This window comes from Anaerotardibacter muris (genome assembly GCF_943192915.1).
Taxonomy (GTDB): domain Bacteria; phylum Actinomycetota; class Coriobacteriia; order Coriobacteriales; family Eggerthellaceae; genus Anaerotardibacter; species Anaerotardibacter muris.
The window spans coordinates 114,029-171,699 of sequence record NZ_CALPCD010000001.1; the positions used below are offsets into that span (position 1 = coordinate 114,029).

General features: G+C 56.2%; 43 protein-coding genes and 1 tRNA gene (2 of these 44 running past the window's edge). 10 read left to right on the forward strand and 34 right to left on the reverse strand.

Annotation, left to right across the window (positions count from 1 at the left end; genetic code table 11):
* The 4 genes in view from trpB to NFR25_RS00620 are tightly spaced (at most 3 nt apart) and all read right to left on the reverse strand, a layout consistent with a single transcriptional unit that may run on beyond the window.
* Window positions 1-979, reverse strand: the start of a protein-coding gene (gene trpB, locus NFR25_RS07485) for a tryptophan synthase subunit beta (protein WP_251197313.1). 1,826 nt of this gene lie to the left of the window's left edge; 979 of the gene's 2,805 nt are visible here — the first part of the coding sequence; the start codon lies at window positions 977-979; the stop codon falls past the left edge of the window.
* Between the two features lie 3 nt (window positions 980-982).
* Window positions 983-2,047: an anthranilate phosphoribosyltransferase gene (trpD, locus tag NFR25_RS00610; protein ID WP_251197314.1), complete on the reverse strand. Its 1,065-nt coding sequence runs from the start codon at window positions 2,045-2,047 to the stop codon at window positions 983-985.
* The gene (locus NFR25_RS00615; protein WP_251197315.1) at window positions 2,044-2,661 is read right to left on the reverse strand and encodes an anthranilate synthase component II; all 618 of its coding nucleotides are present in this window, start codon (window positions 2,659-2,661) and stop codon (window positions 2,044-2,046) included. The genes trpD and NFR25_RS00615 overlap by 4 nt, the downstream gene beginning before the upstream one ends.
* Window positions 2,658-4,259 carry an anthranilate synthase component I family protein gene (locus NFR25_RS00620; RefSeq protein ID WP_251197316.1) on the reverse strand — a complete coding sequence of 534 codons (1,602 nt, stop codon included), beginning with the start codon at window positions 4,257-4,259 and terminating at the stop codon, window positions 2,658-2,660. The genes NFR25_RS00615 and NFR25_RS00620 overlap by 4 nt, the downstream gene beginning before the upstream one ends.
* An 812-nt stretch (window positions 4,260-5,071) precedes the next feature.
* Here NFR25_RS00620 and NFR25_RS00625 point away from each other — a divergent pair.
* From NFR25_RS00625 to NFR25_RS00635, 3 genes are all read left to right on the forward strand, one after another.
* Entirely contained in the window at window positions 5,072-7,417 is a 2,346-nt protein-coding gene (locus tag NFR25_RS00625) for an autotransporter outer membrane beta-barrel domain-containing protein (RefSeq protein WP_251197317.1), read from the forward strand.
* Window positions 7,418-7,481: 64 nt separating this feature from the next.
* Window positions 7,482-8,465 (forward strand): alpha/beta hydrolase, encoded by a 984-nt coding sequence (locus tag NFR25_RS00630; RefSeq protein ID WP_251197318.1) that lies wholly within the window; start codon window positions 7,482-7,484, stop codon window positions 8,463-8,465.
* Between the two features lie 82 nt (window positions 8,466-8,547).
* Entirely contained in the window at window positions 8,548-8,859 is a 312-nt protein-coding gene (locus NFR25_RS00635; RefSeq protein WP_251197319.1) for a hypothetical protein, read from the forward strand.
* Window positions 8,860-9,048: 189 nt separating this feature from the next.
* Here the strand turns inward: NFR25_RS00635 and NFR25_RS00640 are convergent, their stop codons facing one another.
* A complete protein-coding gene (locus NFR25_RS00640) occupies window positions 9,049-9,498 on the reverse strand; it encodes a type II toxin-antitoxin system VapC family toxin (RefSeq protein WP_251197320.1) in 450 nt (149 codons plus the stop codon).
* Complete coding sequence (locus tag NFR25_RS00645; protein ID WP_251197321.1) at window positions 9,482-9,784, reverse strand: hypothetical protein; 303 nt, start codon at window positions 9,782-9,784, stop codon at window positions 9,482-9,484. The genes NFR25_RS00640 and NFR25_RS00645 overlap by 17 nt, the downstream gene beginning before the upstream one ends.
* A gap of 285 nt (window positions 9,785-10,069) precedes the next feature.
* Here NFR25_RS00645 and NFR25_RS00650 point away from each other — a divergent pair, with 285 nt between their 5' ends.
* Together NFR25_RS00650 and NFR25_RS00655 are read left to right on the forward strand one after the other, a co-directional pair.
* Window positions 10,070-11,347, forward strand: a complete 1,278-nt coding sequence (locus tag NFR25_RS00650; RefSeq protein WP_251197322.1) for a Y-family DNA polymerase — start codon at window positions 10,070-10,072, stop codon at window positions 11,345-11,347.
* On the forward strand, window positions 11,340-11,576 hold the full coding sequence (locus tag NFR25_RS00655; protein WP_251197323.1) for a hypothetical protein: 237 nt from the start codon (window positions 11,340-11,342) through the stop codon (window positions 11,574-11,576). The genes NFR25_RS00650 and NFR25_RS00655 overlap by 8 nt, the downstream gene beginning before the upstream one ends.
* A gap of 168 nt (window positions 11,577-11,744) precedes the next feature.
* On the opposite strand, the gene NFR25_RS00660 is transcribed toward NFR25_RS00655, so the two are convergent.
* Window positions 11,745-14,294, reverse strand: coding sequence for an excinuclease ABC subunit UvrA (locus tag NFR25_RS00660; protein WP_251197324.1), 2,550 nt, complete (start codon window positions 14,292-14,294; stop codon window positions 11,745-11,747).
* A complete protein-coding gene (locus NFR25_RS00665) occupies window positions 14,294-17,251 on the reverse strand; it encodes a hybrid sensor histidine kinase/response regulator (protein WP_251197325.1) in 2,958 nt (985 codons plus the stop codon). Before NFR25_RS00665 ends, NFR25_RS00660 begins: the two co-directional genes overlap by 1 nt.
* 183 nt (window positions 17,252-17,434) lie before the next feature.
* Here NFR25_RS00665 and dapF point away from each other — a divergent pair, with 183 nt between their 5' ends.
* Both dapF and NFR25_RS00675 read left to right on the forward strand, forming a co-directional pair.
* On the forward strand, window positions 17,435-18,481 hold the full coding sequence (gene dapF / locus NFR25_RS00670) for a diaminopimelate epimerase (protein WP_251197326.1): 1,047 nt from the start codon (window positions 17,435-17,437) through the stop codon (window positions 18,479-18,481).
* Between the two features lie 26 nt (window positions 18,482-18,507).
* Window positions 18,508-19,665, forward strand: a complete 1,158-nt coding sequence (locus tag NFR25_RS00675) for an LL-diaminopimelate aminotransferase (protein WP_251197327.1) — start codon at window positions 18,508-18,510, stop codon at window positions 19,663-19,665.
* Window positions 19,666-19,751: 86 nt separating this feature from the next.
* Here the strand turns inward: NFR25_RS00675 and NFR25_RS00680 are convergent, their stop codons facing one another.
* Entirely contained in the window at window positions 19,752-20,903 is a 1,152-nt protein-coding gene (locus NFR25_RS00680) for a hypothetical protein (RefSeq protein ID WP_251197328.1), read from the reverse strand.
* Between the two features lie 432 nt (window positions 20,904-21,335).
* On the opposite strand from NFR25_RS00680, the gene rhaD reads away from it, so the two are divergent.
* Window positions 21,336-22,253 (forward strand): rhamnulose-1-phosphate aldolase, encoded by a 918-nt coding sequence (gene rhaD / locus NFR25_RS00685; RefSeq protein WP_251197329.1) that lies wholly within the window; start codon window positions 21,336-21,338, stop codon window positions 22,251-22,253.
* 174 nt (window positions 22,254-22,427) lie between these two features.
* Here rhaD and NFR25_RS00690 read toward each other — a convergent pair whose 3' ends face one another.
* The 17 genes from NFR25_RS00690 to NFR25_RS00770 all read right to left on the reverse strand — a co-directional run bounded on the left by NFR25_RS00690 (window position 22,428) and on the right by NFR25_RS00770 (window position 47,414).
* A complete protein-coding gene (locus tag NFR25_RS00690) occupies window positions 22,428-23,426 on the reverse strand; it encodes an NADH:flavin oxidoreductase (RefSeq protein WP_251197330.1) in 999 nt (332 codons plus the stop codon).
* 188 nt (window positions 23,427-23,614) lie between these two features.
* On the reverse strand, window positions 23,615-23,812 hold the full coding sequence (locus tag NFR25_RS00695; protein ID WP_251197331.1) for a hypothetical protein: 198 nt from the start codon (window positions 23,810-23,812) through the stop codon (window positions 23,615-23,617).
* A 140-nt stretch (window positions 23,813-23,952) separates the two neighbouring features.
* Window positions 23,953-27,489 carry a coiled-coil domain-containing protein gene (locus NFR25_RS00700; protein WP_251197332.1) on the reverse strand — a complete coding sequence of 1,179 codons (3,537 nt, stop codon included), beginning with the start codon at window positions 27,487-27,489 and terminating at the stop codon, window positions 23,953-23,955.
* A gap of 93 nt (window positions 27,490-27,582) precedes the next feature.
* A complete protein-coding gene (locus tag NFR25_RS00705; RefSeq protein ID WP_251197333.1) occupies window positions 27,583-30,618 on the reverse strand; it encodes a coiled-coil domain-containing protein in 3,036 nt (1,011 codons plus the stop codon).
* A gap of 988 nt (window positions 30,619-31,606) precedes the next feature.
* A tRNA-Ala gene (locus tag NFR25_RS00710) sits at window positions 31,607-31,682 on the reverse strand.
* Window positions 31,683-31,696: 14 nt separating this feature from the next.
* On the reverse strand, window positions 31,697-32,026 hold the full coding sequence (locus NFR25_RS00715; RefSeq protein WP_251197334.1) for a CDP-alcohol phosphatidyltransferase: 330 nt from the start codon (window positions 32,024-32,026) through the stop codon (window positions 31,697-31,699).
* 1,390 nt (window positions 32,027-33,416) lie between these two features.
* Window positions 33,417-34,886, reverse strand: a complete 1,470-nt coding sequence (locus NFR25_RS00720) for a peptidase U32 family protein (RefSeq protein ID WP_251197335.1) — start codon at window positions 34,884-34,886, stop codon at window positions 33,417-33,419.
* Window positions 34,887-35,091: 205 nt separating this feature from the next.
* Window positions 35,092-36,840, reverse strand: a complete 1,749-nt coding sequence (locus NFR25_RS00725; protein ID WP_251197336.1) for a proline--tRNA ligase — start codon at window positions 36,838-36,840, stop codon at window positions 35,092-35,094.
* 290 nt (window positions 36,841-37,130) lie between these two features.
* The gene (gene ispG, locus NFR25_RS00730) at window positions 37,131-38,222 is read right to left on the reverse strand and encodes a flavodoxin-dependent (E)-4-hydroxy-3-methylbut-2-enyl-diphosphate synthase (RefSeq protein ID WP_251197337.1); all 1,092 of its coding nucleotides are present in this window, start codon (window positions 38,220-38,222) and stop codon (window positions 37,131-37,133) included.
* 6 nt (window positions 38,223-38,228) lie between these two features.
* A complete protein-coding gene (locus tag NFR25_RS00735; RefSeq protein WP_251197338.1) occupies window positions 38,229-39,308 on the reverse strand; it encodes a site-2 protease family protein in 1,080 nt (359 codons plus the stop codon).
* 345 nt (window positions 39,309-39,653) lie between these two features.
* Window positions 39,654-40,862 (reverse strand): 1-deoxy-D-xylulose-5-phosphate reductoisomerase, encoded by a 1,209-nt coding sequence (locus tag NFR25_RS00740; protein ID WP_251197557.1) that lies wholly within the window; start codon window positions 40,860-40,862, stop codon window positions 39,654-39,656.
* A gap of 183 nt (window positions 40,863-41,045) precedes the next feature.
* A complete protein-coding gene (locus tag NFR25_RS00745) occupies window positions 41,046-42,053 on the reverse strand; it encodes a phosphatidate cytidylyltransferase (RefSeq protein WP_251197339.1) in 1,008 nt (335 codons plus the stop codon).
* A gap of 3 nt (window positions 42,054-42,056) precedes the next feature.
* Window positions 42,057-42,818, reverse strand: coding sequence for an isoprenyl transferase (locus tag NFR25_RS00750; RefSeq protein ID WP_251197340.1), 762 nt, complete (start codon window positions 42,816-42,818; stop codon window positions 42,057-42,059).
* A gap of 73 nt (window positions 42,819-42,891) precedes the next feature.
* On the reverse strand, window positions 42,892-43,413 hold the full coding sequence (frr, locus tag NFR25_RS00755) for a ribosome recycling factor (RefSeq protein ID WP_251197558.1): 522 nt from the start codon (window positions 43,411-43,413) through the stop codon (window positions 42,892-42,894).
* Window positions 43,414-43,631: 218 nt separating this feature from the next.
* On the reverse strand, window positions 43,632-44,357 hold the full coding sequence (gene pyrH, locus NFR25_RS00760) for a UMP kinase (RefSeq protein ID WP_251197341.1): 726 nt from the start codon (window positions 44,355-44,357) through the stop codon (window positions 43,632-43,634).
* Window positions 44,358-44,664: 307 nt separating this feature from the next.
* Window positions 44,665-46,005, reverse strand: coding sequence for a S1C family serine protease (locus NFR25_RS00765; RefSeq protein ID WP_251197342.1), 1,341 nt, complete (start codon window positions 46,003-46,005; stop codon window positions 44,665-44,667).
* A 524-nt stretch (window positions 46,006-46,529) separates the two neighbouring features.
* Window positions 46,530-47,414: a substrate-binding periplasmic protein gene (locus NFR25_RS00770; protein WP_251197343.1), complete on the reverse strand. Its 885-nt coding sequence runs from the start codon at window positions 47,412-47,414 to the stop codon at window positions 46,530-46,532.
* 965 nt (window positions 47,415-48,379) lie between these two features.
* On the opposite strand from NFR25_RS00770, the gene NFR25_RS00775 reads away from it, so the two are divergent.
* A complete protein-coding gene (locus tag NFR25_RS00775) occupies window positions 48,380-49,693 on the forward strand; it encodes a glycosyltransferase family 2 protein (protein WP_251197344.1) in 1,314 nt (437 codons plus the stop codon).
* On the opposite strand, the gene NFR25_RS00780 is transcribed toward NFR25_RS00775, so the two are convergent.
* From NFR25_RS00780 to NFR25_RS07450, 5 genes are all read right to left on the reverse strand, one after another.
* Entirely contained in the window at window positions 49,690-50,148 is a 459-nt protein-coding gene (locus tag NFR25_RS00780) for a helix-turn-helix domain-containing protein (protein WP_251197345.1), read from the reverse strand. The genes NFR25_RS00775 and NFR25_RS00780 overlap by 4 nt on opposite strands.
* 1 nt (window position 50,149) lies before the next feature.
* A complete protein-coding gene (locus NFR25_RS00785; RefSeq protein WP_251197346.1) occupies window positions 50,150-50,350 on the reverse strand; it encodes a type II toxin-antitoxin system HicA family toxin in 201 nt (66 codons plus the stop codon).
* A 113-nt stretch (window positions 50,351-50,463) separates the two neighbouring features.
* Window positions 50,464-51,387 (reverse strand): ComF family protein, encoded by a 924-nt coding sequence (locus NFR25_RS00790; protein ID WP_251197347.1) that lies wholly within the window; start codon window positions 51,385-51,387, stop codon window positions 50,464-50,466.
* 22 nt (window positions 51,388-51,409) lie between these two features.
* A complete protein-coding gene (locus NFR25_RS00795; protein ID WP_251197348.1) occupies window positions 51,410-51,925 on the reverse strand; it encodes a helix-turn-helix domain-containing protein in 516 nt (171 codons plus the stop codon).
* A 28-nt stretch (window positions 51,926-51,953) separates the two neighbouring features.
* Window positions 51,954-52,127 (reverse strand): type II toxin-antitoxin system HicA family toxin, encoded by a 174-nt coding sequence (locus NFR25_RS07450; protein WP_420840594.1) that lies wholly within the window; start codon window positions 52,125-52,127, stop codon window positions 51,954-51,956.
* Between the two features lie 349 nt (window positions 52,128-52,476).
* Here NFR25_RS07450 and NFR25_RS00800 point away from each other — a divergent pair, with 349 nt between their 5' ends.
* Window positions 52,477-52,821, forward strand: coding sequence for a cupin domain-containing protein (locus NFR25_RS00800; RefSeq protein WP_251197349.1), 345 nt, complete (start codon window positions 52,477-52,479; stop codon window positions 52,819-52,821).
* 163 nt (window positions 52,822-52,984) lie between these two features.
* Here the strand turns inward: NFR25_RS00800 and NFR25_RS00805 are convergent, their stop codons facing one another.
* The 3 genes from NFR25_RS00805 to NFR25_RS00810 form a co-directional block, all read right to left on the reverse strand.
* Window positions 52,985-53,770, reverse strand: a complete 786-nt coding sequence (locus tag NFR25_RS00805) for a hypothetical protein (RefSeq protein ID WP_251197350.1) — start codon at window positions 53,768-53,770, stop codon at window positions 52,985-52,987.
* 326 nt (window positions 53,771-54,096) lie between these two features.
* Window positions 54,097-54,225 (reverse strand): hypothetical protein, encoded by a 129-nt coding sequence (locus NFR25_RS07385; RefSeq protein WP_275556927.1) that lies wholly within the window; start codon window positions 54,223-54,225, stop codon window positions 54,097-54,099.
* 173 nt (window positions 54,226-54,398) lie between these two features.
* Window positions 54,399-57,671, reverse strand: partial view of an ABC transporter substrate binding protein gene (locus NFR25_RS00810; RefSeq protein WP_251197351.1) — the 3' portion only. It continues 180 nt past the right edge of the window; the window shows 3,273 of its 3,453 coding nt (coding positions 181-3,453); the start codon falls outside the window, past its right edge; the stop codon is at window positions 54,399-54,401.

Below are 57,671 nucleotides of genomic sequence, written 5' to 3' on the forward strand. Positions count from 1 at the left end.
CATTTTTGTCCCGGACACTTTGGGGACAGGTCCCGATCTGTTCCGGACACCTTGGGGACGGGTCCATTTTTGTCCCGGACAGATTTGGACCTGCCCCCGTTTTGTCCCGGACAGATTTGGACCTGTCCCCCATTTGGCTGGCGCGCTGGAAGGCGGCGAGGGTAGCGGGGATGTTCTCCGAGCGCATCAGAGCCTCACCCACCAAGACAGCATCGGCACCCGATGCAGCGATCTGCGCTACATCTTCGGCAGTGCTCACACCTGATTCGGCCACATAGAGCACGCCTTCAGGAATGAGCGCGCGCAAACTGGTAGCGTTCGTGAAGTCCACCGAGAAATCCTTCAGATTGCGGTTGTTCACCCCCACAATGCGCGCGCCAGCCGCCAGGGCACGCTGCACTTCTTCTCCGTCATGCGCTTCAACCAACACCGAAAGGCCCAGCTCATCTGCGATATGGTGAAAGCGCGCAAGCTCTTCGTCGTCCAAGATCGCGCAGATGAGCAGCACTGCTGACGCACCCAGGACCTTCGCCTGATAGATCATGTACTCATCCACCGTGAAGTCCTTGCGCAGCACGGGGATATCCACCACTGCGCACACCTCTTCCAAGTAACGATCAGAGCCTAAGAACCAATATGGCTCGGTCAGACATGAGATGGCCGCCGCGCCTGCTTCTTCATAAGCCTGCGCGATCGCAACAGGATCGAACTCTTCAGCGATGACGCCCTTGGAGGGGGAAGCCTTCTTCGCCTCGCAGATGAAGGAAAGCCCCTTGCTGGCAAGCGCCGCCTGAAAGGGGAACGTGAACATCCCTTCCCCAGCCGCATCGACCAAGCCAGCAGCTGCATTGCGCTGACGCTCCGCGCGCGCCAGGTCGAGCGCACGCTGCCGCATAACATCGAGCGGAACCGCCTGCTTGTCTTCTTCCACTCGCTGACGCGTGCGCGCTGCGATGGTATCGAGGATAGTCTCGGCCATTGCCTACGCCTCCATTGTTTCGGTTTCGGCCTCGGCTGCGGCCAGCGCCTGCGACTGCGACTGCGCGATATAGGCTTCCATGGTTGCCAGCGCCGCACCAGAATCGACCAGTTCAGCAGCCATCTTCACGCCGCCCTCGAGCGTTGCCGCCGCGCCGCCCACATAAAGGCCTGCGCCTGCATTCATCAACACCGTGTCGCGCTTCGCGCCCGTGATGGCACCCTCTAGGATGCCGCGCGTGATAGCCGCATTCTCTTCCGCCGTGCCGCCAGCCAGGTCTTCTTTGGTCGAACGTGCGAAACCGAACTGCTCAGGCGTGACCACGTAGCTCTTCAGCTCATCGCCGTTCACCTCGCACACGCGCGTATCGCACGCAGTAGAAAGCTCATCGAGCACCGCTTCGCCGAATACCACCAGCGCGCGCTTCACGCCCAGCGACTGCAGCACCTGCGCCAACGGCTCGACCAGCGATCCGTCGTAAACGCCCAGCACCATGGCTTCAGGCTTTGCGGGATTCGTCAGCGGACCCAAGATGTTGAACACCGTGCGAATACCCAATTCCTTGCGAATGGGACCAACGTAGCGCATGGCGCTGTGATAGTCCTGCGCGAAGAAGAAGGTCATGCCCACTTCGTCGAGCATGCGAACCGCCACTGCAGGCGGCTGATGGATGTTCGCACCCAGCGCTTCCTGCACGTCCGCCGTACCCGATTTGCTCGAAGCCGCGCGATTGCCGTGCTTGGCAACCTTCACGCCACCTGCGGCGATGACGAACGCTGCTGTGGTAGAGATGTTGAACGACCCTGCCTTGTCGCCACCTGTTCCCACGATCTCGAGCACCGTGCCGTCGTAATCCACCAGCGTAGCGAGCGCACCCATGGCCGCCGCACAACCTGCGATCTCATCGATGGTCTCGGCCTTCGTCGACTTCGTAGAGAGCGCCGCCAAGAACGCCGCGGTCTGCACCTCAGAAGTGCGACCCTGCATGATCTCGGTGATCACTTCATATGCTTCGTCGTAGGTAAGGTCTTGCTTGTCTACTAATTTATGGATGGCTGATTCGATCATCGATCGCTCCTTTCACGGGAAGTCTCATTGTGGGCGTTGAAGGCTCTTGCGGCCGCCAAGAAGTTCGCTACCATGGCGCCGCCTTCAGGTGTCATGATGGATTCAGGGTGGAATTGCATGCCGAAGACGGGGTGCTGCGTGTGCTCCACGGCCATCACTTCCCCGTCAGCTGTGCGCGCTGTGACGCGCAGCGTGGACGGAAGCGTGTCGGGTTCGGCTGCCAGTGAATGGTAGCGCCCAACAACGACTTCCTGACCGAGACCAGCGAACAGCACGCTTTCGGGATCGACCCGGCAGGGCGATACCTTCCCGTGCATCAGCTCGCGCGCATAGCCCACCACGCCGCCGTATGCTTGCACGATGGCCTGATGCCCTAAGCATACGCCCAAGATGGGGATGGTTGCGCCCAATTCGCGCACCACCGCCTCGCAGATGCCTGCGTCTTCTGGACGGCCAGGCCCAGGAGAGAGCACGATGGCCGCGGGCGAGAGCGCGGCCACTTCTTCAACGGTCAGTTCATCGTTGCGCACCACGCGAATGTCGGGATCGATCGCGCCGATCAGCTGGAAGAGGTTGTAGGAAAAGCTGTCGTAATTGTCGATCAACAAGATCATCGCAGGCCTCCTTCCGCAGCTTCAAGGGCTTCGGTCACCGCACGCGCTTTGTTCACGCATTCGGTGAATTCTCGCTCCGGGATGGAATCGGCAACGATGCCCGCGCCCGACTGGACGCAGATCACGTCGTTCTTCTTGTAGGCCAAGCGAATGGCGATGCACATATCCATGTTGCCTGAAAAATCCAGGTAGCCGATAGCGCCGCCATAGATGCCGCGGCGCGCACCTTCCAGGTCCTGGATTATCTCGCACGCACGCAACTTCGGCGCACCAGAGAGCGTGCCAGCGGGCAACACCGCGCTCACTGCATCGATAGCATCACGGCCTTCAGCGATCTGGCCCGTGACCGTCGAACCGATATGCATGACGCGCGAGAACTTCAGCACCTGCATATAGGAATCGACCGACACCGAACCAATGCGCGAGATCCGCCCCAGATCGTTGCGTCCCAGGTCTACCAGCATGTTATGTTCGGCGCGTTCCTTTTCATCGGCCAGGACCTCCGCTTCAAGAGCTGCATCTTCAGCAGGCGTGGCGCCACGCGGACGTGTTCCGGCCAGCGGATAGGTGTTCAGCACGCCATCGCGCAGGCGCACCAGCGTTTCGGGGCTGGCGCCCGCGATCTCGACATCGTCAGAGGTGAAATAGAACATGTAAGGCGAAGGGTTGGCGCAACGCAGATTGCGATAGGCGTCGAAGAGCGATCCTGTTGCGGGCGCGGTCTGCGGATTCGAGAGCACCACCTGGAAGATGTCGCCTTCAACGATATGATGCTTCGCCTGCTTCACCATCTCGCAGTATTGCGCGAGCGAAAAACGCGGCGTGAGGGGGCGCTCCAGATGCAATGGAGCGAACGGATAGGTGACGTTGCTGATCAAGATGCGCTCCATCTGGTCGAGTCGCGCCTGGGCTGCTGCATAGCGTTCTTCGAGCGTTGACAAATCGGGGGCAGCCCCCTTTTTGTCCACAGTCTTATCGGGCTCGCGATAGACGCCGGTCATCAGAATGATCTTCTGCTTCACCGCATCGAAGCAGATCAAGGAATCGAACAGCATCAGGTCAAGGTCGAGGAAATCACCTTCACCCTGTTCGAGCGCTTCGCGCAGCGTAGGTTCAGCATACTTGATAAAATCGTAGGAGAAGTAGCCCACCAGGCCGCCCGTGAAGGGCGGGAACCCTTCGAGCTGAGCGCTCGTGCGGCCAGCCAAGATGCTGCGAAGTTCGTTGCTCGGGTTATCGACCAGGCGCTCTTCGATCTCTTCGGTACCATCTTCGACGTTTCGGCGGATCTTCAGCGCGCCATCGGCACAGGTAACTTCCATCGACGGATTGAAGCCGATGAACGTGTAACGGCCCCAGCTCTTGTCCGCCTCCGCGCTTTCGAGCAAGAAACAATGGTTCGATGCAGCGCGCACGCGACGCATCGCTTCGATGGGTGTGAGGATATCGGCGTAAAGTTCGCGCTTCACGGGAACGCGCGCGAAATCGGTGGTGGCGAACACGTTGCGCACTTCTTCGAGCGTGGGTGCCGCGGCCGCCGTTGTTGCTGGCGCCGTTGTTGTGGGCGCTGTTGCCGTTTCGCCTGATCCTGCGTTCATGAGCCTCTCCTTTCCGGTCTTAAGGGAAGGCCCGCGCATTCACCATGTTGCAGCGTTCGCGCATGAAAAGAGCCCATCCCTGACGTGCTTTTCGTCAAGGACGGGCTCTGAAAGCTCGCGGTGCCACCTTGATTCGCAGCTGATGCTGCGCACTTTGCGAAGCGCGAATACGCTCCCGGCAACTAACGTATGCCCTCACGTCGCATCCTACTGAGCCTTAGCCTTTGAATTGCCAATCGGTACCCTAGCCGTTCGGTGCGCCCTCAGCGGTCCATTTGGCGAATTGCATACGATCCGGTTCCCAGCAACCCAGACTCTCTGTGCGCGCTCATTCGCTTTGACTTCCGCGTCAACGGTTTCGTTCACTTTAGTTGAACAAAGTAAGTTTTGCGCCAATCGGAGGAATTGTCAAGCGCGTGCAAGAATTCCTCACGCAAGCGGCATCGCAATGTTAAGAGACAGTTAAGGGGACGGGTTCAAATCTGTCCCGGACAAAAATGAACCCGTCCCCTTAACAAAAGTGTCGGGATGATGACACGAAAGCTTCAGAAAGGTTGCCTTGTCATCAAGATCCTTACGAAGCTGTTGCACGTATTCAACCGATGCCGTCTGCGCTCCATACGCCACACAAACTAGCGGACAATTCAATGCATAAGGTTCGCAAACCGTTCACACGCGTGACCAAAAGCCCAAAGCAGCTGGGCACGCGATCGAACACCGAGCTGAATGCCACGAAAGATTCCCGAGCAACGAGACCTTCGTCAGCACTCTCCCCGGATAGCCGGACCAAAGAGAGAGGAAAGGAACTGACGATGAAGACCGCAACCAACATAGAGAAGACAACAGGAAAGGTCGGCCGAACTATCTTGGCCGTGCTCCTTATCTCGCTGACCTGCGTAAGCCCTATGACTTACAACGCGTTCGCAGAAGAGAATGAGGATCCGGCCACCACACAGGTTGACGAGACCACCTCGAGCACTCCTATCGCGCAAGCGAGCACCCCTGAAGACACTTCGGCAAGCGATGCAGCAGCAACTGCCGCAGCAGCAGAAGCTGAAGCCAACACTGAAGCAACGGCTGAAGATGCTGAAGCAGACGAGGATGCCACGGCCGAAGCTGAAGCTGAAGCCGAAGCACCTGCTGATGAGGCAACCACTAACATCATGGCTGCAGCCGCCGAAGACACCACTGATGCCGCCGCCACCGAGAGCGGTAACGTGATCAACGTTTCCACCCCGATGGAATTCATGGATGCCTTCAAGTACGACATCAACAGCCAGTCCAACCAGACCTTCGTCATCAACCTTGACGCAGACATCTCGCTGGCAAAGCCACAGGCGGATTCCCATACGCTTGACACCCACGGCAAGCGCTTCTTCATCGGCACTGATCGCTTGTGCGTGAAGAACGGCAACACTGTTACCATCTTAGGCCATGGCCATTCGCTCACCTATGACGATACTTCCACCACGAACCTTACGCTGGGCACGCGCAACGCGAACCTGATCTTAGGCGCACAGGATGGCAGCGACACGCTGAACATCACGTTCGTGGGCAGCGATCATGATATCCAATCTCTGGTCGACGTAGCTGGCGGCACCTTGACCATCCATGATGGCGTGACGCTTTCCAATAACGTGAACGCGACCGGCTATCCCGGCGGCGCTATCTCGGCAACTGGCGGCGCTATCGTGAACATGGATGGCGGCCTGATCCAGAACAACACGAACCGCTACATCACCTGGGGTGGCGGCGTGAGCGTCGATGGCGCTGAATTCCACATGACCGGCGGCAAGATCACTGGTAACTCCGAACATGGTTATGGCGACTACCTAGGCTATGGCGGCGGCGTTTCGCTGGGCGCTCATGGCGGCCAGAGCTTGTTCACCATGAGCGGCGATGCAGTGATCGAAGGTAACAGCGCCCCCAATGGTGGCGGTGTTTATGTTGGCCCGAACTCCACCTTCGAGATGAGCGGCCACGCTGCGATCTTGAATAACACTGCTGAAACGTACGGCGGCGGCGTATATGTGGCCCAGGGCGGCACCTTCACCATGGGTGAAGATAACGTGATCGCGGGCAACAGCGCAGGCCACGGCGGTGGCGTGATCAACTTCGGCACCGCAACCGTGACCAACGTCTACGACAACGATGCCACAACAGCAGGCGCTGACATCTACAACAACGGCACCATCACCATGGAAGACGTGAAGGCCGATTGGTCGCTGTCTCGCGAGCAAGCAACATCCGACCCCAACGGAACGGGTAGTGCTAGCGGCACCCCGACCGATAATCAGCCTGACCTGCCCTCCATCAGTTTCATGAGCCTGGCAGCGATCCCCGCTTCCACACAGGCAGTGGCGCTGAATCCGTCGAACAAGACCATTGATGCTTGGTACTACGATGGCCATCGCGAAACAGGCACCACCGATGAAGACGGCAATGCCGTGGTCGAGCACAATCGTTGGAACGCGAACGCCGACACCGATGAAGTGCCTCAGTACTTGATGAACTACGCGGTCACTGGTCAGCCGACCACCGAGGTGATGGGTCTTAAGGCAGCTCATGGGGCCGCGAACGCCACCGTTCCTGACGATGATGGCATTACGGTGACCTGGGAGAATGAAGACGGCACCGTGCTGTTCACCATGGACGATGTCGACCCCGCCGATGTTCCTGCCGCTGAAGAATACAACGAACTTTCTGGCAACGCGGATCCCACCGAGCCTGACGAGAACGGTTACAGCTACGACTTCGAAGGCTGGACCAAGACCACTGATGGCGACAACGTGATCTACATCGCAGACTACAAGGCCGTGCCGGATACGGAAGATCCTAACACCCCCGCGGTGCCGACCGATCCGACCAACCCCACTGATCCTACCGATCCTACCGATCCGATCGATCCTGACCAGCCCTCCTACCCCGCTGATCAGCCCGCTACTCACAACGATGGTGACGATGGTGATGAGGTAGCAGGTCCTGCAACCCCGACCAAGGCTGCAGACGATAGCAGCGACACCACCAGCGAAGATGCTGACGGTACGCACGCTCCCAGCATGGGCGATGATCCTGCCGGCCTGCTGCTGGTGATGGGTGGTGCGCTCGGCGCTGCTGGTCTGGCCCTTCGCCAGGCTCGCCGCGCACGTGAGCTCTAAGCCAAGGAACACGATCTAGGAACACGGCTGAAGAACCAAGCCAAGGATGGATGAAAGAATGAACATGCACATGGATCAGATCAAGACCATCGATTCCAAAGAGGGGATCACCGAGATGGAATTCAACTTCCCTTCATGGGATGGCGAGAGCAACATTCGCGCGCTGCTGTGGGTTCCCGAGCGCGAACCGCGCGGCATCGTACAGCTGATCCATGGCATGTCCGAACATATCGAACGCTACGACCCCTTCGCTCGCTATCTTGCCGAGCGGGGGTTCGTGGTGTGTGGCCATGATCACATCGGCCATGGCAAGAGCGCGGGCAGCCGAAGCAATCTGGGGCATATGCCCGTGAACACGGGTGCTGATGTGTTGGTGGAAGACGTTGATTCGTTGCGTTCTATCATGACCAGCGCCTTTTCGGACCACCTGCCCTACTTCATCTTCGGTCATTCCATGGGAAGCTTCACCTTGCGCGTGTACCTTACGCGTCATGGCGAAGGCTTAGCGGGTGCCATCCTTTGCGGTACAGGGCAGAAGCCTCGTCTTGTTTCGCTGGCGGGCAATGCGGTGGCGAAGCTTGCGGCGAAGCTGCGCGGCGAACGCGCAAAGAGCGACTTCCTCCATTCGATGGCGGATGGCGCCTTCTCGAAACAGGTCGAAGACCCGCGTACGGAATTCGACTGGATATCAGCCGATCCTGGCAACGTGGACGCCTATATCAACGACGATCTGACAGGCTTTTCCTTCACACTGGGCGGCTATGCATCGCTCACGCGTCTCACGCTTCTGGCGGCCGACCTGGAATTGGCCAAGAAGATCCCGAATTCGCTGCCGCTGCTGTTCATCGCGGGAGCGAACGACCCCGTGGGCGAGAACGGCAAAGGCGTACAGGCAGCCGCTGACCTTATGCGCAAGGCTGGCGCCGAAAACGTTGAGGTGGTCCTCTATGACGGCATGCGCCACGAGATCCTGAACGAAGCTGATGCTGCCAAGGTATTCTCTGATGTAGCTACCTGGCTCAACGGCATTACACGCGATCTAACCTGATCCACGGACGGACCAAGGCTTTGCTTTGCTGTCCGCAAAAAAATAACCATCACGAAAGAAAGAACGAACAAGGAGGAATCTCATGAAAGACAAGGCACTACTCGAGAAGATCATCGCAAAACAGAACAAGATCTTCACCATGATGGACGGTGACACGGTAGATGTTCCGTCAAAGCTCTATCACGCAGAGGAAGCGGCAAAGCAGTGGGCCGCGATCATCGAGAAAGAAGAAGGCCGCGACAAGGAAGCGCGCCCGAAGCCTGTGAAGGAGCTGGCGAAAGAGCTGCACGAGCACATCGATATCTTCGACCGCAGCACGCGCGAAGATGTGCGTGAATATTGCGACCTGGTGGGTCGCCTCCCCTACGATGCCGACGAAACGCTTGGCGTGTAGCATCCACTAATACGAACGACTACAGAAAATGGACGCCTCTGAACTTGATTCCGAAGCGTCCATTTTTTCGTGCCTGCGGCATACGACATGCAGCACCGATGCAGGATGCCAAGTTCGTGCCGAAAGCAAGATCGACCCGCAAGCAGCAGCGGCTCGGCGGGGAACGGCGTCGGCTCGATGAGAGCAGAATCAGATGCTATCGGTCGCATAGTAGTCGATACCACGTTGCTCTTTCATGAGCGCAAGCCATTCATCGGGCTGCAGCGCGGGAACTGCAGACCGCTCGAATCCATCCAGGTCGCGCGTGATCAAATAATCCGCTTTCGCCTTTTCAGCGCACGTGGCTATCAAGCAGCCCTCAAGATCGGGCCATTCTAGACGGAGCGCCCTGAGCATATCCTCTTCGCCCACTGATACGAACGACACCACTTCATTCAACTTCTCGAACGATCGCTGCAAAGGCGCAGAACCAACGAAGCGCTCCAACACGTAAAAGGCATCCTTGAGAGACAGCGTAGAGGTCCATAGCTTAACGTCACCAAAGAACCCTGCCGCCATCACTCGCTCAGCCGACTCGAAGAATGGCTCCCGGCGACCGAGATAGTCGATGATCACGTTCGTATCAAGCAAGAGATTCATAGTCGCGGATCTTTCCGTTCCTTATATAGTCTTTGTAGTCGTGCGGGATGTCCGCTGATCGCCAGTCGACCGCAAACGATGTCTGAGCAAGAAAATCAGTGAACCCCTGCTTTTGGCCGCGGTCGCTCTCACCCTCTTCCGTTGACGGAAGCTTCCCGAATTTCAGCAGATAGTCATAGGCGCTATTGATCAGCTCCGATGGGGTCGATCCGATAGCTTCGAGCACATTGTTAGCTGCTTCCTTCTTCGCCAAAGGAACGCGCGCATTCACTACTGAGCTTTTCATATTTCCCCCTGTCTTACGTCTTACATTATAGCATGATCGATCAGCTCGATCGCGATGAACACAACACGAACAAAGCGCTCTCGGGCGCGCATCAACTCGCTGGCCTGTCCCCAATCTATCCTGGACACTTTGGGGACGGGTCCGATTTTGTCCCGGACACTTTGGGGGCAGGCTCAGATGTTCGAATAGGAAGTTGAACCTGTCCCTATTTTGTCCCAGACAAAAATGAACCCATCCCCAAGGGGCAAGAGGGAACATTTGTTCGTATTGTGCTATAGTGGGAGGATGGACACTTGGGAGCGAACATATTGCTGCATCGACTTGAAGAGCTTCTACGCAAGCGTGGAATGCGCGGATGCGGGTTGGGACCCATTCGAGAAGCTCTTGGTGGTAGCCGATGAGTCGCGCGGCGAAAAGACCATTTGCCTGGCGGTCTCCCCCGCCCTGAAGGCACTTGGCGTGCCTGGTCGATGCCGCGTGTTCGAACTACCCAAGGGGCTGAAGATCCACAAGGCACGCCCGCGCATGCGTCGCTACATGGAAGTCTCTGGCCAGATTCTGGCGGTCTATCTGCGCTACGTAAGCGCCGCGGATCTGCATGTGTATTCGATCGACGAATGTTTCATCGACCTTACCCCCTATCTTTCGCTCTACAAGATGGATGCCAAGGCGTTCGTGAACATGCTGCGCGATGAAGTGATGGAAGCCACCGGCGTTACCGCCACCGCCGGCATCGGGCCGAACCTCTTCTTGGCGAAAGTGGCGCTCGATGTTACCGCCAAGCATGCCCAAGACGGAATCGGGGTGCTCGACCGCGAAGCATTTCGCCAGATCATCTGGCCGCATCGCCCTATCACCGACATTTGGCAGATCGGCCCTGGCATTGCCGCGCGCCTCCAGAAATATGGCATCCGAGACCTCGGCGGCGTGGCGCATGCGGACATCGATCTGCTCTATAAGGAATTCGGAGTGAACGCGGAATACCTGATCGATCATGCGTGGGGGCTCGAACCCTGCACCATCGCGCAAATCAAAGCTTACGAACCCGAGAGCACTTCGTTCGGTAATGGACAGGTGCTTCCTTTCGACTATTCATTCGAAGAAGGTCGCATGATCTTGCGTGAGATGGTGGATGAAGCCGTGCTCGACCTGGTGGATAAGCGCGTGGTCACTGATCGCGTGCATCTGCACGTGGGTTATCGAAAGGACACGGGTGCACCAGGTACACGAAGCAGCATCAGCGTGAGCCATCAGCTTTCTGGGTTCACCAATTCCTTCGAGAAGCTCCTCGCAGAATTCGACCAGCTCTATTGCGAACGCGTTGATCAAGCCAGGCCCGTGCGGCGGCTGAATATCTCGTTCGGGCACCTCGAGCCAGAAGAATTTGCCACGTACGACCTGTTCACGGACGTAGAAGCGCAGGAAGAAGAGCGCGCGCGGCAAGATGCGCTGATCGAGATAAAGAAGAAGTTCGGGAAGAGCGCGGTGATGCGCGGAACCTCCTACAAAGAGAAGGCACGCGGACTAGAGCGCGCCGAACAGGTCGGGGGTCATCATGAATGATGCGTGGGCACCAGAGCTGGGAATAGACGCGGAAGCCGAACGCGTGCTGGGGGCACAGCGCGCTGGATCAGCGCATCCTGAACGCTACATGCTCGGGAAAGATCACCCCGACCGCGCAAAGCAGTTCAAGCCCTTCGCCGCCTTGCGCGGCTACGAAGAAGTAGTGGCTCGCGTGATGGCTGAAGCCGAGGAGCCGCACGACTTCACCCCACCCGAAGACAGCTGCTAGCCTGCAGATGAATGAAAGACGTGGCTGTTCTAGCTCAAAAGGGTGGTGAAACCTCCTCTTTTCTTGGAATTGCTCGAAACCTGTCCCCAAACTGTCCGGGACAAAAATGAACCCGTCCCCAAAGTGTCCGGGACAATTTGGGACCCGTCCCCATTAAAGGTGTCCCCGTTACAGGTAGGTGCCGGTGATGCTGGCAGGGGTGGCCGCAATAGCGTCAGCGGTACCGACCGCAACGATGGTGCCGCCAGCTTCGCCGCCGCCAGGCCCCAGGTCGATCACGTAGTCGGAATTCGAGATCACGTCGGTATCGTGCTCGATCACCACCACCGTGGCACCCTTGTCGATGAGCTGTTGCAACACACGCAGGAGCTGTGCAACATCATCGGGATGCAGGCCGATGGTAGGCTCGTCGAAGACGAAGAGCGAACCCGCCTGCTTCTTATGCATCTCGCCCGCCAACTTCAGGCGCTGCGCCTCACCACCAGAGAGCGCTGGCGTTGCTTCACCCAGCGTCAAGTAGCCAAGCCCCAGGTCAGACAACGTAGCCAAACGCGTCTGTATGCGCGAAAGCCCCTTGAGTGCATGCTCCCCTTCAGCCAATTCCGCGCACAGCTCGAGCATCTGATCGATAGTGAGCGCCAAAAGCTCCGGCAACGCAATGCCCGAACCTGCGCCATCCGTATAGGGTCCGTCGTAAGGCATGCGCACGCGATAAGCCTTTTCTCCATAGCGCGAACCCTGGCAATCAGGGCATGCGATATCAACATCGGGAAGGAACTGCACATCGAGCGATATCTGCCCCGTGCCATCACAGGTAGGACAACGCAAGCTGCCCGTGTTGTAAGAGAAATCGCCCGCCTTCAGGCCCTGATCCTTAGCTGCAGGAAGCGCGGCGAACAATTTGCGCAGGTCGTCCAACACGCCTGAATACGTGCCCACGGTCGAGCGCACATTCGCGCCGATGGGCGTAGCATCAATAAGATGCGCGCGCTCGATCGAACCAGGGTCCACTGCCTTCACATGATCAGGCAGCTTCTCGCCCTCGAACTGAGCACGCAGCGCTGGGATAAGGCTCTCCAGCACCAGCGTGGTCTTGCCCGATCCCGAAACGCCCGTGATGGCCACCAAACGCCCGAGTGGCATATCCACCGAAAGCGGCTTCACCGTGTGGATCGCATCGGTCTGCAACGTCAAATGCCCCTGGTCGAACAGCTCTTCTTCAGCAGCAGTCGTACGGACGCGCACATGCTGGCGCCCTGCAAGATATGGCCCGATGCGCGACTCATCCTGCGCTTCCACGCTGGCCACGCTTCCTTGCGCCACCACCTGGCCACCATTCGAACCAGACCCAGGCCCGATCTCGATGAGCCAGTCAACTTCCTTGAGCACCTGAATGTCATGGTCGACCACCACGACCGAATTCCCATCAGCGAGCAGGTCGCTCATCACGCCAAGGAGACCTTCGACATTGGAAGGATGAAGGCCGATGGACGGCTCGTCCAGCACGTAGAGCACACCAGTCGTGCGACTACGCACCGCGCGCGCAAGCTGCACGCGTTGACGTTCGCCATTGGAGAGCGTCGAAGAAGCGCGGTCGAGGCTCAGATACCCCAACCCCAGCTGCTGCAAACGCTCGATCGGTTCAGCCATCTCGCCGATGATAGCGTTAGCCATCGGGCGCATTTCCTCAGGCAACGTGCCAGGAATGGTCTCGATCCAAACTGCCAGTTCGTCAAGGGTGAGCATGGTGGCCTCAGCCAGATTCTTCCCATCGAGCAACACCGATCGCGCCCGCTTGGATAAACGCGAGCCATGGCAATCAGGGCACTCCCCTTCCTTCAGGAAGCGCGCCACACGCGCCAAGCCCTTGTCATCCTTCACCTTTTCCAGCGCGTTCTTCACGGAATTCACGGCACTGTAGTAAGTGAAGTCGAGCTCAGCCGCATGCGACTTATTCTTGGGCGTATAGAGGATATGCTTCTTCTCCATGGGTCCATGCAGAACGATATCCTTTTCCTTTGGCGTAAGATCCTTGTACGGAACATCGGTGCGCACGCCCATTTCAGCCGCCACCTGGGTCATCAGCGACCACATCAGGCTGCGCCACGGAGCAACTGCGCCTTCGTCGATGGTAAGGTTCTCATCCACGATCAATGTTGATTCGTCCACTTCACGCACAACGCCCGTGCCGCCGCACGTCGTGCACGCGCCCGCACTGTTGAAGGCTAGGTCTTCCGCGCCCTGACCGTAGAACTGCACACCACATTCAGGGCAGGTCAACGGAAGTTCAGCGGCCACATTCAAGCTTGGCGGAACGTGATGACCATTCGGGCATTCATGGCTACCCAAACGCGAGAACATCAGGCGCAGATAGTTCAGCAGCTCGGTAGAAGTGCCGAAGGTGGAATGCACACCAGGAACACCTGGACGCTGACGCAACGCGATGGCCGCAGGCACATGCAGCACCTCATCAACGCTCGCGCGCGCGGTCTGTCCGATGCGACGACGCGTGTAGGTGGAAAGCGCCTCCAGATAGCGGCGGCTGCCTTCAGCATACAGAACGCCCAGCGCAAGGGAGCTCTTTCCCGAACCAGAAACACCCGCGATGCCCACCAAGCAATGCAGCGGCACATCCACATTCACATCCTTCAGATTGTGAACGCGCGCACCGCGCACCTCGATGGCTTCAGGTTCTTGGTAGTTGATATCGTCCACCATCAGCGCATCCATTTCTGCAGCATCGACACCAGCATCTCGATCTCGAGCGGCTTGGACATGTGGTCATTCATCCCCGCACTCAGCGCACGATGGATGTCTTCCGCGAACGCATCGGCCGTGAGCGCAACGATGGGGATCTGGCCCATATCGGGGCGCTGGTCCGCATGTCCACGGATAGTGCTGGCCGCTTCGTAGCCATTCATCACGGGCATCTGGATATCCATCAGCACGATGTCATAGTAGTCAGGCTCGTGCGCGAGCAGCATGTCGACCGCCAGCTGACCATTCTCTGCATGTTCGACCGAAGCACCCGTCATGCCGATCAGCTCCTTGGCTATCTCGGACGCCATCAGGTTATCCTCGGTCAGCAGCACGCGCTTGTCGGAATAGGTCAGGTTCTCCAGCATCTCCTTTTCGTCGATGATGGTCTTCTTCTCGCCCGTGATCAGCTCTTTCATCACCTGGATAAGGCGCGAACGGAACAACGGCTTCGAGATGAACGCATCCACGCCCACCTGGCGCGCCTCTTGTTCGATCATCGACCAATCGTATGCCGAAAGGATGATGATCGGAACATCGCCGTGGGTCACTTCGCGGATCTGCTTCGCCGCTTCCAGGCCGCTCATCTCGGGCATGCGCCAGTCAAGGATGACCACGCGATATGGGTCGCCCGCCTGAAGCGCGGCAGCCACCTCTTCGATGCCAGCCTGACCCGAGCGCGCATAGTTCGGTCGCATGCCGATATCGCCCAGCAGCATGCAGGCGCCTTCGCACGCAACAGCATCGTCATCCACCACCAACGCACGCACATCGCGCAGGTCGCTGATGTCTTCGTCCACGCCATCGCGAAGCTTCAGATGCACGATCACCGTGAAAGTGGTGCCCTCGCCCTCGATCGAATCGACGTCGATGGTGCCGCTCATCAGTGTGACCACGCTCTTCACGATAGCCATGCCAAGACCAGTGCCCTCGATCTTGCTCGTGCGCGAGTCGTTGACGCGCGTGAAGGGATCGAACACGGTCTTCATGAATTCTTTGCTCATGCCCACGCCGGTGTCGGTGAACACAAATTCGTAGCAGCCGCTGTCCTCTATCTTGCTGGGAAGTTCAGTGATGCGCAGCCCGATCTTGCCGCCTTCAGGCGTGAACTTGATGGCGTTGCCCATGATATTCACGAAGACCTGCTGCAAGCGCGTGGGATCGCCGATAACATGCTCATGCTTGATGTCCACCAGTTCGACCTTCAGCTCCTGGTGCTTCGCGTTGATCTGCGGACTAAGGATGGTGATAAGGCTTTCGATGGATTCAGGCAGATCGAATTCCTCTTCGGTCAGCCCGATGGTGCCCGATTCGATCTTGGCCATATCCAGCACTTCGTTGATCAGGCCCAGCAAATGGCGACTGGCCGAAGTGATGTTCGCCAGACATTCACGCACGCGTTCAGGTTCGTTCACGTGCATGCCTGCGATGGCAGTAAGGCCCATGATGGAGTTCATGGGTGTACGGATATCGTGGCTCATGGAGTTGAGGAAGTCGCTCTTCGCCTGCGACGCATGCTCGGCGGCGCGGAACGCCTCTTCGAGCGCCTGACGAGAGGCCAGCTCGGCAGCCTTCGCGTCGGTCACATCCTGGATGGCGACCAAGATGCTGGTAGGATCTTCTGACTGGTCGCGCTCCAAGCACAGAAGCGACGCCTGGTACCAACGCTGATCGTTGCGATCGGATGTGCACCATTCTTCCTGAACGAAAGGAACATCAGGACGCAAGATCGACTTGAGCGTTGCTTGGCTTTCGGAGACCGAAGGGCGCCCGTCAGTTATGGTAGTGGAACGGTCCACCACCTGGTCGAAATATCGCTGCAGGTCGGCGGTGGTTCCGCGCGGTGGCAACATGCTGCGCTGGCGGTCGTTGTTCTTCAGGAATTCATACGTGCCGCGCGTCAGATCGACCGTGAAGAGACTGTTGAAGAGGTTCGTTGATGTGTCGATGATGCGCGTGGCTTCCTGGCGTTCGAGCAGTAGCTCTTCGCTTTCCTTGCGCGATTGGATCATCAGCAGCAAGATGACGATGACCGCAGCCACCAAGGCACCTGCAACCAGCAAATATCCTGCAAGATTCGCACGGGAGACCATCTCGTTGGTGATCGATGCAGGGAACGAGCGAACTATCACCCAGTCGAAATCGGGCAGCTTCATGATGAAGGAATTGCCCGTACCATCGGTGGTGCGATACGTGAAGCTTGCCGTGTCGCCAGAGGCGATGTCGGCGTTGAGCGTTTGCAGGTCGATGTTCTCGAGGCGCGCGGAGAAGACCTGGTCGATGTAGTCTTCGTTGTTCTGCGTTGCGGCATGAGCAACAACTCGCCCGTCAGGCTTCACCAAGAAAGTGGGGGTGGGCGTGCCGTAGAATTCGGTATTCATCAATTCAGTGAGCGATTCTTGGTAGAAGATCGAAGCCATCACGCCCACGATCTGGCCATTCGAACGGACTGGCGCATAGAACACCACCACGTTCTCGGTGCTGAAAACGGGATTGTCCACATAGGCGATGTCGCCTTCGCCGCGAATGCCGCGTTCGTAGTATTCGCGACCGAGAACGCTGGCCGTGCGCCCATCGCGATTGTAGGCCATACCGTCAGCATCGATGAAGAAGGTCTGATCGAACTGGGAACTGTCCAGTACGGTGACCGCATCGCGCGGATCGACCATGCCGCCATCGAGCGCTCGCTCGTAAACTTGCGCAGCGGTCTCAACGCTTTCTAACGAAGTCTGGAAAACATCGTTCACGCGACGCACGGTCTGACTGCTCGACGATTCGAGATACTGACTATTCTGGTCGACGATACGCTGAGTATTCGCGTTCACGAACAATACAAGAGCCACCACCACGATCACCACCGCAGCAACGATGGCCACGATGCGGTTGCGCAGACGGTTCTTCAACTGGGTCTTTTGCATGTGAAATCCCCGATCCAAAAGCTATTTCGTAGGCGATCCTATGAGCATTTTTCGGTCCCGCCATTATACCGCAGCCGCCCGACCCGCCGCGAATTAACCCAGGCTTAACATTCGCGCAATCTTGGGGACACAGAGGCACAATACAGTAAGGCCATACGACTACGCGCACGAGAAAGGAATCGCGTGACAACACTGCCCTTCTGGAAGCTCCATGGTCTCGGCAACGACTTCATCTTCTTCGATGCAATGCCGGCCCAAGATGGAGCAAGGCCTCAAGACGGGGCCAACTCCACGGTCGACCTGACCCCAACCGAAGTTGCTGCCCTGTGCGACCGCCATACGGGCATCGGCGCCGATGGGATCATCGTGGTGAAGCTTTCGCCGCGCGATGAATGCGCCGCTTACATGCACTACATCAACGCCGATGGCACGCTCGCTCAAATGTGCGGCAATGGCGTGCGCTGCTTCGCGAAGTTCCTGGTAGACCACGGATATGTGGCAGCCGATGCGGGTAAGTTCGTTGCCGATACACTGGCAGGGCCGAAGCCCATCTCGTTCACGCTTGGCGCAGACGGGTTGCTGGCCACGGCCACCGTGAACATGGGTGCACCGATCCTGGAGCCTTCGCTCGTTCCTACGAAGCTGGCACCGAACGCTAAAACTCCCGAGGGGAGCCCGTTCGTTGCACGCCAGAAGATAGCTTCGCCTTGGGGTCCCTTCGCGTTCACCTGCGTGAGCATGGGAAACCCTCATGCGGTGTGCTTCCTTGACCCAGCAGCATTCGCGGCACTCCCCCAGGATTGCTTCACCAGCACCGAGCGTTCGCTTGACACCTTCGACGTAGCTCGGGTAGGCGCCTTCTTCGAAGCTCACGAAGCATTCCCTGAAAAGACCAATGTCGAATTCGCCGTAGTTGAAAGCCCTGATGCTGACGGCACGGGCAATATTTCGATGCGCGTGTTCGAACGTGGCTGCGGCGAAACGCACGCCTGCGGCACGGGAGCCTGCGCCACCCAGGTTGCTGCGAATCTGCTGGAGCTCACAGACGCGAGCGCGCAGGTTCACCTGCTTGGCGGCACGCTCCACATCGAACTAGCCGCGACTGACGAAGATAGCTCCAGTGAAACCACAAACTCAGGCCCACGAACCGTGATCATGACCGGTCCCGCCCGCGAATCCTTCACAGGCTCCCTCCCATTGGGGACGGGTTCAATTCTGTCCCCCAACTAGTAACCTCAACCACGAAGGAACATATCATGCAAACTGCTGAATGCCTCAACCACCTTGCTCCATACCTGTTCGTCCAGATAGATGCCAAGAAGGCAGCGTTGGTCGATCAGGGCATCGATGTCATCTCGCTGGCCGTTGGCGATCCCGACATGCCCACGCCCGACCACGTCGTCGATGCCATGGCAGAAGCGATCCGCAAGCCCGCGAACCACCAATACCCTGACTATGCTGGCTCGCTCGAATATCGCGAAGCCTGCGCCGAATACATGAAGCGCCGCTTCAACGTCACGCTCGATCCGCGCACCGAAGTGCTCGCGCTGATCGGTAGCAAAGAGGGCATCGCGCATCTCCATACCGCGTTCGTGGATCCAGGCGACTACGTGCTAGCGCCTGCGATCGGCTACCCCGTCTATTCCGGTGGCGCCACGCTTCAGAGCGCGAACACCTATTTCATGCCCATGAACAAGGAGAACGGATTCCTCGCAGACTTCGACGATATTCCTGAAGATCTACTGGCTAAGGCAAAGATCATGTTCCTGGGGTACCCGAACAACCCCACGGGAGCCTGCGCTACCGACGAATACTTCGACAAGGCTATTGCGTTTTGCCTGGAGCATGATCTGCTGCTCGCGCACGACAACGCCTATTGCGACATCTGCTACGACGGCTATGTGGCCCCTTCGATCCTGGAGCGTCCGCACGCGATGGAGTGCTGCATCGAGTTCTATTCCTTGAGCAAGTCGTACAACATGACGGGCTGGCGCATCGGTTTTGCCTGCGGGAATGCCGAAGCGGTGCAGGCGCTGGGTACCGTGAAGAACAACCTGGACTCTGGGCAGTTCACCGCCATCCAAGAGGCGGCCATCGCCGCGCTCACAGGGCCGCAAGATTGCGTTGCAGAAATGTGCGCGATCTATCAAAGACGACGAGACCTGGTGGTAGATGCGCTGCGCGCGATCGGGGTAACGTGTGAGTCGCCGAAGGCCACCATCTATGTGTGGGCGAAGGTGCCAGATGGCGAAACGTCCGAATCGTTCGCGACCAAGCTGCTCGAAGAAGCTCATGTTGTGGTGACCCCTGGCAATGGCTATGGCCCTGAAGGCGAAGGCTATGTGCGCATCTCGCTGACCACCCCTGATGACCGCCTGCTCGAGGCAGTCGAGCGCATCAAGTCCCTCGTCTAAACAGGGGGGACAGGTCCCGGACACTTTCGGGACGGGTCCAAAACTGTCCGGGACAGATCGGGGACAGGCCAGCTTTTGTTCCGTGGCTAGATCAAGTCGGATTCAGCAACAGAGAACACGTCTCCAGCACCGTAGAGCTTTCCGAAGATGTACTTATTGCTGGCGGATTCTTCTGAAATGTACACGCGACCATCGTGATACTCGATGCCCTCGGTCATCGGCGGTGCGGAAAGACGAGAGATCAGGTACGTATCGCTCAGGAACGCAAGTGGTACCGACTTCCCCTCAACCATGAAGGTGTATGTGTCTTCGGATGCGTTTGAGGCTGCATCCGAGCCTGCATTCGCGCTCGTAAGCGAATCTGTGGCTGCGTCCGCATCCGCGCTCGCAGCGGCGTTTTCGCTCACGCCCGCATCCGCGCCTGCGACCATATTCGCATCAGCGGATCCATCGCTCAAACGATACGTTTGCAAGTATGAGGACGCGAACCCGTACGAGACCGACAGCACCAGATCGCCATTAGGCAGCTGACACATTCCCTGGACCTTATCGGGCAGCGAATAAACCTGCGCAGGTTCGCTCGAAAATCCATATCTCCCCTGTTCATCGGCGGAATATGCGAACATGATGCCAGCATGCTCCGCCCCTTCCGGCGTGATCAGGTGGTGATGCTCAGGTGCTTCGTAATTCGGCAGCAAATGAAACGTACCCGCGAACAGCGTTCCGTTCTCAATGTTCATGAATGCGGGACTCAGACCGATCTCTATGCGATCGATAGCTTGCACGACATCACCTGCGCTCGCATTCGCTAGATCCGCAACGTGAAACACCAGGTAACCGCCTTCGCACGCGAGGAAGGCGTAATCGCTCGAAGTGGTTATGGCCGAACCATGATCCACGTAAGCCGAACCATCGGGCAGCGCAGCGAAGAACTCGACCGACTGCCCATCGGCGGCACGGCGATAGAGCGGCGACTGGCCGTCGCCCGTGGAGTAACCGCTGAAGAACCAGCAATCGCCTTCATCGTAATAATCGAGGTCCTGGCATATGAAGCCAGCATGGATGCCAGGGATCTCGAATTCTTCCTGAGCCGTGGAATAGAACGCACTATAGGTCACGCGCGTATAGATGTTGAAGCCGATGACCACCAACACCACAAGCGCCACCAGCGCGCCAGCCACGATACCAACGATGCGCGGCGCTCGACGCTTCTTATGCATTTCCTTCTTAGGGCTCATAGGGTTCTCCTTGTTCTCTTCGCTCCTATCTTACCCCACTCGAATCTTGGATGCTTTGAGTGATGCTTGAGGGAGATATTTGAAGAGCGCTCTAGGACGCCTTAAGGATGCTTTGGGAATAAAGTACATTTTAGGGACGGAGGCGAAGGTGTCCTGACATTTTGGGGGACGGAAGAGAAGGTGTCTCGATGTTTTAAGGACGGTGACGGAGGCGAAGGTATCCCGAGGGCCTGGCCTGTCCCCCAAATGTCACGGACACTTGGGGGACACTTGGGGACGGGTTCAATTTTGTCCCGGACACTTCGGGACCCGTCCCCTTTCTGTCCCGGACAGTTTGGGGCCTGTCTCCTTTTTGTCCGGGACAGGCCTGTTGAGGCTGGGCGTGCTATGCTGGATTCAGCAAATTCGCCGTCAACTTGAAGAAGGTTCACCATGAGCGCTTTCAACCAGATCAACGATGCCGTGAGCAAGACCGTGAACGCCGGGATCGACACCCTGGCAAGCTCAGTGGCGCAGGCGCAGATTCAGCACGCCCCATTCGTGCGCGGCTTCACTGACCTGTGCGCGAATGGTTGGCAGCAAGGCTGGCACGAACGAAATGGCGGGAACCTTTCCTATCGCCTTACCCCTGAAGAAGCGGACACGGTGCGCGCAAGCCTCAGCGATCCGTCTGCACCCTGGGTCGTGCTCGACTTCAGCGAGCCAACGCTTGCGGGCGAATTCTTCCTGGTCACTGGCGCAGGTTGCTATATTCAGAATATCCCGAACGACCCGCTCTCGAATATTGGCATCGTTGAGGTGAACGAGAACGGCAGCGCTTATCGCGTGGTTTGGGGGCTCGCAGGACGCCAACCCACTTCAGAGCTTCCCACGCACTTGATGGTCCACGCGATCCGCTCGTCTGCGACCAAAGGCGCATGTCGCGTGATCTACCACGCGCATCCGCGCAACGTCATCGCCATGACCGCGGTCGAGCCGCTCGATGCACGCACCTTCACGCGCGCTCTATGGAAAGCCATGACCGAATGCATCATCGCATTCCCTGAAGGTGTGGGCGTAGTGCCTTGGATGGTGCCAGGCGGACGCACGATCGCGCAGGCCAGCGCCGAGCAGATGAAACATTTCGCAGCGGTAGTCTGGGCGCAGCACGGGTTGTTCGCGTCTGGTCCAACCTTTGATGAGACCTTCGGGCTCATGCAAACCATCGAAAAAGCGGCCGATATCTACGGTCGAGCGCGCATGATGAATGGTGGTTCGAACGATTTCTTGAATACGATATCCGATGAAGGACTCGCGCAGATCGCCGATGAGCTGGGGCTCGATGCCAATCGAGACTTCCTCGACCTATAGCATTTCATAGCGCGGCAGACAGCTGGCTGGCTAACAAAAAAAGACCTCTTCGCCCTATGCGAGCAAAGAGGTCTTCCTGTTGAGGCCTGTCCCCAAACTGTCCGGGACAGATCGCGGACGGGTCCCAAAGTGTCCGGGACAAAATGGGACCTGTCCCCCCCCATTGATCGGGATTTATTCAGCGGGTGCTTCAGGCCACATCGCATTCTTGAACAGCGCGCGACCAACGCCAACTAGGTCGCCTGCACCAGCAGCCAGCAGCGCGTCGGCATCTGCCATCTCGCGAACACCGCCGGTCACTACAACGGGCAGGTTAACTGCTTGCTTGATGGCGGTGGTCATATCAGCGAAATAACCCGCTTCTTTGTGGCCAGGACGTTTGTAATAGCACATACCGCCCGACACATCCAACACATCAATATCGGTCTCGCGCGCGATGATCTTCGCCGCCTCGACCGCATCCTCGATGGTATTGCCGCCTTCAAGGTAATCGCAACCACCAAAGCGCATGAATACTGGCACATCGGGACCCACGGCCGTGCGCACTGCACGCGCCACTTCGCAATGGATGCGAACGCGATTCTCAACGGATCCACCGTATTCATCGGTACGCTTGTTGGTCAAAGGGCTGAAGAATTCATTCAGCAAATAGGCATGAGCTGCATGGATCTCCACGCCATCGAAACCCGCCTGAACTGCACGAACGGCCGCATCAGCGAACTGCTGCACCGTCTGGGCGATATCCGCCTTGCTCATAGCCTGCGTAGGCTCTGGATCGCCCAGACCCGCCGCTGCTTCGCCCAGCACCATGCTGCTCGGAGCCCACGGCACCATGCGCGTATACTTGCGCTTTGCTGCGCCGCCCGCATGAGCAAGCTGGATCAGAGCAACCTTGCCACCTTCTTTGATGGTCTCAGCAATGCGCGAAAGCCCTTCGACCACATCGCCCGAAGCCAGCGAGATCTGCCCCTTGGATGCTTTACCACGCGGAGCAACATAGCTATGCTCAACGATCATGATGTCGCTGACCGGATTCGCAGCACGCGCAGCGTAGAAGTCGACCAGGTCGTCGCTGACCGTGCCATCAAGATTCGCCTTGTAACAAGCAGTGGGCGCCTGAACGATCTTTCCACTCAGGATACGTTGCATGATCTGGTCACGAATTTCGCTCATTGTGCAGGCCTTTCTGTTTTTGAGTAATAGTTTCTTGGAGTAGCCGTTTTGATCGGCGATTAATGCTCGATCGACAGTATTCAGTATAACGCACTCTATCGCAGCAGCCTCGGCTGCGCAGTTGGCTTAAAGCCTCCAGAGTCTGAAAACTCCTGCTCAGAAAAAACTGGGGGCAGCCCCCAGTTTGCCTACTCTTCGTTATGAAGGTTATCTATGCAGCGCTTGGTGTCCTCTTCGGCAACCTTTTCGATCACTTCTTCGACATGGCTCTTGATACCGAACAACGTGCGCTGGGAAGCTATCTTGATCGGGCCTTCATGTCCCGATGCCTCCATAGCCAAAAGCTGCTGCATATGCTCCCAACGTTCTTCGGCCTTGGTCTTCATGGATTTTCCTTTCGAAAGAGCGGCGCACTTCGACGGTCAACAGTCAACATGGCTGGCCTGTCCCTTTTTCGTCCAGGACAGATCAGGGACAGGTCCCAAACTGTCCGGGACACTTTGGGACCTGTCTCCGTAATGTCCGATTATTCGAGGTTAGATGATTCGCTCGTGGTGGAATCGTTAGCGCTTGCTTCGGTGGTACCTGAGGCGTCTGCACCAACAGCGCCAGCAGCACTAACACCTGCACCCGCAACGCCAGCTGCACCAGCCGCAGCGGCAGCATGACGACGACGAACCGAAATCATGATCGCTACACCAACTGCAACGAGCAGCACTCCAACGATGACCGCAATGATCAGCGGACCAACGATGCTGCCCTGAGCGGCCACGGTCTTAGGCTTAGCAACATATGGCGCATTGGAAACGGTGTTGGTCGAAGCGTCAGCCGCAGTGTCTTCAGCAACTGCCTCGGCATCAGCCGCTTCGCCATTGCCAGCTGCATTGGTAGCCTTCGAGCTGCTGCCCTTAGAGCCAGAACCAGAAGCTGCGCCGTTCGAACTACCAGGGTTCCAAGGCTCAACAACAGGATCGCTGCTCGAATTGCCAGGATTGGTCGGGTTCGAGGAATCGCTTGGATTCGATGGGTTAGCAGGATCGGTGTTCTGCGCCAGGAAGCTGTTGTAAATGCGCTGCGCCTCATCCCTGTCAGCAGTAGCGCTCACATGCTTAGCGCGAGCTGCATCATAGGCAGCCTGCTTCGCATCCAAGTCTGCCTTAGCGGCATTCACGCGATTTGCGGTGGGCTGGGCGATCACTTGAGCATCTTTCACATTCTGCGCATGATCATTCAGAACGAGGAATTCAGAATAATCGCCATCGCCGAGCGGATTAGCCATGATGCTCTCGATGGAAAGTTGCTTGGCAGCTGAGAGCTTCGTTTCAGCTGCAGTCTTCTTCGTGGTTGATTCGGTGATCTGCCTCTGAGCCGTGGTCATTGCAGTCTGCTGATCTGCGATGGTGTAGAGCGTGTTAGTGAAAGCTTCGCGCTTGCTGTCGAGCGTGTTCTTCATCTTCAGCATCTCGCGGTAGTCACTGTTTTCCTGGGTGGTCCTCAACAGATTGTCGTAAGCACGCTTCGCATCATCTGAGGCTTTCTTAGTAGGAGTGAGCTGCGTAGTGCGAATGGTGGTCTGCTTCTGGACCAGCTCCTGACACTTGCTGTTCCACTCTGCAACCTTCGGAGCCAGATCGGAAACTTCAGCACGCGCGGCTTCAAGATCAAGCTTCGCGCGGTCGAGCTCGCGCTGAGCAGCAGCAAGTGCAGCTTCTTGAGCAGAAGTGTCAACCGCGGAGTAATTATCAAGCGCCGTCTGAGCATTGTCGCGCTCGGTCTGAAGCGTAGTGATCTTCGAGTCAAGCGCGGTGAGCTCATTCTGAATAGAAGTGACTGCCTGCTTCTTAGCAGCAAGGGTTGCGTTCGCATTCGCAATGGCAACATTGAGCGGATGATTCGGATCGGTCAGGTCTCCCACGCTATTCTTTGCATCTTCATGAGCCTGCTTAGCCGAAGCAAGCGTTGCGTCTGCGGATGCCAGCGCGTCCTCAAGATGCTTGATGCTCTCAGCAGCAGTAAACTGCAACGAAGCTGCAACTAGAGCGTCATTCTTCTTCGTACGATCGGCAGACGCGTTATTGAAATCCTCTTGAGCTTTATTCACCTTCTGCTGAGCAGCAGCAATCTCTTCATCAGTCGCAGCTGCTGCGATGTTGCCAGCCGCAGTCTTCTTCGTCTGGACCCAAAGTTCGAAACGAGTCTTCCATTCAGCAACACTGTAGGTCTGACCTTCGGTTGTGTCAGTGAACTTTGCGGCATAGGCATAATCGCGATCAGCAAGATGATTCGCCGCAACACCAACATATATATTAGTAGGGGCAACGATGTTCACATACGCACGAACCTGCAGGTAGAAATCTTCGCATGCATTGAAGAGCTCTTCTGGCGTCATGGTCGACCAGCCTTCGGGCAGCGATTCTTCTGCATAGGAGGAATTCATATACATATTGGTTGCAAGCGCATTGTCCCACGTGGTCTTCTGATTGTCATACCAATCGTTGACCAGGCCATACGATGCCCAGCTGGAATTGTCCCCAGAATATGCGAAGAGCTCGCATGGCGAGCTCTGATTAAAGTCAATATGGTCAAAAGAAGCCCAGTTCAGGCTAATGATCGTATACGCCATCAGCGCGTCTGACACCCGTAAATCGGGTAATCCTTTCGACGTTCGTATTGAATTCAAATTTTCGATCATGTCGAGCGATCTTTGGACGAATTCGAAATCGGTGGCATCTCCCGGTGATCCTGAGTGGGTCAGTGATGCCTCCCACATCGAGTCGAACAAGGCGCTAGCAGCGATGCTATCCTGTTCGTCAAAGAATTCTTTGACTGATAGCACCACTTCCTGATTGCCGCCACCACCTGCGGTTATCGCAGCTAGCTCCTTCTGTGCGGCTTCCAATTTGTCACGAGTGGACGTTACCAGAGCGTCCGCCTCGTTGAAGGCATTTTCGGCGGCGATCTTGTCCGCCAAAGCTTGCTGATAAGACTTTTCCACACCCGCGCTCTGGGCGCCAGAGTCGTATGCAGCCTTTGCAGCATCGTATTTCAGCTGAGCTTCATCTACTGCAGCCTGGAGCGCGTCAATATCAACGCCACCCATATTCGCCTTTGCGGCTTCAAGAGCCGCCTCAGCGTCATCTACGGCCTTTTGAGCGGCCGTCTGCTCGCTTTGAGCAGTGGCAAGACGACCTTGTGCAGTAGTCTTTTCACTCTTTGCGGCATCTAACTTGCTCTGAGCTTCCGTGACAGCTGCCTGGAGAGTTGCTTTTTTTTCGTCATCAGCTGCAGTGCTCAACTTGCCTCGTGCAGCGTCTAACGCAGCCTGTGCGGCGTCAACCTTTGCTTGAGCAGCTGCAACCGCCGCTTCGCATTCGGTGACCTTTGATCTTGCTGCATTATAAGCAGCGATCACATCCTTGCGTTCGCTGTCTGCAGCCTTGTATTCGTTCGCTGCATCCTTATATTGAGTGGTTGCTTGCTCGTAGGCGTCTTCTGCTTCACGAAGGGCGCTGTAAGCCGCCTGGAGCTCCGCATTGCCGTTATTCGCAACCTCGGCAACCTTCGCGTCGTACGCAGCCTGAGCAGCATTGTATTCGGCTTCTGCCTGGTCGCGATTGGCTTCTGCCTGAGCCTTCTTCTGTGAAGCAGCATTGTAATCCTGCGTGTATTCATCCACCTTGGCAGCGGCATCTTCGTATTCAGATTGCGCCTTCGCCACCACTTCAGCGAGCTTTGCATTAGCCTGAGAAGTTGCCTGATCGAGCATGGAGGCGTTTGCTGCGTGTTCGTTGGTCGCTGATTCATGCGTTGCCTTAGCGGCGTCGAGCGCAGCCTTGGCTTTAGCTTCCTCGTCCGCCGCGGTGCTCTTGAGCGAATTGGCAGTATCGAGATTGGTCTTGGCTTCAGCGAGCGTAGTGGGAACAGGATCATTCACCGCCCGCTGCTGGACCGTGGCCCATGCTTGGTTCGCGGCCGCAGAGAACCCTACGCCCGGCAGGGCGATGGTGAGCGCGACCAACAAGCTGAAGCCCGTGCGCGCAATATGATGAAGATTCTTCACCACGCGGGTTCTCCTGTTTTAGACAACTAAAAAGGACCTCCAAACAGAGGTCCTTTTATTATAGTGGATTATTTAGGCTAAGCGAAGTCTTGACTTTTACTTATTAGCCTTTGCGCGACGAACGCCAACGGTGATCGCAGCAGCTGCGCCAGCCACTACCAGAGCGCCACCAACGATGAGGATCAGAGGATCGATCGCGAAGCCGTTGTCTGCCTTCTTGGCAGGAGCGGTGGTGTAAGAAGCAGCAGCCATCTCAGCTTCAGTGGCCTCATTGTTCTCCGCTTCAGCACCGTTGTTATTGCCTTCAGCAACAGTGTTGTTGGTGTTGCCAGTGGACTTGGTGCCAGCAGCATTGCTGTTGGAGTTGGTGTTCTTGTTGCCATTGTTGTTCGCAGCGTAGCTGGGGAACTCAACGACGGGGTTGGAACCAGAAGGAGTACCAGGCTTAGTGGTGTTGGTGCTGCCGTTGTTGGTAGAACCATTGTTGGAACCCTGGTTGGTGTTACCACCCTGGTTGGTATTGCCCTGGTTGGTATTGCCACCCTGGTTGTTACCCTGATTGGTGTTGCCACCCTGGTTGTTGTTGCCCTGGTTGTCACCATCGTTGTCGCCCGGCTTATTGGGCTGGTCAGGGGTGACAGGAGGAAGACCAACGAGTTCATTGTATGCGTTCTGGAGGCGGAGGACCTCAGCCTTGAGACCTTCGTTCTTCAGGCTTGCATCAGATTCAGCCTTGGAAGCATCTTCGCGAGCGGTGCGTGCCTTAGCCTCGTCAGCCTCAGCAGCTTCGTGCTCTTCGATCGCAGCGAAGATGTCATGCTCTGCACCGAAGAGATCCATGTACTGGAACTTGTTTGCTTTGACGGTGTTATAAGTAAGAGCCTCAAGGGTCTCTACCTTATCAGTAGCAGCGGTCAGCTCGTTCTGAGCAACCTGTGCATCATGCTCATAAGAAGCGATGTTGTTCTTGATGTTGTTCGCATACTGCTTAGCGTCATCGAGCTCAGCTGCCTTCTGTGCGATCTCGTCTGCGTTCTCGAGGCCCTCAGTGAGTTCGTTGTATGCAGCCTGGAGAGGAGCAACCTCAGCATCAGCAGCTTCCTTTGCAGCAACTGCTGCATTGTAAACAGCCCATGCTTCTTCCTTAGCGTCATACAGAGGAGAGAGCTCAGCATTTGCAGCGTTCAGGAGCTGCTCATAATTAGTAAGCTCGGTCTGTGCTGCATCAGCTTCGTCCTGAGCATTATTAAGAGCAACAAGAGCTTCATCGACCTTCTGCTGAAGTGCTGCGGTGGATTCGCCAGCCGCATCAAGAGCAGCAACTGCGCGATCGTATTCCGCCTGTGCTACATCGATCGCAGATTCGATAGAAGCAGTGTCAACCGCGTTGATCTCGCCTTCGAGACGATCAACTTCAGCCTGAGCATTGTTGACTGCTTCACGAAGCGCATCGAGTTCATCGCTGGAACCGAGGAGCGCATCACGCTGAGCGACCGCGTTGTCAAGGGTGGTCTTGGCGGTTGCCAGTTCACCCTGCAGGCGAGCGATCTCAGAAGCGTTATTATCGATCGCATTCTGAGCATCGGTTCGAGCCTGCGCGAGGGTCGCCATCACAGTCTCATTATAGGTAGACTGCGCAGCGATGAGAGCCTCGTCTGCTCGAGCCTTTTCTTCGCGTGCGGTCTTAAGATTTTCTTTTGCGGTTGCGACTTCAGGACTGTCGTTGTCATCCGGTTCAGTGCTGAGGTCTTCGTCCGCCGCCGGTATATCATCCTGATAGCTATCATCGTTGCTATCACCATTGCTATCAGGGTCCGTGTCAGGATCAGGATCAGTACTCGGATCAGGGTCCGTGTCAGGCTCTGTCGGAGGAGTGATATCAGTGCCGCCACCTGCATTGATAGCATCTTTCAGGGCCTGCTCTGCTGCAGCTACCTTAGCGGCTGCATCATCAACATCCTGCTGCGCCTTCGTAAGGTTCGTCTGAGCGTTGGAGTACTGAGAATTTGCATAATCAAGAGCGCTCTGGAGGTCGCTCGTCTTGCTTTGCTCAAGGCCAAGTTCGCCAGAGATGCGATCGTATTCAGCCTGAGCGGTTGCCACTGCTTCCTTGGCTGCTGCGAGCTCTGGAGAATCCTCGCCGCCAGAAGTGGCATTGTTAAGAGCTTCCTGAGCGGCTGCAAGGGTTCCCTTGGCGTCAGTAAGCTGAGAATTGAGGGACTCAAGCTTGTTCTGAGCCTGAGTAAGTTCAGCCTTGGCAGAATTCAGATCGCTCTCAGCGCGCTGTACGGCAGCTTCTAGGGCAGAGGTACCCTCTTCACCCTGTGCTGCATTCAGTTCTGCCACAGCGTTGTTGTAGGCCGTCTGAGCGCTTTGCACAGCGGAGTTCTTTGCAGTGACCGTGTCACGGGCAGAGTCCACCTTAGAGCTGAGCTCATTGACCTTGTTCGTTGCATCGGCATAAGCCTTCTCTGCATCGACCTTATCGTAGTTTGCAGTGTTTTCGGCCTGCTGTGCTGCAGCCAGCTTGTCCTTGGCAGCCTGGAGCTTGTCCGCTGCCTCCTTGAGGCCAGTGTTGTCGCCGACCACACTGTCATACGCTTCTTGCGCTTCCTTGACAGACTGTTCAGCGTTGGCGAGCGCTTGTTCACGCTTAGCCTTTTCGGCGTTGGCTGTGTCCAGCTTTTCCTGGGCCTTAGTAACGGCAACCTGCGCCTTTTCGATTTCGGCATTGAGGACATTGTTACCTGCCTCGGCCTTGTTGGACACTGTGCTCTGTGCTTTTTCGTGTTCAGAGACAGCAGTCTTATGTGCAGCAGTAGCAGCATTCAGTTCTTTCTCTGCTTCTGCCTGAGCGGATTTTGCGGAATTAAGAGCGTCGAGGGCAGCCTGTACTTCATCGGAGTCTTCGGAGTCATTGTCGGAAGTAGGCTGTGCTTCGTCGAGGGAAAGCGAAGCAGGAGTATTGGCATCGTATGCCACAAGTTCAAGATTGGTTGTATTGCTGGCGTTTGTGTTCGCCAGTGCTACGTTTGCAAAGGGGCTTGCGCCGTAATTAGGCGCGACGATCATGGAGGCCACTATGAAGCAGAGGCCCACTCTAGCCAGATCGCTCAATCTTTTACTTAACATGTTCACTTTTTCTTTCCCTCGTTCGAACATGTGTCATCGGGTTTGTCCCACACACTAACGATCTTTCGCTCTTTGCACGTTTTGTGCAGAGAATGTGCGCGGAACGAGCCTTTTGACGCTCAATTCCTTCTATCTATTCAAAACCAACTCGACCTTCGAGCCGGCCTTGTAACCAGGGGTAGCACGCGGGGTGTTCAGACGTGTATAGATACACGAACACCGAGGTGAAAGGGTGAAAAGAGCGCCCAAAATAGGGCAAAACTCCTTGTTAGTATCACGAAAAGAGCACACTTTTCGGGTGGTCTGAGACCCCTTCTTGTACGAGGGTACTCTTAATCAACCCTATATTCTATAGCCCTATTGCTAGCAAATCAACAAAAATTCGAAATTTCTTCAAAATTTTTTTCCCGCGTTGGCGCGGAACTAGCAACGAGGGAGCATCCTAGGTTGTTTTGGAACACAGTTTTGGGGGTGCGCGCGGAAGGAACGCGGTGAAGCGCGGGCATACTGCGCGGTACAGGGCGCGGTACAGGAAACGATGATCGCGCGGAGCGGTTATTCGTGCGGCGCGGCAGACATCTGCATGACAGCGCGGATCTACGGGCTCTTGTGCGCGGTACTCTGTACAAATAACGGTCCTGTAGGACGCCATATGGCGCTATATAGCGTGCGATGTAGCCAGATCTAGGGTGTATTTAGCGTTGTTTGCGCCTAGACCCCACGATGTGCACAAGGATCAGAGAGAAAGCAGCATCTGGCATACGCTTCTGAACTGGTATTTCTTTCAGCGCGGTATAAGAGGCGCGGGATACGTGGTGATCCAGCGAAACTCCTGGTCACGGCCTGGCCCCATGAAAAAGCAGGATCTTGTTGCACGCCTCTTGTTTGGGAACAGAAGTCAAAGAAGTTCGCATGCTGCGTGTATTCCGTATATAAATGCTGTTCAGGAATAAAAAACGGCCACCCGAATGGGTGACCGTAATACATTTGGTGGAGCATAGGGGGATCGAACCCCTGACCTCATGGCTGCCAGCCATGCGCTCTCCCAGCTGAGCTAATGCCCCTTGAAGCTCGACCATTATAACACAGGAACTGGTGTTCCCTGACCTTCAATTTTGATCGATGCGTAAAAAGACGAAGTGTTGAACACGTCACGTATAGATTCGCCCTCTATAAAGGGAAGATCGATAAATTCGCTGAGCGTTGGAACGAGGTCGCTGCAGTCTACGAAGTGGTCTTTCTCGTTGAGCTGGTTCGTATCCTGCGCACGCCAGTAATTATCGTTCGCATCCGTGATGTAGTACGTTTCGGCACCTGTCTGCATGTATGCAGAGTGTGTTTCACGCAGGTATTTAACCAGGTCATCAACGGTTTCCAACTCAAGCGCCTCTTCAGCTTTTCTTCCCATTGGATCTCCTTTCGTTTTATGATGATTCAATCATAGCAAAGAACACGTGTTGCACACGGGCGATTTTAATGCATTCGTAAATTGTGGGTTACGTATAAAATACCTGGTAAAACGTGTATTCGATCTGCGCACTGGTAAGAGATCACTCCAGTTCTTCGTATTCTGTGTCACGAAGTAGACAAAATAGAACACAAATGCCCAGGTTTTGTATATGGGAGCGTCTGAGAGCCGTTTTAAGGCCCGTTCCTTTGTTTTAGAGTGTTTTGACCCCTAAAAATCACTTGATTTTGGGCGATTTGAGGGCAAAAACGGGCTTTTGGACCAAAACGGCCCGAAAATGGCCAAAAATGGCCGATTTTGGGCTGTTTTTGGGGACAATTTCAAACTTTTTTTCGAAAAACCACAATTTTTATCCCCACTTTCAACTGGGGTTTTGGACACACTATTCAATTTGACCATGGGACAAACATGGCAGTTTTGTCCCAAAAATCGCTCTAAAACTCAGAATGGTCTGAAAATCGCCCAAAAATCGCGATTTTTGACAATTTTTGACGATTTTCCCGAAAATTGGGTCGATCGTCAGACTTTGGACAATTTGTTAACCTAAGATAACTATTTTTCGACCCAAAACGTGTTCCATCTGTGTTGCAAATCATGATTTTTCGCATTTTGGACCATCATCGAATCGAAATTTGCCTCCAAAGACCAAATTGTGGAGGTCGAAAAAATTTTTCAAAATTTTTTGAAAAATTTTGGCCGATCGGGCCCAATCGAAGCTATCAGCTGCCTGGGTCGGCATGATCTTGGGCCTCCGATGAGGGTACCGAATTACTACAAATTCATCGTTTTATCAGGAATGTTATACATTGCTATCAAGCAGCGTTACGAGCTCGCTCGACCGCTCTGAGACAAGAGTGGCGGGAACCTAATTTGGCCCCGATTCTGAGAAATTTTTACCCTGAGAGGGGCTCTGAGAGCTTAATTTGGGCCTTTGGAACGGTCTCGACAGCCCTTGATCGCTTCCCCAGCGATGCGGATCGAGGCGGTTTTAGGCTGATTTGAGGCGAATCGGACTGAAGAACCAACAGAATTCGTGAGACAATCGCCCCACAATCCTATTTCTGGGTCAATTTCAGCTCTCAAGTCCCCACTCGATTCATTCAAAGCGTGCAACATAAGTGCAACAGGATAATCGAAAAATGAGCCAAGGTAAATCCAAGGGCTTTCGTCAACGTGATCGAGAGCCTATTGATGTCGATCACACTAACTTAAAGACTCGAGCGTATGAAAATGAAGGGCCGCGAGACAGATCTTGGGAGTGCATGGCCATCCGCCACCACGTTTGTTGGCGGACCTTTGAACGAGCATGGCCATTTGGTCGCAGTGCTTTTTAGTTCTTGCGAGAAGGATCGTGGCGTTTCGCGCGAAGAATATCGTAGCGCTCAAGAGGAACAGAGGTATAGAAGGCATAAACTCCCATGGCCTTGTTGGCCACATCAACGGGAACCGCATTGATCTCTTCGCCTAGAGTGAATCCGTCACCTTCTTTTGCTCGATCTGAAGCAGGAGCTGTATAGTTCTTCGGCAAATCCCTATCTTGAGCATCCGAGAAGAAAAGCTCGTGAAGACCAAGTACGGGTATCTTGGTTACTTCTTTGTGCGGACTGAGCAACTCGAGTACATCGCCCTCATAGAAACGGTTGCGACAATACACGATGGTGCGATAGAACTGACTGCATCCAGCGTTATGTATAGCCTGTTCAGATGCAATCTCTTCATCGCGCATCAAATCTCGTCTCCCGTCTTTGGCCTCAGCACCCAAAGACCGCGCGATCGCGGGCGTGTCTGCGCTGTCAGGCATCCAGTCAGTAGGCGTGCTGGCAGCAACTTCGGCGACCCAATCATAGAGCTGAGTGTATATGTCGTCACTGAATGACTGTTCAACATTACCGTAAAAGAAGCCTGTAGAATACGGACGATGAGAGATACAATTGAGCTCTTCAGCCCACTGAGCTGGGCTTTCTCCATCCAGCACGTGTCGATAGGCATTCACGACCGTAGCCACGTAGAAGGCTTTCTTCACGCGACCCTCTATCTTGATCGAGTCTACGCCTGCGGCAATAAGGTCGTCCACATGCGCGAGCATATTCAGGTCCTTCGAATTCATCAAATAGGTACCCGATTCATCCTGCTCAACGGGAAAATATTCGCCAGGCCGCGTCTCTTCTTCCAGTCGATAGCTCCAACGACAGGGCTGCACGCAATGACCCTGGTTCGCGCTGCGTCCAGCGAGAAAATCGCTGATAAGGCAGCGACCTGAGATAGCCATGCACATTGCGCCCTGCACGAAAACCTCTAATTCCATGTCGGGCAATTCGCGCTTGAGCTGGGAAATCTCTTCCAACGACATCTCGCGAGCAGTAACGATGCGCTTGGCACCCAACTGCTGCCACATACGCGCTGCAGCCACGTTGGACACGGAAGCCTGGGTGGAAACATGAATGTCGACCGAAGGAGCATGCTTGCGCGCTTCAGCAAGAACACCCAGGTCAGAGACGATAAACGCATCGACGCCAGCCGCCTCCAGCGACTTCAAATATGCGGGAAGGTCCGTAAGGTCCGCATCGTGCAGGTAGGCGTTAAGGGTCACATAGACCTTTGCGCCGGCCTCATGCGCGATCTGAACGGCTCGCGCCATGTCTTCGAGCGCGAAATTTTGTGCACGTTGGCGCAAACCGAACTTGTCACAGGCAAGATAGACCGCATCGGCACCGAAATATAGCGCGTAACGAAGCTGCTCGAATCCGCCAGCGGGCGCGAGCAGTTCGGGAAGCTTAGTGTGAGTGTTTTCGCTGGTCATAACGCTTTCTTGGGATGATCTGGGCCTGTTACGGGATAGTCCTGATCGGCCAGGTTGGGGCTGAGTTTTCTTGTGTTGGCCAAGACCGATCCATGTTAGTCAATGACACCTTGTTGGCCAAGACCGCCCTGCCCTGTACTAGCCTGGTCTGGCCTGTCCCCATTCTGTCCGGAACAGTTTGGGACCTGTCCTCAAGGTGTCTGGGCTAGTGGACCAAAGGGGTGCGGCCCGTGCGGCTTTGCTTGAAACGATTGAGGAAAGCCAAGCCATCAGAGATAGAATCAAGCTTGACCTCGGTCTTTTCACCTGATGATCGACGCTTCACCTCTACGGTTCCGTTCTTCAGACCACGCTTGCCCACCACGATTTGCGCAGGCCAGCCAATAAGGTCCGCATCGGCGAACTTCACGCCAGGACGTTCGTCGCGATCATCGATGACGATCTCTAGATCAGGGAAATTCTCCTTCAGTGTTTGCGCTAAACGAAGTGCCGTGGGATAGACTTCGTCGTCTCCTACCGTGAGCGGGATAATGCAGACATGAGCTGGGGCAACACTAGCTGGCCAGATGATGCCATTCTCATCGTTATGCTGTTCGACCACAGCAGCCATGGTGCGCGAAACGCCCACACCATAGCAGCCCATCAAAAATGGCTGGTCAGTACCGTCTTCTGCAGAAAATACCGCGCCAAGTGCTTTGGAATATTTGTCTCCCAACTGGAAGACCTGAGACACCTCGATGCCGCGCGCGCCATCAAGCTTCGCACCGCACACTGGGCAGATGTCACCAGGCTTCGTAGTGGAAAGATCAGCCCAAACGTCGACCTTGAAATCTTCGTCCTGAGCTGCGCCAACGTAATGGAAGCCGTCCTCATTCGCACCAACGACCCAGCGCTTGATGTCCTCCAGGCTGCGATCAGCTGCAACGATGATGCCTTCGGGCACGCCCACGGGACCAATGGAGCCCTTCGGCAAACCTGTATCCTTCAGCTCTTCATCGGTGAGCAATTCGAATCCCTCGAACACGCGGCTGATCTTCAATTCGTTCAGTTCATGATCACCAGGGATGAATACGGCAATGACCTGCCCCTTCGAATTCTTACCCACCAGGGCTTTAACGGTAGCAGCTTCACTACAGCCCAAGAATTCAGCCAGCGCAGCAATGGTGGTAACGCCAGGGGTGGCGATCTTCTCCATAGCCTCAGCAGGGTATTCGAGCGGGCGCGTGATGCATTCAGCAACTTCGGTATTCGCCGCATAATCGCAGCTAGGACAGTAGACCAACTCGGCTTCACCAGCGTCGGCAAGGGCCATGAATTCCGTCGTGACCTTACCGCCGATCTGGCCCGAATCGGCCTCGACCGGGCGATAATCCAGACCGCATCGATCACAAATGATGCCGTATGCCTCGCTCATCTGGTCATATGTTTCCTGGAGCGACTCGGCATTAGCATGAAAGCTGTATGCATCCTTCATGATGAATTCGCGACTGCGGAGCAGGCCGAAGCGCGGGCGGATCTCGTCGCGATATTTCGTCTGGATCTGATAGAGCGTTGTAGGAAGCTGGCGATAGCTGCGCAGTTCGTTGCGCACGAGCGCCGTGATGAGCTCTTCATGGGTAGGGCCGAGGCAAAAGCCGTGGTCATGACGATCGTTCAAACGCATGAGCTCGGGGCCATAGTCGTCCCAACGGCCAGATTCGAGCCACAGTTCGCTCGGCTGGAGTGCTGGCATGAGGATCTCTTGAGCGCCAGTAGCGTTCATTTCCTCGCGAACGATATTCTCGATCTTGGTGAGCACACGCATGCCAAGCGGAAGGAAAGCGTAGATGCCAGAAGCAACCTTGCGGATCATGCCTGCACGCATCAATAGTTTGTGGGACGCGATTTCGGCATCAGCAGGGTCTTCCTTCAACGTGGGAGCGTATAGGCTGCTCATGTAAAGGATCTCACTCATGATGTTCCATTCTCTGCTGTGTTACGGACAGATTGATTTTCCTTATTATTGTACCTGTTTTGAGCCAGGCAGACAAAGTGAACACGGTGAATGAAACAGGCGAAATGAACGCTAGCGAATCAGGGCAGGACAGGGCGGGTCAGGGCGTGTTGGAATAGGTCGCAGGTGCGATGAAATAGGTCGTAAGTGTGAGACGAACACGGATCGTTGCTCATTTCGTCTACAGGAAGCCAGCGGATCGAGAATGTGGAGTGCCCTCTTAGCTCACGGTATGTAACACGGCCTTCGGATTAGTTCAGCGCAGCGATGTGAGCCATGAGCTGATCGACGATCTGATCTTCGGGAACCTTCTTGATCACTTCCCCACCTGCAAAGATGACACCTTGTCCGTCACCGCAAGCTACGCCAATATCGGCATCCTTCGCTTCGCCAGGACCGTTCACAACACACCCCATAACTGCAACACGGATGGGCCGTGCTACAGACCGAAGGCGGTCCTCCACCTGCTTGGCTAGGCTGATAAGGTCTACCTGGCAGCGACCACATGTGGGACAGCTGATAAGCTCGGGGTAACGTAGGCGCAGATCGAGCGCACCCAGCAGGACCCAAGCAGCCTTCACCTCTTCAACGGGATCGTCGGTGAGCGAGATGCGCATGGTGTCGCCAATGCCCTGTTCAAGGAGGATTCCCAGGCCAGAGGCAGATTTGATAAGACCCTGGAAGAGCGTGCCTGCCTCCGTAACACCTATGTGCAACGGAATGTGCGGCAGCTCGCGCGAGATGATACGATAGGTCTCGACCGTTGTGGGAACGTCGTGCGCCTTGGCAGAAACCACCAGGTCAGTGAAGCCTTTCTGCTGACAGAACTCCACGTATTGCTGGGCTGAACGCGCAAGCTTCTGCGGAAGCGAGAGCGTTGGATCGTCGCGCAAAGCAGTGTCGAGAGAGCCCGCGTTCACACCGATACGAATGGGAATACCAGCCTGTTTGGCAGCTTCGAGCACGGGAATAGTGGCCTCAAGACCACCGATATTGCCCGGATTGATACGCAGCTTCGCCGCGCCGCGCTTGGCGGCCTCGATGGCAAGTTCTGCGCTGAAATGGATATCCGCCACAACTGGCAAAGGCGACCGAGCACAGATCTGCTCGAAGAAGTCCAGGTCAGAAGCATGCGGGATGGCAATACGGATGATGTCACAGCCAGCATCGGCCACACGCTGGATCTGCGCGAGGTTCTCTTCCACCTGGGAAAGCGGTAGGTTCAGCATGGACTGGACCGCACAGGGCGCGCCGCCGCCGATGGGAACCTCCCCCACCCAAACACGATTCGTGCGCTGGTTCGGCTTGTCCTTTAAGGTCGAAGATGATTCGCTGTTCGCCATGGGTCTTTAACCTCCGATGATGAAGCGTTGCACGTCCTGATTCACCATGAATATGAAGAACGCGAAGAACAAGCACATGCCTGCCACGCTTAGATAATTGAGTGCGCGGATCGAGATGTTGCGGCGACGGATCTTCTGGTAGACCTCGATGACGAAGCGGCCGCCATCGAGCGGCGGAATGGGAAGAAGGTTTGCCAGGCCGAGCGAGACCGAGATGACCGCCGAGAACGAAAGCAGACTGAGAAAGCCCGCTTCAAAGGCAGTTTTCGACAGCACCGCAATGCCCACGATCGAGGTGGAATTCGATACCGTTTCTGCGGCGGTGGCAGGGTTGAACAGGCCCAAAATGGCGATGGCCACCATGCCGATGTACTTGAATCCAGCCACGATAGCATCGAGCGGAGAGAGCACGTAATGCACGATCTCGCCGCTTTGCATCTGCAGGTCAACGCCGATGCAAGAATAGATGATGACGAAAACGATCATGGCGAACAGGAGGTTCATGAACGGGCCGGCCAACAAGATGGTGATGCGCTTCCAAAATGGGAGGCTGCGATATTGCTGACGCTGTTCAGCGGCGAAGAAACTGTCTAGGTCCTGAATGGGGTCGGGCTGACCTTCGGCGCGGTCCTTAAAGGTCTGACCTGCCTCGATGCGGTGCTTGATGGCGGGCGTGCGGTACGTGTTCAACTTGTCGCGACGGCGTGGGCGCTTCAGACTGCCCCACTCGCAAAGTTCCTCGAGGGCCTGATAAGCTTCGTCATCGGTGATGCCAAGTGCTTCGGCAACGTCTTCCATGTCGGCGGTGCCGCGTTCGTACATGAAGCCCAGCACACGCTTAAGATACGGGCTCGGTTCGCCGGTGCCCATGCCGCACACCGCTGCGTAGCCACCAAGCGGGATGGCGGTGACACCGAAACGCGTTCCTCGCCAGGTGAAACCGATGCTGGGGCCAGGTAGGCCGATCATGAATTCAGTGACGCGAACGCCGAACGCGCGTGCAGCCAAGAAGTGGCCGCCTTCGTGAATGAAGACGAGGAAGCCGAGCACCACGGTGGCGATCGCGATTGTGAGCAGAATATCCATGGGTGAGATTATACGTGATAGGGAGCGCGTGTGCGGTGGTCAGCAACTACCTGCACGGGATTTTCGCATCCCGCTGGCACGCGGGTGCGGGCGTTTCGGGGACACCTTGGTAGGCCTTTTGGGAACGGGAGCGAAATGGGGACAGGTCCCGATTTGTCTGGGACAGTTTGGGGGCAGGTCCGTTTTTGTCCCGGACAGTTTGGGGGCAGGTCCGTTTTTGTCCCGGACAGTTTGGGGACAGGCCAGTTAACAAAGGATCCGTGATGATCCGGGGTCTTCCCTGGTCTATCCCGTGAACTACCTCAACCAACAGGTCAATAAGGCTACACCCCGGCCTGTCTACGCCTATTCGTGCGGTTGGATGAGGCTTCGAACATAGGCACGCGTTTCAGCATCCACTTCAAGAAGCTGGTCGATGCTCTGCGCAGGCTCTACCTCAGCATGATCCATGGCAGATTCGACCAACTGTGCAATGCTAAGGTAAGGAATCCGTTCATCAAGGAACGCAGCAACAGCAACTTCGTTAGCAGCATTCATCACTGCAGGCAGTGTTCCACCTGTATTACCAGCTTGGATGGCAAGCGCAAGGCAGCGGAAAGTTTCCAGGTCAGGAGCAGAAAATTCGAGCGAGCCAAGCGTGCGGAAGTCAAGCGGTTCAACAGGTGCCGACCAGCGCGCAGGATAGCTGATGGCGAACTGAATGGGAATGCGCATGTCAGTGGTACCAAGATGAGCCTTCACCGAACCATCCGTGAATTCGACCATAGAGTGAATGGCGCTTTGTGGCTGTACCACAACTTCGATCTTGTCGTAGGGCATATTGAAAAGATGGTGAGCTTCGATAACTTCAAGACCCTTGTTCATGAGCGTAGACGAATCGATGGAGATCTTGCGACCCATGTTCCATGTGGGGTGACTGAGCGCCTGCGCAGGGGTGATATCCTGCAGGTCAGCAAGCTTTTTTCCGCGGAAAGGTCCACCGGATGCGGTTACCCACAGGCGTGCGACTTCGGCAGGATCTTCGCCTAACAGGCACTGGTAGATGGCGCCGTGTTCGGAGTCGATGGGGAGCAGCGTAGTGTGGGACGAAAGCGGCATGAGTACGTCGCCGCCAACAACGAGCGATTCCTTGTTAGCAAGCGCAAGCTGCTTGCCCGCCGTGAGCGTGGCATAGCTGGCTCGCATGCCTGCCGCGCCGACCAGGGCATTCACCACCATGTCAACCTCAGGGAGCTGGCAAAGTTCTACGATAGCTTGGCTGCCGCCATGCAGGGTGGCGCCGATCTCTGCAAAACGTGCTTTCCATGTGTTACAGAGCGCTTCATCGGCCAAGACCGCATGTTTGACGGAAAACTCACGCGCCTGATCGAACAGCATTTCTACCTGGGTATTCGCGCTAAGGGCGACGATCTTCACATGCTGAGGGTGGCGGCGAGCAACATCCAGAGTCTGGGTGCCGATAGAGCCCGTTGAGCCCAGGACTGCGATGCGTTTTGGGTTGACCGCGGAATCTTCGCTGTGATTCGCTGTGTGAGCTTGCTGAATATTGGTCATGATGCGCCTACGCTTTCGCTCGGTAGTGGCTGCAATTGGTGCTGGCAGCAGTTGTATGTAGCCGCACATGTTGGCAGCTACCCTTATTGGTGGTCGCTCTGAATTCTGGCCTGTCCCCAAAGTGTCCCGGACAGATTTGAACCCGTCCCCAAAGTGTCCCGGACAGAAACGGACTCGTCCCCTTTATAGAAGGAGGCCGGTTCCTGTCAAGGAGAACGAGATGCAGTTACCGAAGATGAGCATCAGCGACGAGCCCAGGGTGACCAGGAATTGAGAATCGCAGCGATCCAAAAGGCCCCCGTGGCCAGGCATGATGGTTCCCGAATCCTTGAATCCAGAATTACGCTTGATGCGGCTTTCCACCAGGTCGCCGATCACGCCGAGCGTGCCGCAGATCGCCCCGAATATGACCGCCTGCACGTAAGACATCTCTACGCCTGGGATCAACGGGAACAAGCACCAAAAAGCCATGGAGAACACCAGGCCAGCGGCGAAACCTTCCCAGCTCTTCTTCGGAGAGACTTGTGGTGCCATCTTGTGTTTTCCGAATCGGGAACCGACCAAGTACGCGAAGGCATCGTTGCCCCACACGCTGCAGAAAATTCCCAGGATGAGCACGCCGCCCCAGAATTCAGGCAGCGACATGCGGATGAGCATGGCAGAAGACATGAGCAAACCAGTATAGGTCGCACCGAACAGGCTGATAGCAACGTCGACGATTCGCGCATGGACCCAAAACACGTACCACACAAGTAGCACTATGATGAACAGGGACATCACGATAACCACGCCGTAAACACCCAGCAGCCACATGCTCAGCGGGAAGAGCGCCGAAGCAGCGATCCCTAATGCCTCGTTAGGAAGCTTCGCGTCCGAGCGGAGCATGTAATAGAATTCGCCCGCACAAATGGCGGAGAGCACCGCCAAATAGATGGCCGTGGTAGCGTTCGAAGCGATGATGCATAACACAGTGAGCGCAATGTAGACCGCTCCTGTGCGGATGCGAACCTGCAGGTTAGAAGGGTTCTTCAGCTTTCGAGGGGTCTTGTCGAGCGCCTTTTGCTTCAGAACTGTGCTACGCTTCGGCTTCTCACGCGGGTCTTCTTTCAGCAAGACTTCCTCACGCGATTCGACCAGGTTTCCGTCCTTGTCGACATAGGAGAAAGTATGACGGATGCGCTCGGTGGGCATAAGTTACACCGCCCCGAAGCGGCGCTCTCTTTGCTGGAAATCGAGCAACGCACGCAAGAATTCGTAACGGTCGAAGTCGGGCCAGAGCACTTCGGAACAATAGAATTCCGTGTAAGCGATCTGCCACAAGAGGAAATTGCTCACACGCATCTCGCCAGAAGTGCGAATGAGCAGGTCAGGATCGGGAATGTCGGCGGTGTAGAGATAATTCTCGAAGGCGGCTTCGGTCAGCTCGGGCGCACTGCCTTCCTGCAGATCGTGCGCATAATGTTGCACAGCATCGAGGATCTCGTCCCGCGAGCCGTAATTTACAGCGATAACCAGGGTCATTCCGTCATTGTCCTTGGTGCGTTCCCACGCTTCTTCAAAAGCGGCGGCCGTCTTTTCGGGCAGAGCTGAGAGGTTGCCGATGGTCTTCACACGCACGCCTTCTTCGTGCAGCCCGTCGATCTCGGCCAGCATGGTCTTCGCAAAAAGATTCATCAGGCCGTTGACCTCGTCTTGAGGACGCTTCCAATTCTCGGTGGAGAACGAATAGATGGTGAGGTAATCCACGCCAACATCGTTCGCGCAGCGAATGGTCTCGCGCACCGCTTCGATGCCAGCTTTGTGTCCGTTGAGGCGGTTCAGCGCACGCTTCTTCGCCCAGCGCCCGTTGCCGTCCATGATCACCGCGACATGACGAGGCACCCGGCTCTGATCGAACTGGGTGGGATCGAGGTCCTCGGGAGGATCGGGGAAGATGTAGTCGAGTGGCTGTCTCATGGACGCGAAATTGGGGCTTGAGCTGGCTAAGCGGCTTGCGTTTGATGGCAATCTTTCGAGCGAGCGCGGGCCTTTAGATGGACATGACCTCGTCTTCTTTGGCCTTCAGGATGTCATCGACCTTGCCGATGTAAGAATCGGTGACCTTCTGGATCTCGTCTTCGGCGCGACGCTTGTCGTCTTCGGGAAGGTTGTCTTCCTTCACAAGCTTCTCAACCTCGGAGTTTGCGTCGCGGCGCGCGTTGCGGATGGCGATGCGCGCTTCTTCGGCGAACTGCTTGCACTGCTTGGCCAGTTCCTTGCGGCGCTCTTCGGTGAGCGCAGGGAACGGCAAGCGAATGACGGTGCCGTCGTTGTTGGGGGAAACGCCCAGGTCAGCCTTCATGATGGCCTGCTCGATGGCGCCCAGAGCACTTTTATCCCACGGTTCGATAACGAGCGTGTGCGCGTCAGGGGTCTTGATGGCGGCCATTTGATTCACGGGTGTGAGCGTGCCGTAGTATTCGGCTTTCACGCGGTCAAGGATCATTGCGTTAGCGCGGCCGGTGCGGACCTGCGAGAGATTGCGATTGAGCTGGTCGATGACGCCGTCCATGCGCGTCTTTACGGTTTCTCTGATCTGATCCATGCTTCCTCCCTGGTGCAGCGGGCTTTCCTGGTGTGCTGCGGTTTCAATTCGTGATGACTATTGTAGCGCGTTGCTACGCGGTTTTCCTGGTCTTTCCTGGCCTGTCCCCTTTTTGTCCGGGACTCTTTTGGACCTGTCCCCAAAGTGTCCGGGACACTTTTGGACCTGTCCCCCGTTTTGTTGGGCTAGCCTTCGGCGGTTACGGTAGTGCCGATGTTCTCGCCCTTCAGGATGCGTGCGATATTGCCAGGCACCGTAAGGTCGAAAACGAGAATGGGCAGGTCGTTGTCCATGCACAGCGACGTGGCCGTGGAATCCATGACATGCAGACCCTTCGCCAGAACATCGATGTAGCTGATGGTCTCGAAGCGCTTGGCGTCGGGGTGCGTAACAGGGTCGGCGTCATAGATGCCGTCGACCTTCGTGGCCTTCATCAGGCATTCCGCATTGATCTCGAGCGCGCGCAGCGCAGCCGTGGTGTCCGTGGTGAAATAGGGGTTGCCCGTACCGGCGGCGAAGATGACCACGTAGCCTTTTTCAAGGTGATGCGTGGCACGACGACGAATATAGGGCTCGGATACCTGACGCATCTCGATGGCGCTCATGACGCGCGTGGGGATGTCGTGACGCTCGAATGCATCTTGGAGCGCGAGAGCGTTCATGCAGGTGGCGAGCATGCCGATGTAGTCAGCGTGAGCGCGATCCATGCCTTGCGCAGAACCAGCGAGACCGCGGAAGATGTTGCCGCCGCCCACCGTTACCGCGAGCTCGACGCCATCATCGACGATCTGCTTGATCTGAACGGCCAGCTCTTCGACCACTTTCGGGTCGATGCCGTAGCCTGCTTCGCCCATTAGAGCCTCGCCCGAGAGCTTGAGCAATACGCGTTTGTACTTGTAATCCGAGCTCATGCAAATCCTTTCCGATGAAGGGAGTTCCGTGAGGTGGGTTTTTGTGGTGAAACCGCTGCTCGGGCGCGAACGCGGGGCGGTAGGTCTCACGCGGTAGGTTCACCTCGTTTTTGCTTCATCTCATCTTACCTTAATGGGTGGTTCGCTTGAAGCTTGGGCGCAAAAAAGCGTGGACAAATTGGCTGGGTCGGGTCGAGGGCCTGGCCTGTCCCCATTTGAGAAAGGCCAGCGCGGGGCTGGCCTTTCGGGATTGCGAATCGTAGTTTGCGGCGAAGAAGGTTCGCGCGCAAACGCAGGGCGTCTGGGCTTACGAGTCGGAGCCGAGGGTCACTTCAGCAGTAGCTTCCTTGCCATCGCGAATGTAAGTGACGGACACCTTGTCGCCAGGATTGTGCGAACGAACTGCAAGCACCAGGTCGGATGCGCCCGTGATAGTCTCGCCGTCCACCTTCACGATGACATCTCCTTCCTGCAGGCCAGCCTTCGCAGCGGGACCATTAGCAGTGATGGAATTGATGTAAGCACCTTCGTCAGTGGAAAGGCCGAAACGGCTTGCGATCTGGTCATTCACCGTGATCATGGACACGCCCATCTGTGCGTGGGACGGGGTCTTGCCTTGGATGATCTGCTCGGCGATGCCGAACGCGTAGTCGACCGGGATGGCGAATCCAACGCCGGAGCTGGTGCCGCTCGTGGACATGATGAGCGTGTTGATGCCAATGAGCTTGCCTTCAGCATCTACCAGCGCGCCGCCCGAGTTACCCGAATTGATGGCTGCGTCGGTCTGGATCATGTTGGTGTAGATGGCACCAGATTCTTCATCCGCATAGGAGCGGTTCACCGCAGAAACGATGCCGGTCGAGACCGACTGTTCCATGCCGAAGGGGCTGCCAGCGGCCATGACCCATTCGCCCACGACCAGCTCAGACGAGTTACCGATCTCGATGGGCTTGAGGGTTGCACCGTCAACCTTCACGACCGCCAGGTCACTGGAGGGGTCGGTACCAACGATCTTGGCTTCGTAGGTTTCGCCTTCCGCCACTACTTCAAGGGCATCGGCACCGTCGACCACGTGATTATTGGTGAGGATGTAGCCATCGGCAGTGAGCACGACACCTGAGCCAAGGGAGGTCTGCTCGAGGGTCTGCGCCTGGTTAGCGAAGGGCGAAAAACCCTGGGCTGCGGTGTTCGCGTAGACATTGATGTTCACTACGGAAGGGAGCGTTTTCGCGGCGACCGCTTCGGCGAGCGTCATGTCGTCGGTGTTGGCGTTGATGACGATGCCAGAATTCGTCTCTTGGATGGTATAGCCAGAATTACCGCCATTGATCAGGGCGTTTCCACCGAAGGCGATGATGCAAGCTACGGCAGCGCCCGCGAACGCGAAGAGGAAGGTGCGCAGGTTAGTGCGTGGCTTCTTGGGCTTTGCGGCGGCGGGAGCAGATGCGACCGTAGTGCCTGGAGTGTTGGTGCTGGTGTTGGAAGCGGGCTGTGCGCCAGCAGGTACTTGCTGGGCTGCTGCGGGTTGCTGCGCCTGAGGCTGAGGCTGCGGGGTGGCCTGCGGAGCAGGCTGAGGGGCCGGGGCTCCAGGCTGAACCGGCTGGCCCGTTGGGGGCTGCGGCTGCGAGGGCTGCTGGGGGTTCGTCATGGTACGCGTCTCCTTTGAACGGTTGAGTGAATCACTGAACTTGGTTCATGGGTGCTTGCGGATGATCAGGGAGGTTACAAGAGCATTCACAAGGGTGTCTGCAATGGTGATCCGTAATGCTGACCGCAAGCGAAAATCTTCCCTCAGAATACTAAAGAACGTGCGTTCACGAGGTTCGCGGCTCGATTTTTAGAGGAATCTTCACGACTTTTTTACCGAGCTGTAACCTGCGGCTGAAGTAGATCGGGCAGATTGGACGAATCGATCGTGGCCTGTCCCCATTCTGTCCCGGACACTTTGGGGACGGGTCCATTTTTGTCCGGGACACTTTTGGACCTGTCCCCCTACTGTCCCAGACACTTTGGGACCTGTCCTCGTTTTGTCCGAAAAAAACCCGCCTTGGGATGAGGCGGGTTTGAAGTTCAAGTTTTAAAAATCGAGGCTTAGATTCGGTGAGACAGTTTGACACCGTCCCCCTTTGTAAGATTTAGCGGAACAGTTTTGCTCCCATCCCCCTTTGTTAGTTATTCAGCGGAGTCGCCTTCACCTTCTGCGGTCTCACCATCTGCGCCTTCTTCGGGCTCAGGTTCAGGGATGGGCTGAATGACCGTGAGCGTATCGAGGTTGAGCTGCGTACCCAGCCACTTGCTGTCGATGACGGAAAGCACGCCACCATTGGAAAGCTTGTTGAGCGCGTCAGAGATGGCATCCTGAAGGCCCGTTGCCGTGGTGGGTGCGCCAATGCAGTAGCTGGTCTCTTCGGTGAGCAGGGCAACTGGGTAAATAGCAGTGCCGTTGGAGTGCGCCACATAAGAGCCGATGGTGCTGTCGGTTGCGATGTACTTCGCGGTGCCGTCAGCCAAGTGCTCGAAGGCTGCCTGGATGTCGGCAGTGGCGTCAAGGTGGTCTTCACCAAGGCGATTTCCCACCTCAAAAGCGCTCATGGATGATGCCTGAGCTGCGACAACGTAAACATCGCCGTCCTTGGGAATAGCGGTGTTGTCTTCAGCAGCGAACAACACGATCGAAGACGTAAGGTAGGGATTCGATACCCAGCAGTTCTGCGAATCGGAGCCCACACCCATGACGATATCAACGTTATCCGAGGTGAAAGCCTGATCGGCGCTCGATCCGATGTCGACCAGTTCAAGCTTGAGGCCCAGTTCGTCAGCAAGCGCAGCAGCCACGTCAACATCAATGCCCACGATGGCACCCTGAGATTCCGCAGCGTACGGAGCATTCGACGCATCAACGCCCACGCGCAGCGTGCCCGGCGTGTGCAACAGCGAGTTGTCGATCTTTTGCTCGGTAGGTTCGGGCGTGTAGGACTTGTTGAAGCTGCAGCCGCTCAGCAAGCCAACGCCAAGCGCGAGCATCAAAGTGACCAGAAGGATCGAAGCTTTCTTCATGAAGGACCTCTCTTTTTCCTGGGATCGAGGGTGCGTTCCTCTTAGCTGACCTAGTCTTTGCCCCCACACCTGCATACTGGAACTTAGCCACCGTAGCACAAGCAGTGGCACGCTGTTAGACGCACCGAGCAAGGCTTGAACCGCGGTGACGCCATTCGCTCGCTGTGGCGACCCTATGTCGCGCTCCAGCGGTACGGCTTACACCTAGAATGCGCCATGCTCATTCGACCGCATCGTGGTCCAACGTGGGACGCGCAGAGCTGCCGAACTTACGTGGATCCTTTTGACCGCATCTGCCTTGGACTAAGAAAACCGCACTGCCGAGTGCTGATGCACACGGTAGCGCGGTGATCCGCAACTACAGACCTAAAAGAAACGCACATTAGTATACCATGTTCGTGTTTTCAGGCGGCCTGCTGACCTGCTGGCGGCGATGCGCGCGACCGAAAATGAGACTGCAGAATACGGGTGTTGCGGAATATGAGTGAGAGCAAGCGTACGAAGAGGCTGTTGATGTCGGCCGTTATAGGTACGAGGGTCGGATGTATAGGGGCACAAGGGCTGGATGTGGGGACCAGCTGTGCGTGCGCGCTCGAGTTCAGCACGCAAAATGACTGCGGGAAGTGTGTATGCGAGATGGACGCATGAGAATCGGGGTGCCCTTCGGGGGCTTTGTTGAACCTACCGCCTTAATTTTGACTGACGATTCTGTAAGGTTCAGGGTTTTCACCGTGAAAACAGCCTATAATTAGTGTTTCAATTGCTCGATGCTGCTGCGACGCAAAATGCACCTCAAACGAACGATGCGCCGCACGGTTGGCAACTGACAGACTGAGGAGCTGTCAAACGCGATTGAGCAGGTATTTTGCGCGAGTCGTTCGAAAGCACGGCTTTCGCCGCGATCGCATTCGCTACGCACCTGCAAAAAGTTGCCTTCCGCACGCGGCCCGGAAAAAGGAGTCAGGTTGATCGAAGATGTTCTTTCCACGGTCTCGTTTGTGGACATTTTCAACTTCTGCATTTTCCTTACCTTCACCCTTTGCTATGGTTACCAGCTCTTATACGTTTTCGTAGTGCTGACCAAGCGCCCACCAAAGCAAACTGCAAAAGAGAATCATCGCTATGCCGTGGTCATTTCGGCGCGAAACGAAAATGCCGTGATCGGCGACTTGATCCACAGCATTCGCGTGCAGAATTATCCGCAGGAACTGATCGACATCTTCGTTGTTGCTGACAATTGCACGGACAACACGGCCGCGATCGCGCAGGAGGCAGGGGCTATCGTGTTCCCGCGCTTCAACACGCAGGAAGTAGGCAAAGGTTACGCGCTCGATTACGGTTTCACCTGCATTCGCGAACATTATTCCGAGAACAATTACGAGGCGTATTTCATCTTCGATGCTGACAACGTGCTGGACGTGAATTACTTCCGCGAAATGAACAAGGTGTTCGACGGCGGAGCGATCGCGTCTACTAGCTATCGAAACTCGAAGAATTATGGCTCGAACTGGATTTCCGCAGGTTACGCGGTGTGGTTCTTGCGCGAGGCGAAGTATTTGAGCCAGGCGCGTCTGACGCTGAATACGAGCTGTGCGGTGTCAGGCACGGGCTTCTTCGTGAGCGCGAAGATCATCGAGGAAATGGGTGGTTGGAAGTTCCACCTGCTTACCGAGGATATCGAGTTCTCTACGTACAGCATCCTGCATGGCGAACGCATCGCATATTGTCCCACAGCTGTGCTCTACGACGAGCAGCCGATCACGTTCCGCGATTCGTGGAATCAGCGTTTCCGCTGGGCGAAGGGCTTCTACCAGGTGTTCGGCAAGTATGGCGCGGGGCTGTTCAAGGGCATCTTCACGAATCCTAAGGGGCACCGTTTCGCGTGCTACGACATGCTGATGACCATTGCGCCGGCGCTGCTGCTGACCATCGTGTCGATCATCTTCAACGTGATCATCTTGATCATGGGTAGCGCGGGGCTGATGTCAACAGGCGTGATGCTGACGTCGTCGCTTTCGTCGATCTTCTTCTGCCTGTTCAACTACACGCTGTTCATGTTCGTGTTCGGCGCGCTGACCACCTTCACTGAGTGGGACAACATCCGCTCGACCACTGCGAAGAAGATAAAGTACCTGTTCACCTTCCCATTCTTCATGCTGACCTACATCCCCATCGCACTGGTTGCGCTGGTGAAGAAAGCGGCATGGAAGCCGATCCAGCACAGCATCTCCGTGGACGTGGAAGAGTTCAATCAGGCGCGCGAGGACGCGAGGATCTAAGCCACTGCCGTTTCTGGCTTGGTCTTTTTCTTTGGACGACCAGCCTTGGGGCGTTCGGCAAGACGGGCGTTGACGCTATCGATGGTGATGTACGTGTCGCGACCGTCCCTATAGCCATCGAGCAGGTTATTCTTCAACATCTGAGACACACGTGAACGTGAAACGCCAAGCATTTCCGCTGCTTCACTGGCGGTTACCTTGTTGATGGTGTCGAGAGATACATCGGCGCCCACCAAAAGGATCTTCCCGCCTTCTTGAGGTTGGTTGCCAAGCGGGAGCTTCGGTAACTCTTTTCCTTGCATGAGCAGGTCTTCTCCCGTCATGCGTAGCCAGTCGTAAGCCATCTCGGCAGCGTCTTGCGGGTCGATACCGCACGTACCGCCCTCGAGACCAAACGGCATGGCGACGTACATCCCCTCTTCGATCCGCAGTTCAAATTCACAAAGGAACAGCATCCTACATTCCTTTCTTCTTGTGCTCTATTTCGATTCCCGCCTGCTTGATGATCGACTTAGCAAGCTTGTCGGGAATCTCTCTGTGACGAGGAACATGGGTAACATGGCCATCATCCGACTTGAATTTATCGTGATTCGTTCCGCCATCGTACTTCAGACCATATTGTTCGAGCAGGCGAATCAAGTCTCTGCGCTTTACCACTTGCGCTCCTTTATTTATAAACTACGGTTAATAATTCTGCAATGGTATTTGTAAACTTTAGTTGATAATTTCTATAACCCAGGCCGCGGATTGCGTCTGGGGTCTGGTTGCGGCTACGGAATGCGGCCGAGGGTTAGGCCAAGCACCTGTTGAACGCCCATTTGTTTGAGTACGGTGGCTGCCGCGTTCAAAGTAGCGCCTGTGGTCAGGACGTCATCGACCAAGATGATGGTGCGCGGGACCGACCGTGTGAATCCGGCTGTGGCACAGATGTGCGCACTGGTGCGAGGGTGCCAGGCTCCCTCCCCTCTTGGCACGAATGAGTTACGCATGTTCTTCTGCCTATGAGCTGCGGAAAGCCCACGCTGGTCGCCGCGCTCTTGGGGTGCGATAAGGTTCAGCAGGGGCAAATTCGTAAGCCGAGATAGGCGCTCACCTATTTGCTGCATGTGATCGAATCCGCGTTCACAAATAGCCTGCTTGCGAGCTGGTATCACCACGATCGCCGTTTGACCTGGCTCGATCCAGCTGGGATCTATGTATGCGGCAAGGAGTTCCGCGAGTACGTCTGCCAGACGGATCTCTTTGCGGTCCTTGTAGGTAGTGATCAGTTTCCTGCAGGGATCGACGAATTCGAACACCGATGCGATGCGATCAAGCGGTGGGGTTAGGGCGCATTCGGGCTGCTTGTTATGCTGAGGGGTCATGGTGAATTCCTGCTGCGCGTTGAGTGGCGGAGCGGTAGCGCATTCGGGCTGTTCATCGAACAATCCGCGGTGCTTCAACATGAAGGAATTGCAGTCGATGCACGCATAGCGACCATGAGCTTGTCCGCAATAGGGGCAAGCTCGCAGTGGATCGATGTAGGGAATCTCAAGGCGGCATTCATCGCAAAGCAGCGTGCCAGGGACATCGCAGAGTACGCAGCGTGTGGGCCAGAGAAGCTCAGCAACGCCTTCACCTGCAATTTGCAGCCCAGATGCTAGGCGCGAAAGAATTCGGCGGCTATGCGGCGCCTGCAAGACTCCTGAAGGCATATGAGTTGCTCGCGGCAGAGGATCAAGCCTGCGAACGCAGGGGTTCTGGCGGATTGGAGGCGGTAGGCACTACGGTGATAGGTGCTGAATCGGCGCTTTCGCCAGCCTTTTTCCTGGGGCGACCTGGTTTTGGCTTGTTGAGAAGTCGGCCATCGACCGATTCTTTCCAGATCATGCGGCGCGACCCTTCCTTCCAAGACGTAAGGCGCCCTGCCTCGCACATTTGCGAGACGCGAGCTGGACTTACGCCCAAAAGACGCGCTGCCTCGGCTGCGGTGTAGGCAGGCACACGGGCAAGATCCACGTCAACAGCTACAACAATGATCTGGCCACCATGTTGAGGCTCATGACCAAGCTTCCCGCCTTCGGTCTCTCTACCCCTGACCAGATCGTCCACAACTGTCACGTTAAGCCAGTCTGCAGCGGACTCGATGGCATCTTGCATGTCGACACCTTGAGTTGCTCCGCTCATATCACAAGGAAATACTGCCAAGAATTGCTCGCTTGGAAAGATCTCGAATTCACGCACATACAACATTTTGTCTCTCCTTTAGAACGTACCCAGATCAACGAAGGCCAGCATCTCGCAGGATCTTCTTCGCTGTAGCGTCTGGAATTTCTCTATGACGCTGAACCTTCATGGTTATCGATCCCTTAGTGAATTTCCCGTGCCTTGTGCCACCATCAGGCTCAAACCCTGCTTTGAGCAGCATCTTTACCAGGTCTCTTCGTTTTGTCATCGAATTCCTTTCAGTAAACCTTAACAATTATTAAGAGTTTTGTAAACATAACCCTTAATATGAATTAAGGTTTTTGTTCGATGGTGGGCCTACGTCGTGAAGCCGTGTAGTGAAGCCGCTGCTTCAAAAGGAGCAGTGAAGTCGTCTCTTCGGCCCATTCAAAAGGTGCTTGCAACGCATCGGGCTGCAGCGACCGCCTTCAATTGTGACCAAAGAACCTTAAAGAAATTTGAACTTTTACTACCATGTTCACCTGGAGGAACTCTCATTTTTCTGATATTTTGCTCAAGAGGATTTGAACTTTCTTGTAGGAATCTGCCACAATGAGTGCAGGAAAAAGGAGGGTACTATGTCACTTTCACGAAATCGCGAGGTAGCCAAGGCGGAACACGTCCAAGGCGGCGAAGGTTATATCCTGCGTGACCTGCTGCTTCAGGGTGAACAGCTGCATGGCCAGTTGACCTACGCATCCACCATTACGCTCGAACCTGGTTGCTCGATCGGCGTGCACACGCACACGGGCGACAGCGAAATGTACTTCATCTATCAGGGCACAGGCACGTATACCGACAACGATGAATCCTATCCTGTTCAGGCTGGTGACGTGCTGTTTTGCAAGGATGGCGAAACTCACGGAATCGCGAACACGGGCGATGGCGATCTGAAGTTCGTTGCAGTGATGCAAGCAAGCTAATGAGTGCTGCCTCTGAGTCAGGCAAGGCACTGCAAGATAAGCGGATACGAAAGAACCCAGCCAACTTGCTGGGTTCTTTTTCATTCTATAGGCTTCTAATGGGTTTGAATCCCAATATGGGCAGCCACAGTGAATCCTTGAAACGGACACCTGTTCTTGTTCGCTACCAGATGCGAGCGGAGGCCGATTTCTTCGGACGCGGAGCGTTCTTTCGGCGGCGGATCGCAGCGGTATGAGTGCGAATAGGAGTTAACCCGACCTTCATACGCGGCATACGCGCCAGAGGAACATGTTGCATAGGAAGCGCAACGTTCTCCCTGATGGGAACACGATCAGAGATGAAGGTTCCTGGCTGCCCGGTGGTGCGATCTTCGACACCTTGGTCGCTGCAGATATCGAGCGTTTCGGCACTGGGTTGGTCAATTGCTGCCTCGGCAGCTGGCTGGTCGATGGCCGCTTCGGCGTCAGGTTGATCGATGACAGATCCGGCATCAGGCTGATCGACGGAGGTATCGTTAAGCTGGTCGGGTGTTTGCTCTGGGTGAGCATGTGTCTCCCCTACCGCGAAGACTACCTGGCTTTCTTCGATAATCTCGAGGTCCTCGGGACCAGTTAGAGTTGCTTGAGGTTCTTGCGTTGCGATCTTGATGCGACCCCATCGGCCATAATCCGAGACCCGCTTCTTAGGCGGCGCGAAATACGGCAGGCGCGTGGTACCGCCGGGCAGCGGGACTTTCGAAATTGGCTGAACTTCGATCGGTCGCGTAGGAATGGTCTTCAGAGGGACAGGTGAAACACCTGTTGGATGCAGTGCTACGCTCTGTGTGCGCAGCGGAACGCGCTCTCGCTTCAATGATGTTGAAGTGTGATACGTTGGAAGCGGATTGCGTTGTTTGGTGTCGATAGGCACCGGCAGATGCGGCACCGTACGGAGCTGTGATTTGGTCATTGGTAGTGCGTTTCAGTAGTTCGTTTTTAGTGCGTTTAATATTCGATTGAAACTAATGTATCACATAAGGCACGCGGGTGGCTAGTTGCTCGGCTGAGCTGGCAGATGAAGCGAGGTGCGGGATGCGGCCGATAGACTACTAAGCTGCGCATCCGACTAGTGACCTGGCGAATGCGAGCTTGCGCGAATACGGTATTAATAGGAGCAGTACGGACATTATGGACATACTGGCGTACTACCTACGCTTCATGTTAGAATACAGCCAGCGGATGCCCGTTTTTTGCACTGCGGGCAGCACCGTTTGCTTTTGGAAAAGCCGCCGATGATTACCGTCGGCGGTTCTTCTTTTTCACAACGCGACGCGTTCCCCGCGCCATGCTTCGGGCCTTGATCACTGCGGCGACAAGCGCAACAACTGCAGTTGCAAGCTCGACTACCTTGATAACCAGGTCCATGGCATTCACCTCCTTTCTTTCAAGAAGGTGCTACCAGCATGCGGGGCTTACTCCGCTGACCTGGTTTTCATTCTAGCGGAATTACGAACATTTGTTCGTGCGATTTTCGTGAATTTTAAATCTTAAGAAACGAAGAGATTTTATTCAGGAGCACCTGGGTTGGGCGCCGGCTCTTACTCAGCTTCCGACTTTGACTCAGCCTCTAACTCTGACTCTGACTCCGCAGGGGCTGGCGTGGTAGCGCGAGCGGCCATCTTGGCGGCTACGCCGCTGGTGGCGGCGGACATCCTGGCTGCGATGGTCTTGCGAGCCACTTTGCTTTCGGGCTGCTCGGGCTGGGGCTCGAGTTCTGGCTCGTTGGATGCTTCTGATTCGGATTCGGCGACTGCTTCGGGCTGCTGCTCGGCGACTGCTTCAGCTTCGCTGTCAGCCTCGGGCTCGACGACTTCAACCATTTCTTCAGACTCTGCAATGGTCTCGACATGGGCAGGTGCCTCTATCTCGAGCTCGGCTTCTGCGGATGCTTCTGCCTCTGCGGCAGCTTTGGTCACGGCCTCGGGTTCAATGATCGGCTTTGCCTCGATCGTCTCAGACTCGATCAGGGCCTCTACCGGCTCTGTCACGGTTTCGGACTCGATGACCGCTTCGATCGGAGCTTCCGCGGGCTCTGCGGGGGTCTCAAGAGCCTCTACCTGCTCGGTCGCGACTGCAAGCTCTTCGGGTTCAGCATCGACTACAGGTTCGGCTTTCGCTTCAGGTTCGGGCGCTGCTTCAGCTTCAACTGCCTCGACCGTTTCCGCCTTCGCAGCCATTTTGGGCACCTCGTCAGGCTCGATCGATTCGACCTCCTCGACCATCGCGGTCATTTTGGGGGCCTCGTCAGCTTCAACCGCCTCAATCGCTTCCACCGCTTCGGCGGCTTCGACGGGTTCAGCTACCTCGATTACCACTGGTTCTTCGGAAACTGCTTTCGCGTCATCGCTGGAGCTAGCCTGTCCCCTTTTTGTCCGGGACACTTTGGGGCCTGTCCCCGAAGTGTCCGGGACAGTTTCGGACCTGTCCCCAGGGAGGGGGATCTTGGCGGGCTTGAACTGGAGGGCCTTTTCGGGCAGCAGGGGCTCGGAGAGGTAGAAGCCCTGCACGATGTCGCAGCCAACTTCGACGCACATCTGCAGCTGCTCGGCGGTCTCGACACCTTCGATGACCACCTGCTTGTCGGCATCATGCGCCAGGCGCACCAGGTTCGCGATAACGCTGGCGTCGCCGCCCTGAAGGAAGCCTTCGGTCAGCGAGCGATCGATCTTGATGATGTCGGCTGGGACCTGCATCACACGTGCCAGCGAGGTGTAACCCGCGCCGAAGCCGTCAATAGTGATGCCGAAGCCGTCTTCACGCAGTTCGTCGAAGAAGGTCGTGGCCTTCGCCATGTTGTTCAGGAAGAGCTGCTCTTTGATCTCGACACGCAGGAACTTCGGCGCGATCTTGTTCTCATCGAGCGCTTCTTTGGCGCACGCCACGTATTTGTCGTCGCGGAGCTGGCCGAACGAGTGGTTGATCGACACAGGGACCATGCGCTGCTTGCGCTTCTTCCACGTGGCGAGCTGCTGTGCTACTTTGCGTGTTACGATGCGATCGATCTCGATGATCTGGTCGCTGGCCTCGGCGATGGGGATGAACTGGTCGGGCGGATAGGGCTCGCCGTGAAGGCGAACGAGCGCTTCGTAGCCCACCACTTTGCTGGTGGCCAGTTCGATCTGGGGCTGGTAGAGAACGTGCAGGTCGTCCTGACTGATGGCTTCGCGCAAGCATGACGTGATGGCAAGCTTGCTCTCTTCAGCTTCGCGCATGTGGCGGTCGTAGAAGGCGACCTCATCGATGCTGCCTGTGGATTCGGCCTGACGAATTGCCAGTTCAACGCCAGAAACCATTTCCTCGATGGACATGCCGCGTTCGCGGTTGTAGACGCCAACGCACGACGTGAGGCTAATGTTCTCGCCGTCCACTTTGACCGGCTGTCCGAGCAGGCTCTCCACTTCATCAAGGAACTTGCCGCCGCGCTTCAAGGCTCGATCGGTACCGATGATGAACTGGCTGTGACCTGGACGAACGATGAAAGCCTTGTCCAGGCCGTCGAGGCGTTCGGCTACCACCTTGATCACTTCGTTGCTGGTTCCCGAACCGCGGGTCTCGTCGAGCTGATCGACTTCGAGCAAGTCAATGCCCACGATCGAACGAACGCGCGAGCTGGCTTCGTTACCCGCGAAGGCGGTGAGCCACTGCATGTTCGGCATTTCAGTGAGGTTGTCGGTATAGAAGCGGCGCTCGAGGGCGTTTCGCTGTGTGACAATATCAGCCATCTGTGCCACAGTTCGGCGATAACCAAGGAAGGCGAACGCGACGATGCACGCGATTCCCAGCACCAGCAGCAAGACCGGCATGAAGATGGAGCGGAGCGAATCGAGCGAGAATCCGCCCTGGTTGACCAGCGTTGCGCTGGCGGGCACCAGACCTGTGGCGATGCCGTAATTGCCCAGGACCTGGGTGTCGTAGACGGAGCCTTCGCTGGTAAAGGTCTCGACGGGGATGTCAGCCGGGCGAGTGCCGTTGAGCACCGAAACCACAATTTCGCCGGCGCGCTGGCCTTCAGCTTCGTAATCGATGAAGCCCGAGCCTGCGAAGCCCTCGCCCACTCCGGTCAGGCCGATGGCGTAGATCGGCTGCGCGGATGCCTGGGAAAGGAAGAACGCAGTCTGGTCTGCGCCGTATGCGTTGCCGGCAGCGTCAGCGTTGGCGTCGAGATAGACAAGGATAGTGTCTTCGTTGGTGTTAGCGACCTGTTGAGCCAGGTCAGCACGGCTCATGCGTGAAGCATTGGCGTACTGGATGGAATAGGTACTGAAGAGATCGGGGTTTTCGCTGACCGCTTGTTCGAACTGGGCGCGATCGCCCGTGCCAGTGGCGGTGTTATCCGTGATGACCAGCATGTTCGTGGCGTTCGGGCGCATGGCGGATGCAGTCTCGATCGTGTTACGAGCGTTATACGCTTCAAGCAGACCTGTTGCATAACCAGCTTGGAACGCGGCGTTGGCGTGTGCTACATCATTGACACCCAGGAAGACCACGGGCGTGGTGGAGAAGAGGCTGTCGCGGGTAGCTTCGGCGAAGCAGAGGGCATCGTCATCGATGCAAATGACCGCAGAATACTTGCCGTGAGCTGCGATCTTTTCGGAAAGCGCCTGCCCCCAGGTGGTGGCTGCCAGGGCGTTTCCATAGGCGGCCGTAGAGGTGGAAACGTTGGCGTTCTGCGCTGTAGCACGCGCATCGAGGTATTCGACATCTGCGGAAACCGAGCTGCGGCGCAGGAGGTCGAGCAAACCGTCGCGCTGGAGCTTGGTGGCGGTATCGGCGTCGTCGTAGGAGGCCAAGACCAGCACTTCAGCGAGAGA

Bases quoted from the DNA above. Each gene is read 5' to 3' on its own strand.
- NFR25_RS00725 (WP_251197336.1), bottom strand. From the start codon at position 36,840: ATGAGTGAGATCCTTTACATGAGCAGCCTATACGCTCCCACGTTGAAG.
- NFR25_RS00720 (WP_251197335.1), bottom strand. From the start codon at position 34,886: ATGACCAGCGAAAACACTCACACTAAGCTTCCCGAACTGCTCGCGCCC.
- ispG (WP_251197337.1), bottom strand. From the start codon at position 38,222: ATGGCGAACAGCGAATCATCTTCGACCTTAAAGGACAAGCCGAACCAG.
- NFR25_RS00615 (WP_251197315.1), bottom strand. From the start codon at position 2,661: ATGATCTTGTTGATCGACAATTACGACAGCTTTTCCTACAACCTCTTC.
- NFR25_RS00660 (WP_251197324.1), bottom strand. From the start codon at position 14,294: ATGGTGGACGATATCAACTACCAAGAACCTGAAGCCATCGAGGTGCGC.
- NFR25_RS00620 (WP_251197316.1), bottom strand. From the start codon at position 4,259: ATGAACGCAGGATCAGGCGAAACGGCAACAGCGCCCACAACAACGGCG.
- NFR25_RS00625 (WP_251197317.1), top strand. From the start codon at position 5,072: ATGAAGACCGCAACCAACATAGAGAAGACAACAGGAAAGGTCGGCCGA.
- NFR25_RS00635 (WP_251197319.1), top strand. From the start codon at position 8,548: ATGAAAGACAAGGCACTACTCGAGAAGATCATCGCAAAACAGAACAAG.
- NFR25_RS00740 (WP_251197557.1), bottom strand. From the start codon at position 40,862: ATGACCAATATTCAGCAAGCTCACACAGCGAATCACAGCGAAGATTCC.
- NFR25_RS00745 (WP_251197339.1), bottom strand. From the start codon at position 42,053: ATGCCCACCGAGCGCATCCGTCATACTTTCTCCTATGTCGACAAGGAC.
- NFR25_RS00690 (WP_251197330.1), bottom strand. From the start codon at position 23,426: ATGAGCGAAATTCGTGACCAGATCATGCAACGTATCCTGAGTGGAAAG.
- NFR25_RS07450 (WP_420840594.1), bottom strand. From the start codon at position 52,127: ATGACAAAACGAAGAGACCTGGTAAAGATGCTGCTCAAAGCAGGGTTT.
- NFR25_RS00645 (WP_251197321.1), bottom strand. From the start codon at position 9,784: ATGAAAAGCTCAGTAGTGAATGCGCGCGTTCCTTTGGCGAAGAAGGAA.
- pyrH (WP_251197341.1), bottom strand. From the start codon at position 44,357: ATGAGCTCGGATTACAAGTACAAACGCGTATTGCTCAAGCTCTCGGGC.
- NFR25_RS00705 (WP_251197333.1), bottom strand. From the start codon at position 30,618: ATGTTAAGTAAAAGATTGAGCGATCTGGCTAGAGTGGGCCTCTGCTTC.
- trpD (WP_251197314.1), bottom strand. From the start codon at position 2,047: ATGATCGAATCAGCCATCCATAAATTAGTAGACAAGCAAGACCTTACC.
- NFR25_RS00650 (WP_251197322.1), top strand. From the start codon at position 10,070: ATGGACACTTGGGAGCGAACATATTGCTGCATCGACTTGAAGAGCTTC.
- NFR25_RS00765 (WP_251197342.1), bottom strand. From the start codon at position 46,005: ATGACGAACCCCCAGCAGCCCTCGCAGCCGCAGCCCCCAACGGGCCAG.
- NFR25_RS00665 (WP_251197325.1), bottom strand. From the start codon at position 17,251: ATGCAAAAGACCCAGTTGAAGAACCGTCTGCGCAACCGCATCGTGGCC.
- NFR25_RS00655 (WP_251197323.1), top strand. From the start codon at position 11,340: ATGAATGATGCGTGGGCACCAGAGCTGGGAATAGACGCGGAAGCCGAA.
- NFR25_RS00695 (WP_251197331.1), bottom strand. From the start codon at position 23,812: ATGAAGACCAAGGCCGAAGAACGTTGGGAGCATATGCAGCAGCTTTTG.
- NFR25_RS00790 (WP_251197347.1), bottom strand. From the start codon at position 51,387: ATGCCTTCAGGAGTCTTGCAGGCGCCGCATAGCCGCCGAATTCTTTCG.
- NFR25_RS00800 (WP_251197349.1), top strand. From the start codon at position 52,477: ATGTCACTTTCACGAAATCGCGAGGTAGCCAAGGCGGAACACGTCCAA.
- NFR25_RS07385 (WP_275556927.1), bottom strand. From the start codon at position 54,225: ATGGACCTGGTTATCAAGGTAGTCGAGCTTGCAACTGCAGTTGTTGCG.
- NFR25_RS00805 (WP_251197350.1), bottom strand. From the start codon at position 53,770: ATGACCAAATCACAGCTCCGTACGGTGCCGCATCTGCCGGTGCCTATC.
- NFR25_RS00640 (WP_251197320.1), bottom strand. From the start codon at position 9,498: ATGAATCTCTTGCTTGATACGAACGTGATCATCGACTATCTCGGTCGC.
- NFR25_RS00780 (WP_251197345.1), bottom strand. From the start codon at position 50,148: ATGCTGTTCCTTTGTGAATTTGAACTGCGGATCGAAGAGGGGATGTAC.
- frr (WP_251197558.1), bottom strand. From the start codon at position 43,413: ATGGACGGCGTCATCGACCAGCTCAATCGCAATCTCTCGCAGGTCCGC.
- NFR25_RS00715 (WP_251197334.1), bottom strand. From the start codon at position 32,026: ATGGGAAGAAAAGCTGAAGAGGCGCTTGAGTTGGAAACCGTTGATGAC.
- NFR25_RS00630 (WP_251197318.1), top strand. From the start codon at position 7,482: ATGCACATGGATCAGATCAAGACCATCGATTCCAAAGAGGGGATCACC.
- NFR25_RS00770 (WP_251197343.1), bottom strand. From the start codon at position 47,414: ATGAAGAAAGCTTCGATCCTTCTGGTCACTTTGATGCTCGCGCTTGGC.
- NFR25_RS00795 (WP_251197348.1), bottom strand. From the start codon at position 51,925: ATGTTGTATGTGCGTGAATTCGAGATCTTTCCAAGCGAGCAATTCTTG.
- NFR25_RS00675 (WP_251197327.1), top strand. From the start codon at position 18,508: ATGCAAACTGCTGAATGCCTCAACCACCTTGCTCCATACCTGTTCGTC.
- rhaD (WP_251197329.1), top strand. From the start codon at position 21,336: ATGAGCGCTTTCAACCAGATCAACGATGCCGTGAGCAAGACCGTGAAC.
- NFR25_RS00735 (WP_251197338.1), bottom strand. From the start codon at position 39,308: ATGGATATTCTGCTCACAATCGCGATCGCCACCGTGGTGCTCGGCTTC.
- NFR25_RS00680 (WP_251197328.1), bottom strand. From the start codon at position 20,903: ATGAGCCCTAAGAAGGAAATGCATAAGAAGCGTCGAGCGCCGCGCATC.
- NFR25_RS00750 (WP_251197340.1), bottom strand. From the start codon at position 42,818: ATGAGACAGCCACTCGACTACATCTTCCCCGATCCTCCCGAGGACCTC.